Source organism: Micromonospora sp. NPDC005710, from assembly GCF_040630995.1.
Taxonomy (GTDB): domain Bacteria; phylum Actinomycetota; class Actinomycetes; order Mycobacteriales; family Micromonosporaceae; genus Micromonospora.
Window position 1 is genome coordinate 54,794 of sequence record NZ_JBEXYP010000022.1, and the last position, 50,389, is coordinate 105,182.

Here is a 50,389-nt window from a genome sequence, read left to right on the forward strand (position 1 = left end):
CCTTGCCGCGTTGGCCGGCTACTACCTCACGGGCGCCGCGGCAGCGCCGCCGACGGCCTCGCCGCACCTACCGGCCCACCAACTGTGGAGCGGCGAGCAGTCACTCAACTGGCTGGCCCGCCGCCAGGGCTGGCAGTGACAGCGCCCTCGCCGACCCCCGGCGGCCCTCGGCGGCCCTCGGCGGCGGCCCTCTGCGGCCCCGGCGGCCCGGCGGCCCGGCGGCCCGGCGGCCCGGCGGCCCGGCGGCCCGGCGGCTCTTGATCGACTCGGGTTCCTTGAAGTCGGGTTGTCCGCCAGTCTTGGTTGCCCCGGTTTCCAGGAAACCGAGTGGATCATGCGTCGAGCGCCCTGTTGAACCCCCCACGACCCGGATGAACTCCGTTCGGGCCGAGCCGTTTTGGCTCGTCCCGGCCGACCTGGTAACCTGGCTCTTCGCGCAGCGGTGACGCATGTTCGTCATCACGCGCAACAAGCTGACCAACCCGAGCTATCAAGACGAGGCTGTCGCGTGGCGAACATCAAGTCCCAGATCAAGCGCAACCGGCAGAACGAGAAGGCCCGGCTGCGCAACAAGTCGGTCAAGTCGTCGCTGAAGACCGCCGTCCGGAAGTTCCACGAGGCTGCCGAGGCCGGTGACGTCGAGAAGGCGACCGCGCTCATGCTGGACGCCTCGCGCAAGCTGGACAAGGCCGTCAGCAAGGGCGTGATCCACTCCAACCAGGCCGCGAACCGCAAGTCCGCGATCGCAAAGCGCGTGGTGTCGCTCTCCGCCTGACGTTTACACCGTCAGACTGATTCGGAAAACCCCGGGCCCGAGGCCCGGGGTTTCCGCGTGTCCAGCGACCGGCCGTGTTCCTCGAGTCGGCCGTTCGGCACGTGAATCCGAGGGTCGGCGCTCAGTCTGGCGGGTTGGCCCGCAGGGGCGACGCTCGGTCTGACGACGGGTGGGCCCGCAGGGCGGCGCTCACTCTGACGGGTGGGCCCGCCGGGGCGGTGGCACCGGGTCGGCGGTGATCACCACGCCGGGGACGCTGTGCGAGACCCACTCCACCCGGGCTCGGCCGACCACCGGTTCAATCTGGCGGCGAAACCGGTCCCGTTCCTGCTCGGGCACGAGCGCCGCCGACCGGACCACGATCGCGGCCACCATGTCGTTGAGTTTCACCATGGCGGCCACCACGAGCGGCAGCACCAGCACCGCCCACCAGCTGACCAACTCGGCGAGGGCGAGCAGCACCGCCAGGGCGATGGCCCCCTCGAAGAAGACGAAGCACAGCACGCCGCCGGGGTTGACGAAACGCAGGCCGAGGAGCCGGGCGTAGAGGGGCCGGTAACGTTCCTCGTCCACCGGCACGGTGGCCCACACGGGGCGGTTCGCCCCCGTCACCTGGTGCTGCCCTGCCGGGCCGCCGCGACCGAGAAGACCGCACGCTCCAGGGCGTACGCCCGGTCGTCGGAGCCGCCCTTGACGGCCGCGTTGCATTCGGCGGCCACCTGCATGGCCCGGACCAGGCCCTCCGGGGTCCAGCCCCGTCCCTGCCGCTGCGCCCGCTCGATCTTCCAGGCGGGCATCCCGAGAGTGCTGGCAAGTTGGTACGCGTTACCCCGGCCGGCCGACGCCACCCGGGCCACCGTGCGCACCCCGTCGGCCAGGGCGTCGGCGATGGGCACCGGGTCGACCCCGACGTGCAGGGCCCAGCGCAGCGCCTCGAGCGCCGCCGGCACGTCGCCCACCATCGTGGCGTCCGCCACCGTGAAGCCGGTCACCTCGACCCGGCCCCGGTAGTAACGGGAGACCGTCTCGGCGCTGATCCGCCCATCGGTGTCGGCGATCAACTGGGAGCAGGCGGCGGCCAGCTCGCGCAGGTCGTTGCCGACTGCGGCGATGAGCGCCTCGGCGGCGTCGTCGGTGCACTTACCGCCGGCCCGGCGGATCTCGTCGCGGACGAAGGCCACCCGGTCGCGGTGCCCCTTGAGCTTGGCGGCCGGGACCACCGTCGCGCCGGCCGCTCGCAGACCGTCGGCGAACGCCTTGCCCTTGGCACCGCCCAGGTGCAGCACCAGCAGCTGGACCTCCGGGTCGGGATTCTTCGCGTACGCCAACAGCGCGGCGACCAGGTCCTTGCGAGCGTCCTGGCCGGAACGCAGGATCAGCAGCCGTCGCCCGCCGAACAGGGACGGGCTGAGCATCTCGGCGATCTCGCCGACGGCGAGCGCGCTGGCCTGGTACTCGCGGACGTCCGCCTCGGGGTCGACACCGCGAACCTTCGCGACAGCTTCGGTGACCGCGCGCGTGGCGAGCAGTTCCTCGTCACCGAGGACGAGCAGAATGGGAGCGAGGCTGGCCGGGGTCACGTCGCCCATATTCGCACGGCCCGCGCCGGGATCGTGCCTGCTCATTCGCTGCTTGATCGGCGCAGCCCGCACACAGCGCAAATCCAGACATCCAAGTCAATACCTCATTTAATCCGCAACTCGCCCGTTCAACCGGAGACCCGTTCGCGACCCACCGGGATCAGGGAGGCCACGGTGTCGTACCGCCGACCCCGGCAGGTCAGGGCCGCCGGCCGGCGGGCACACCTCGGCTGGCCACGGCGAGACCGTCGCCCGTTCGGACCACCGCCACATCGCCGTCCGTGTCGGTACGCAGCACCCGCACGCCGCCCCGGCCCAGGTGGGCGAGCAGCCCCTGGCTCGGGTGCCCGTAGGTGTTGCCGGTGCCCACCGGCACCAGCGCCACTGTCGGCCGCACCGCGTCGAGGAAGCCCGGGTCCTGATACGCCGACCCGTGATGCGCGACCTTCAACACGTCCGCCCGTAACTGGCCGGGAGCCGCCCGCGACACCATCGCGTGCTGCTCCTCGGTCTCCGCGTCACCGGCCAGCAGGATCCGCACCCCGGCCACCGTGGCGCGCAACACCAGCGAGTTGTTGTTCGGGTCGGATCTGGTCCCGGCCAGCGGGTACGGCGGACCGAGCACCAGCAGGTCGACCCCGCCCACCGGGTGGCGAGCGCCGGCCACAGTGGTGAGCAGCGCGGCCCGCCCGCCGGTGGCGGCGGCCCGGACCAGGTCCCGGCCGCTCTCCGGGTCCGCCGACGACGGCATCAGGACGGCACCGACCCGCCGCCCCCGGAACACCCCGGCCACCCCGCCCACGTGATCCGCGTGAAAGTGACTGATCACCAGGAGGGGCACCTCCCGTACGCCGAGCCGACGCAGACAACCGTCCACCGCGCCCGGTTCCGGCCCGGCGTCCACCACCACCGCCCGGCCGCGCTCGACCGGGAGCACCAGGGCGTCGCCCTGGCCCACCGCGCAGGCCACCACCACCCAACCGGCGGGCGGCCAGCCAGCGGCCAACAGCCTGACCGGCAGGGCACCCAGCACGGCGGCGACACCCACCACCGCCACCAGCCGCCGTACGAGTGGCCGGCGCACCGCGATCAGCAGCGCGACGGTGAGCCCGGTCAGCAGCAGGGCACCTGGCACACCACCCGGCCACGGAAGGGTGCCGCCCGGCAGTCGAGCGCCCTGCCGAGCGATGACCACCAACCACCAGGCCGGCCAACTCGCCAGCCACGCGAGGAACTCGGCACCGGCGGGCCAGATCGGCGACACCATGGCCGCCAGCACACCCAGCACGGTCGCCGGCGCGATGGCCGGCACCGCCAGCAGGTTCGCCGGAACCGCCACCAGGCTCACCGTGCCGGAGATCCCGGCGACGACCGGGCCGCAGGCGAGCTGGGCGGCCGCCGGCACTGCCAACGCCTCGGCCAGCCCGGGTGGGACACCTCGCCGCCGCAACCCGTCCCGCCAGCGCGGCGCGAGCAGCAACAGGCCACCAGTGGCAAGCACGGAGAGAGCGAACCCGGGGTCCCCGGCCAGTTCGGGGTCGACGAGCACCAGCACGGTGACCGCGGCGGCTAGCGCGGGCAGCGCCGCCCGTGGTCGACCCACGGCGAGCGCGGCCAACCCGATCGCTCCCATGGTGGCGGCCCGTACGACACTCGGCGACGGGCGGACCAGGATGACGAACCCCACCAGGGCCATCCCGCACAGCGCGGCGGCGAGCCACGGGCCGGCTCGCGACCAACGGGCCAGCAAAAGCACCGCACCCACCACAATTGCCACGTTGGAGCCGGAGACCGCGTTGAGGTGGGTCATCCCGGTGGCCTGGAAGTCCTCCTCGACGGCAGGTGGTAACCGGCTGGTGTCGCCCACCACCAGACCGGGCAGCAGCCCACCGGGGTCGTCGGGCAGCGATGCGCAGGCCTGTTGCAGGCCGGTACGCAGCGTCCCGGCGGCGCGCTGCGCCCAGGACGGCACGCCGTGCCGCTCCGGCGGATCGTTCGTGCTGAGCACCGCCGCGGTGAGGTCGCCGCCGCGCGGCACGCCGAGTCGACCGTCGACGGTGAGGCGTTGCCCGGGCAGCAGGCCCCGCCACGCCGGGTCGGTCGCCAGGACGAGCAGCCGCACCGACGTGTGGATCCGTCGACCATCGGGGTCGGTGAGCCGGACCAACTCGGCCGACACCAGCACCATGCCCGGTCGCCCGGCGCTCCGGATCGGGCGCGGATCGTCCCGGACGACCAGGTCGGCGGTGATCGGCGCGTGGTGCTCGGCGAGGGCACGGATCACCGGCGCGTCGCGAACGGCGAGCCGGGCGGCCGTGGCCGCACCACCGCAGACCACTCCGAGGCCGACAGCCACGACGACCCAGCCGTAGCGCCGCACCACGGCTCGGGGACTGCCGAGGCGGCCGAGCAGGTGCACCGCACCGATTGCCGTCAGACCGGCGGCCGTGCCGGCCACCGTCAGGACGGCGCGGCCGCCGAGGTGCAGGCCGACGAGCGCGGTGAGCCAGGCCGCCACGGCGAGACCGGCCAGTCGCAGATCCGGCGGCTCGGACCGGGCCTCGGTGGCCGGTGGGTCAGCGGCTGCGGGAAGCCTGCTCACACCGTCACCAGGTCTTTGAGCTGCTCGTACCGAGCATCGCCGATCCCGTCGACCTGGCGTAGGTCGCCGACGGACCTGAACCCGCCGTGCTGATCCCGGTGGGCGAGGATCCGTTGGGCGAGCACCGGGCCGACCCCGGGCAGCGCGTCGAGCTGCGCCAGTGTCGCGGTGTTGAGATTCAGCGGCCCGGAGGCGGGCGCCGCACCGCCGGCCGCGGGCCCGGCCGCACCGTCGGGCGCCGGCGGTGGCGTCACGCCGACCACGATCAGCTCGCCGTCGGTGACCTTGCGGGCGGGGTTGAGCAGCGCCACGTCGACCCCGGGCAGCGCGCCGCCGGCCGCCTGCACCGCGTCGGCGAGACGGGAACCGGCCGGCAGGCGTACCAGACCGGGTTTTCGGACCTTGCCCGCGACCGCCACCACCACCTCGCCGGCCTCGGACGGGCCAGGGGCGGCCGCCGGCGCGGCCGACGCGGTCTCGCTGGACAGCGGGGTGACCGGTTCCGACTGCGGCCGGGCCTGCCAGGCCCAACCTGCCGCACCCGCGACCACCACCACGGCGACCACCGCCAACGCCCGCACACCACGCCGCCCGGGGTCGAACGCCCCCGGCCCCGGCAACCGCGGCTCGGGCGGGACCGCGGGGCCTTCCGACGTCGGCTCCGCGACCGGCCCGGCGGGCCGGGAGAACAGCACGTCTGCCGGCGGCGCGCCGACCAGGGACGACGGGGGTACGCCCGCGAGCGGCGCCTCCGGCCGGGGCAACGGCGCGACAACCGTCTCCGTCAGCCGGCGCAGGCGCTGGCGTACCTCTGTCTCCTCGTCGTGCGACACAACGCGACGCTAGGGCGGCGGCCGGGACGGTGGAGGGCGACGACGCCGCCCTGTGGACAACCAGCCCCCCTGTGGACAACGCCCTGATCATGCCTCGATCTGCTATGAGGGAGCCGACTTCTCACTGTCTCCACTTTGCTGCGTTGTCGCCTTGTCTCGATCACGCCCGGGCTGGAAACATGATCTCCGCTGAAGTCCGGGAGAGCCGCTCATGCCGACGAGACCACCGCATTACCGCTGCCTGGCGGATGACATCGAGCAGAAATTCCGCTCAGACGAATACTTGCCTGGGCAACAACTGCCGTCGGTGTCCGAGATTGGCGAGCTGTACAACGTGGCACGCTCCACGGCCTATCGGGCCGTCAAGGAACTGCACGAGCGGAACCTGATCTACGGTCAGCAGGGCCAGGGCGTCTTCGTCGCCGACAGCTAGGGTCCAACCCCAGGAGGCTTCAGCGACGGTCAGCGGGCCTCGGGGTCGAGGCCGAGCACGGCTCGTCCGCCGTCCACCGGCAGCGTCACCCCGTTGATGAAGCTCGCCGCGGGCGACAGCAGGTACGCGACGGCCTCGGCCACCTCGTCCACCCGCCCGATACGTCCCACCGGGTGCAGCCGGCTCAGCTCGGCGTCGATCCACTGCGCCTGGGTGGGATCCTGCGAGGCAAGGAACTCGGCGTGCCGCTCGGTGGCGATCGAGCCGAGCGCGACAGCGTTCGCCCGGATGCCGTGCCTTCCGTACTCGACGGCCAGGGCCCGGGTCAGCCCCTCCACTGCGGCCTTCGCCGTCGCGTACGGCAGGGCACCGGACACGGGTCGGCGGGCCTGGTGCGACGAGACGTTGACGATCGCGCCGCCGGAGGCGCGGGCCAGGAAGCGGCGGACCGCGACCGCGGCACCCACCACTGCTGGGCGGAGGTTCAGCCCGATCAGGTCGAGCACCGTGTCGGCCGACGCGGAGTGCAACGTGGCGTCACGGAACACCGCGGCGTTGTTCACCCAACCGGTCAGCGGCGCGGCCTGGTCGGCCAGCTCGGCGGCACGCTCGGCGACCTGCTCGTCGGCGGCGTCGCCGATCACCGCGACGAGCCGTCCGGCGGCCCGATGGCCGGCCAACCAGTCGACAGCGTCGGCGTCGTGTTCCAGGACGACGATTGTGGCTCCGGTGTCCAGCAGCCGTTCCACCACGGCCCGGCCGACACCGCGTCCACCTCCGGTCACCACGTACGACGAGGGCAACGATCAGCCCTCCGTTCGGCGGTGGACCACCACGCAGGCCAGGCCCGGTCCGGCGTGCGCGGCGACGACGGCACCCGCCTCGGAGACGTACGTGTCGTGCAGTCGGTCACCGAACCGTTCGGTGAGCGCGGCGCGCAACGCCTCGGCCCGTTGCGGTGCGGCCAGGTGGTGCACCCCGAGGTCGACGTCGTCGTCGCCGGCCGCCTCGACGGCCAGATCCACGAGACGGGCCACTCCCCGGCTGGCGGTGCGGACCTTCTCGCGAAGCACTATCGCCCCGTCCGGCATGTGCATGATCGGCTTGACGGACAGTGCGGTGCCGACCAACGCCTCGGCCGCATTGATCCGGCCGCCCCGGCGGAGGAACTCGAGCGTGTCGACGTAGAACCAGACCGTGGTGCGGGCAACGGCGGCGAGCGCCGCGTCGCGTACCCCGGCACTGTCGACGCCGGCCTCGGCGGCGGTGGCGGCGGCGATGGCCGGAAAGCCCAGCCCCATGCCCGCCGAGCGGCTGTCCACGACCTCGACCCGGCCGTCCAGGTCGGCGGCGGCGAGCCGCGCGGCCTCCACAGTGCCGGACAGCGCGGCGGAGAGGTGCACCGAGACGATCCCGTCGGCGCCGGCGTCCAGCAGTCGACGGTACGTCCGGGCGAACTGCTCGGGTGCCGGGCGGGAGGTGGTCGCCGTGACCCGCCGGGCGCTCAGTGCCACTGTCGCGTCGGCCGGCTGGGTTTCCACCCCCTCCAGCCCTTCCGCGCCGTTGAGCACGACTGTCAACGGCACGACGGTCAGCCGGTGCGCCTGCACCAGCTCGGGCGGAAGGTAGGCGGTGGAGTCGGTGACAACCGCGACGGGCATGCCCGGCACGCTAGCCGATCGAGCTGGCGAACGCCGAGGCGCGAGCGTTCAGACCGCGTCGACGGCGACCGGTGCGGTGATCAGGCCGACGTTGTGCGCCCGCAACTGCCACCCACGAACGTCGTCGTGGCGCAGCTCGGTCCAGTGGCAGTTGGCCAGCGAACCGACGGTGCGCAGCACGGCAGTGTCCCAGCCGAGCAGGTGACCGATGCCCTGCCGGGAGCCGCCGCCGTGGGTGGCGATCACCACGGTGCCGCCCGGGGCCGCATCGGCTGCCTCCCGGAGCGCGGTGCCGACCCGCTCACCGAGGTCGTGCAGGGGCTCCAGATCCGCGCCCGGGTCGGGGTCGCCTGCCCGCCACCGCGCGTACTCCTCGGGAAACCGCTCCGCGACCTCGGTGAGGTGCAGACCCTGCCAGTTGCCGAATTTGCGCTCGCGCAGCCTCGCGTCGGTGCGTACCGGCAGCCCGGTCAGCGCGGCGAGCGCGGCGGCGGTCTCCGCGGCGCGGCTCAGGTCGCTGGCCACGATGGCGTCGGGCCGCAGCGCCGCGAGCAGCGGAGCGGCGGCGCGAGCCTGGTCGCGACCACGGTCGTTCAGGGGTACGTCGAGCTGCCCCTGGACGCGGTTCGCGGCGTTCCAGTCGGTGTTGCCGTGCCGCCAGACGATCAGCCGGGTCATTCGGCGGCGGCGGACCCGCTGGCGTCGGCCTCGACCAGGTCGCGATCGACGAACGGGATGGTGGGGCAGTCCTTCCAGAGGCGGTCGAGCCCGTAGAACTCGCGCTCCTCGGTGTGCTGGACGTGCACCACGATGTCGACGTAGTCGAGGAGCACCCAGCGGCCACCCCGCTCGCCCTCGCGCCGCACCGGCTTCGCCTTGTCCGGCAGCTCGAGCAGGCTCTCCTCGATCGCGTCGACGATGGCCAGCACCTGACGCTCGTTGGGGGCGGCGGCGAGCACGAACGCGTCGGTGATGGCGAGCTGGTCGCCGACGTCGATGATCGTGATGTCCTGCGCCTTCTTGTCGGCGGCGGCCTGGGCGGCCGCGATAGCCAGCTCGTGAGCGCGTTCGGAAACTGTCACCGTTCTCCTTTGATCAAGCGTGCGATGCTCCAAGCGTCTCATACCCGGCGGGACCCCGATCGTCCAGTTCTGGTCGGTTAAGTGCACGAACCTGGGCATAAAGGGCGCCTTCAGCGCTGATAGAGGCTCCGCTTGGCGATGTACTGCACCACACCGTCGGGCACCAGATACCAGACCGGCTCACCCCTGGCGACCCGCGCCCGACAGTCCGTCGACGAAATGGACATCGCCGGCACCTGGATCAGGCTGACAGTGTCCGCCGGGAGGTGCTTGTCGGTGAGCGGGAACCCGGGCCGGGTCACGCCGACGAAGTGGGCCAACTCGAAGATCTCGTCCAGGTCCTTCCAGGACAGGATGCGTTGCAGGGCGTCCGCGCCGGTGATGAAGAACAACTGCACCTTCGGCCCGTACTCAGCCTGAAGGTCACGCAGCGTGTCGACCGTGTAGGTCGGCCCATTGCGGTCGATGTCGACCCGACTGACCTGGAAGCGAGGGTTGGAGGCGGTGGCGATCACTGTCATCAGGTAGCGGTCCTCCGCCGGGCTGACCGGCTCGTCCGCCTTCTGCCACGGCTGCCCGGTGGGGACGAACACCACCTCGTCCAGGCCGAACCGGTCCGCCACCTCGCTGGCCGCGACAAGGTGCCCGTGGTGGATCGGGTCGAAGGTGCCACCCATGATCCCGATCCGCCGGATATCTTCCTCCACCCAATGATCGTAGGCCGAGCGTCGGGGCCGACCAGCCCGGCCCGGCACCACCGTCCGTCACTCCCCCTCCGAGCGACGGCAGAGCATGCCGCAACCACCCAACGCACTGCGTTGATCAACTCGGCGAGGGCGAGGTGATCGACTCGGCTTCCTGAAAGTCGGCCTGTTGAGGAGGCCCGGACGCCGCGCGTTCATGGAAGCCGAGTCGATCAAGGGAGGTCGCCGCAGCGCACGGCGCCGTACCGCACACTGCCGCACCGCACGGCGCCACAGATGGCACTCGCGGGATTCTGCCCGGCGGCGTATATTCGTCAACGAGTAACCGTCGACGAGCGAGAGGGGTCGTCGTGCCGAAGCGGCGCAAGGTCGGCAATCTGCTGGCGCTGGCCGTGCTGTCCGCCCTGGTCCAGCGGCCGATGCACCCATACGAGATCGCCACCGCACTGCGTGCCTGGGGCAAGGACCAGGACATGGAGTTCAAGTGGGGGTCCTTCTACACGGTGATCGGCAACCTGGACAAACACCACCTGATCGAGGCGGTGGAGAGTGTGCGCGAGGGCCGACGCCCGGAACGCACCGTCTACCGGATCACCGACGCGGGGCGGGTGGAGTTGGTCGACTGGGCTCGCGAGCTGGTCTCCACGCCGATGGCGGAGCAGCCACGTTTTCGGGCCGGGTTGTCAGTGCTCGCCGCTCTGCACCCGGACGAGGCCACCGACCTGCTGCGGCAGCGGTTGGATCTGCTGGAGGCCGCGATCCGCCAGGACCGCGAGACGCTCGACGCGCACCTGCGGGAGATTCCGCGACTGTTCCTGGTGGAGTCGGAGTACGACCTCGCCATGCGGGACGCCGAGGCGGCCTGGCTGCGGGGGCTGCTCGCCGAGCTGACGTCGGGGAGCTACCCGGGGTTGGACGTCTGGCGGGCCTTCCACGAGACCGGCGAGATGCCGGCCGAGTTGACCGAGTTGGCGGCGAGGGGCAGCAACCCGAACGCCGACCCCGACACCCCGACCACCCCATCCGCGGAGGCCGGCCCCGACCGCGTCGAACGCACCGACAGCAGCAGCCGGAGAGCCGACGGCACCGGCTGAAGAACGGCCCCGGCGAGGTGCGCCAACACCTCACCGGGGCCCTGACCCCGAACCGACGCCTGGGAAGGCACCCGGCCCGAAGCGGCAACCACGAGGATAACCGGGCTCCCTCCCAGGTCCGCGCACCCGCGCACCGACCACACCAGGTCCGCGCACCCGCGCACCGACCACACCAGGTCCGCGCACCCGCGCACCGACCACACCCAGGGAGAGAGCATGACCACGGTACGAACCGCGATCGTCATCGGCGGTGGTATCGCCGGGCCGGTGACAGCGCTCGCGTTGCGCCGCGCCGGCATCACCGCAACCGTCTACGAGGCCTACCCGACCACGGCCAGCGGCATCGGCGGCACCCTCGCGCTCGCGCCGAACGGCGTGGCGGCCCTGCACGCTGTCGGCGTCGATGAGGCGGTGACGGCGATTGCCACACCGATCGGCCGCAGCGCTCTGGCCGTCGGCCGCCGCCGCATCGACATGCCCACGCTGACCGGGGCGCCGCCGCTGCGTGTGGTGCACCGTTCCGAGTTGTACCAGGTGCTGCACGACCAGGCATTCGCCGAGGGGGTGCCGTTCGCGTACGGCAAGAGGCTGGTCGGCGCCGAGCAGACCAGCGACGGCGTTGTCGCACGCTTTGCGGACGGCAGCACCGCGACGGCCGACATCTTAGTCGGCGCGGACGGAATCCGCTCCACGGTCCGGGGTCTCATCGACCCGGCCGCGCCCGGCCCCCGGTTCACCGGACTGCTCGGCGTCGAGGCCGTCGCCCGGCACGAGGTGGACGCCGAGCCGGGCACCATGACGTTCGCGTTCGGGCGGCGCGGTTACTACCTGTACTGGCCGGAGCCGGGCGGCGGCACCCGGTGGGGGGCCAACCTGCCGCAGCAGCGGCCGATGAGCCTCGTCGAGGCCCGGGCGATGCCGGCGGAGCAGTGGCTGGACACGCTGCGGGCCACCTACGGCGACGACGACCCGGGCCGGGAGCTGGTGGCGACGAGCAACGCCGACGAGCTTCAGGTGGTCGGGTCGTTGCAGATCATGCCGCCCGTGCCGCACTGGTATCGGGGCCGGATGGTGCTGGTGGGCGACGCGGCGCACGCGCCGTCGAACAGTTCGGGGCAGGGTGCGTCGTTGGCCATCGAGAGCGCTGTGCAGCTCGCTCGCTGCCTGCGTGACCTGCCGGACGTCGAGGCCGCATTCGGCGCGTACGTGCGGCTGCGTCGTACCCGGGTCGAGAAGGTCGCGGCCCGGGCGGCCCGGATCAACCACGCGAAGGCTCCCGGCGCGGTCGCGCGGACGCTGATGCCGTTGCTGATGCCGCTGATGGTGCGCACGGTGCTGGACCCGGAGAAGACCGTCGCCGACGAGCAGCGCTACGTCATCGACTGGGACGCGCCGGTCACGGCGGAGCCAGTCCTGCGGTGAACGGTGGCCGCGCGGGGTGGCCGGCCAGCCACCCCGCGCTGGTCAGCGCTCAGGCCGAGGCGGCCGCCACCGCCGTCCGGGCGACGAGCGCACGGCGCAGGTCGTCGTCGGCGTCGGTCACCACCCGGCGCAGCCCGGGGGTCAGGTCGTCGCGGGCCAGCAGCGCCGCGGCCGACTCCCGGGTGGGCTGCGCCACGGCGTAGCGGGGGAACGCCAGGGCCGCCACCCGGTCGGCCGTCCAGGGGGTACGCAGGTGCGCGGCGGCCGGCATCTCCGCGAAGTACTGATCGACGTACGCGCTGGTCAGGTCGGCCTGCTCGGGTTGCCAGAACCCCTCGCTGATCGCCTCCAGCAGTCGACCGGATCGTTCGGTGTCCCGCACGATGATCTCCCAGGTGGCCTGCTTCGCCACCGGGTCAGGCAGGGCCGCCCGGCAGTGTGCGGCCCGTTCCGCGCCGCTGAAGCTGTTGTCGGCGGCGGCCTCGATGGCGATCTCCGCCTCGCCGGCGGCACCCAGCACCACCAGGCGACGCAGCACCGCCCAGCGCAGCTCCGCGTCGACCTTCAGACCGGCTGGCACGTCCCGGCCGGCGAGCCAACCGACGAGCAGGTCGGCGTCGGTTGTCGCGGCGATCCAGCCCCGGGCGGCGGCAAGCTGCAACGACCCGCCGGCCGGCGCGCCGTCGAGCAGCCGCTGGCACGCCCCCGTGATCCTGGCCAGCGCCGTGGAGCGGGTCAGCGGGTCGAGGTACCGGTCGACCAGGGACCGGCTGAGCGTCAGCACGTCCTCCGCGATGATCACTTCGGTCTCGGTGGGCAGCGCGGCGGCCATCAGGTCGACCAGGCCGGTGACCGGCCGCTCGCCGTCGATAGTGGCGTCCAGTGCCTCGCGCCAGAGCACCGCCCTCGCCAACGGATCGGGCAGACCGGGCAGCACCTCCCGGACGGCGTTCGCCGACGCCGGGTCGAGCCGTACCTTCGCGAAGGTGAGATCACCGTCGTTGAGCAGCAACAACCGGGCCGCCGGCTGACCGGTCAGCGCACCGAGCACGGTGCGCCCACCGTCGGTGTCCGGGTCGATGTCCACCTCGTCGTGCTGCCCGGCGCCGCCCATCGAGTAGCGGCCCACGCCGATCCGGTGTGGGCGCAGCACCGGGTGAGACTCGGGTGCGGTCTGCACCACTGCCACCTCGGTGTAACGGCCGTCGGCGTCCACGGCGACCTCGGCACGCAGCGTGTTGACCTGCGGTCGGCGCAACCACAGCTCGGCCCAGTCGGACAGGTCCCGCCCGCTGCTGGCGGAGAGACCGGCCAGCAGGTCGGCGAGGGTGGCGTTGCCGAAGCGGTGGGCGGCGAAGTGCGCGTTCAGGCCGGCGAGGAATGCCTCGTCGCCGAGCCACGCGACCAACTGCCGCAGGACGCTGGCTCCCTTGGCGTACGAGATGCCGTCGAAGTTGAGCAGGCCCTCGTCGGCGTCGGCCACCTCCGGCGGAGCGACCGGATGGGTGGAGGGTCGCTGGTCGGCGGCGTACCCCCAGGCCTTACGGCGCATGGCGAACGTCGTCCAGGCCTGGTCGAAGCGTGTCGCCTCGGCGGTGACCCGGGTGCCCAGGTACTCCGCGAAGGACTCGTTCAGCCACAGGTCGTCCCACCAGCGCATGGTGACCAGGTCACCGAACCACATGTGCGCCATCTCGTGGGCGATGGTGGTGGCCCGCTGCTCGCGCTCGGTGTCGGTGACCGCCGAACGGAACACGTAGTCGTCGCGGAAGGTGACGATGCCCGGATTCTCCATCGCCCCGGCGTTGAACTCCGGCACGAACGCCTGGTCGTACTTGCCGAACGGATAGCGCTCGGTGAAGAGCTGGTGGAACCGGTCGAGGCACTGCCTGGTGACGGTGAAGATCTCGTCGGCGTCGGCGTCGAGGTGCTCGGCGAGCGAACGGCGGCAGTAGATGCCCAGCGGTATGCCGTAGTGCTCGGCCCGCCGGACGTGGTACGGCCCGGCGATCAGCGAGAAGAAATACGTGGCCAGCGGCGCGCTCGGGGCGAACTCCCACCGCCCGGGGGCCGGGTTGGCGGCCACCTCGGCGTTGCCGGAGACGATCCACTGCGGTGGCGCGGTGACCGAGAGGGTGAACGGGGCCTTGAGGTCGGGCTGGTCGAAGGCCGCGAAGATGCGCTGCGCGTTGTCGAGGAAGGACATGGCGTAGAGGTACGTTTCGCCGTCGGCCGGGTCGACGAAGCGGTGCATCCCCTCCCCCGTCTTGGAGTACGCCATCTCGGCCTCGACGACGAGCGTGTTCTCCGCGGCCAGGTCGCCGAGGGGCAGCCGGTTGTCGGTGAGCAGGGCCGGGTCGAGGTCGCTGTCGTTGAGGCGTACGCCGAGCAGTGTGGCGGGCTTGACCTCGGCGAAGGTCGCGGCGCCGGGGGTGGCCCGGAAGCGGATCTCGACGCGGGAGCGGAACAGGTCGCCGCCGCCGGTCAGGTCGAGGTCCACCTGATAGGACTCGACAGTAATCGCCGCGCCACGCGCGGTCGCCTCTACACGGGTCAGGCTCGGCATCCGCTTATCCTGCCCGATGGGGATCGGCACCCGGTCACCACCTGACCCTCGGCACTGGAGGAAAGAACAATGGCGCAGCACCCCAAGGGCGACTTCGACCTCTCTCGGGCGGTCTGGCAGCGGGCCGAGGGGGACACCTCCGACAGTGCCGTTGAGGTCGCCTTCGTCGACGACCTGATCGGGATGCGCAACTCGGCCGAGCCGGACGGGCCGGTGCTGGTATTCACCCAGGCCGAGTGGGACGCCTTCGTGGCCGGCGCACAGGACGGCGAGTTCGGCCTGGACTGACAGTGCCGGCTGACCCGTCGGCGGCGGATCGCCGTGCCGGTGCCAGTGGTCGGGGCACCGGCACGGCCACCCGGGCGGATTGGCCGACGCTCCCTTGCCGGCTTGATCGGCCGGGGTTGGCGGTCAACCATTGCCGGGGCCGTCGCCGTCACCCCAGCCGAGGCCACCGGGGCCTGGGGCGTGGTGGAAGCCCGGATGGTCCGCCACGTCGACGCAGCGCTCGCCGTCCGGGCCGAGCGCGCCGCAGAACAGCCGCTCGGCACGCTGCCAGGCGTCCGCCGGGGACAGGGCCGCCGCACCGAGTGCCACCTCCGAGCGGAGCAGGCTCAGCGCCTCGGCGTACGCCACCGCCAGCTCACGTGCCTCGGCCGGGCCGGGCGCGGTGAAGCCCAGGTGCACCGTGAAGAACCGGTGTGGGCGGGTGGGCCGCCGCGGCGGCCCGATCAGTGATCGTCCGTCGCGGCTCCCGCCGAGTGCTCCGGCCGCTCGCCGCTGCCGCCAGTGTGGCGACCTGTTGTCGCGCATCCGCCCTCCCCGTGCTCGTCCCACCAGCAGCAAACCAGGTTTCGCCGCCCCTGGGAGGGGCCAGCCGGGAGGGATTCAGCGGCGTCGGCGCGGGTAAGCGCGGTGGTCCACGGCGACCAGCCGTACCTGCGCGTGAGGAGACCTGATGGCGACCATGCCGGCCGACCGCAGCCCGGACAGCACCCTCGCGCTGCTCCGCGCCGGCTACCGTTTCATCAGCGAGCGCTGCGATCGGTACGGCAGTGACGTCTTCGCGACCAGGATCCTGCTCGCTCCGACCATCTGCCTGCGCGGCCGGCCGGCGGCGGAGCTGTTCTACGACAACCACCGCTTCCAACGCGCCACAGCGATGCCACTGCGGGTCCAGCGGACCCTCACCGGTCGGGGTGGGGTGCAGGGGCTGGACGGGTCGGAGCACGCCGGGCGCAAGGCGATGTTCATGTCGATCATGACACCGGCGGCGATCCAGCGGCTCGGTCGACTCTTCGACGACGAGTGGCGGATCCGGGTCGCCGCCTGGGAGGCCGCCGGTCCGGTGTCGCTCTACGACGAGTTGGGTCGGTTGCTCACCCGGGTGGTCTGCGCCTGGGCCGGGGTGCCGCTGCCCGCGTCGCAGGTGGAACGGCGCGCCGCCGAGCTGCACGCCATGATCGAGGCGCCGGCGGTGCTGGGCCCCCGGCACTGGCGGGGGCGGGTCGCCCGGTATCGCGCCGAACACTGGCTCGCCGGCCTCGTCGAACGAACCCGGGTCGGCATCGATCCGGCGCCGCCCGGTAGCGCCCTGGCGGTGATCGCCGAACACCGTGACGAGCACGGCGACCTTCTCCCCCGGCGGATCGCGGCGGTGGAATTGCTCAACGTGCTGCGCCCCGTGGTCGCCATCGACCAGTACCTGACCTTCGCCGCCCTCGCCCTGCACGACCACCCGGCCTGGCGCGAACGGGTCCGGGACGACGACGAGGCCACCGAGCACTTCGTCCAGGAGGTACGCCGCTACTACCCGTTCTTTTCCATGGCGGCGGCCCGGGTACGGCGGTCCTTCGACTGGCAGGGCCACCACTTCCCGAAGGGCCGGCGGGTACTGCTCGACCTCTACGGCACCAACCACCATCCGGCGATCTGGCCGCAACCGGAACTGTTCCGCCCAGAGCGGTTCGCCGGCCGCCGGGTGGACCCGTTCGAGCTGATCCCGCAGGGCGGCGGCGACCACTGGGCCGGGCACCGCTGCGCCGGCGAGTGGATCACCATCGACCTCATGAAGCGGGCGGTCACCAACCTGGCCACCGCCATGCGCTACGACGTACCAGTGCAGAACCTGGCCCTGGACCTGCACCGGATTCCGGCGCTGCCGCCTCTCGGACTCACAGTCACCAACGTCCACCGCGCCGCCTGACCTTGGCCCCGCCGACCGTGGTGATCGGCGAGGCGGACGTGTGCCTCAGCAGTCGGAACGACCCGTTGTTTGATCGACGGCGATGCGGGCAGGTGCTCTCCGCACCAACCGCGCAGTGTCCGCCACGGAGGTGTCATGTCAGCGTCCGGCCCGACCGGTGACGTCCGGCGCGCGACGCGCCGGTGGGAGGTCGAGCACGGGGGCGCGCCGCCGGCCCGCCTCCCGATGACGTACGTGTTGCCGCTGCGGTGGCACACCGACACCGGCCTGGCCGAGCTGACCGACTACCTGCGCTGGCTCGGCGAGCGGGTCGAGGTGCTCGTGGTCGACGGCTCGCCGGCGGATCTCTTCGCCCGGCACGCCGAGATGTGGGGAGGGCTGATCCGGCACCTCCCACCGGACCCGGGCGAGCAGGGGCTCAACGGCAAGGTGCTCGGCGTACACACCGGCGTCCGTGCGGCCGGCCACGAGCACGTGGTGATAGCCGACGACGACGTCCGGTACGACGAGGCCGCGCTGATCGCCGTGCACCGGCTGCTGGGCCGGGTCGACCTGGTACGACCGCAGAACTACTTCGACCCGCTGCCCTGGCACGCCTGGTGGGACACCGGCCGCACGCTGCTCAACCGGGCGCTCGGAGCGGACTACCCGGGCACCCTCGCCGTGCGGCGCGGCACGTTCCTCGCCATGGGCGGGTACGACCCGGACGTGCTCTTCGAGAACCTGGAGCTGATCCGTGCCGTGCGTGCCCACCGGGGCACCGAGGCCGTCCCGGCCTGGCTGTACGTGCGCCGGTTGCCCCCGGACGCCGCGCACTTCCGCGGTCAACGGGTCCGTCAGGCGTACGACGATCTGGCTCAGCCGGCTCGCCTGCTGACAGTGCTCGCGGTGGTGCCGGCGGTGGTGGTCGCGTCGCGTCGACCCGCCCTGCTGCTCGGCGCGGCGGCCGGGGTCGTGGCCCTGGCCGAGACGGGTCGCCGACATGCCGGCGGCAGCCGGGTGTTCCCGCCGGCCACGGCGCTGGCGGCACCGTTCTGGTTGCTGGAACGTGGTGTGTGCAGCTGGCTGGCGGTGGCCCAGCGCCTCCTGCTGGGCGGCGTCCGCTACGGCGACACCCGGATTCGCCGAGCCGCGACCCCAACCCCCCACACCCGCGCGATCTTGCACTTTCTGTGGGGGCGAACCATCCCAGACAGGACGAAGAACCAGCAGTAAGTGCAAGATCGCGGGGCAGGTCGGGTGGGGACGCCGACAGCTCGCGGGCACCTGAGGGTGGCCGCGAGCTGTCGTGGTATTTCGGGGTGGCTTAGCGCGTGGCGTGGTCCTTGACATCGTGGGCGGCGGACTTCGTGTCGTCCTTGACCGCGTGCACGGCGTCCTGAGCGGTGGACTTCACCGACTCGGCGGCCTGCTGCGCCGGCTCACGCAACTCGCTGGCCACCTCGCCCAGCTTCTCCTTCACCGCACCGCTGTGCTCACTGACCTTGGCCTTCACCTGGGCGGCGGCCTGCTGCTCGCGGCGAGACGCCGGAATCAGCGACGAGGCCAGCCAGCCGACCCCGAACGCGATCAGACCGGCAGCGAGAGGGTTGCCCTGGGACTTCTGCCGGATCACCCGCGGCGCGCTGTGCGCGGCGTCGCTGACGGTGGTCGCCGCCGAGTGCGCGGCGTCGCTGACGCTGGAGGCCGCCGACGAGGCGCGGTCACCCACCGAATGGGCGGCGTGGCCGGTGCCGTGGCCGAGGTCAGACGCGGTTCCCATGACCTTGTCCCTCACATTCTGCAGAGCGGAACGGGCCCGCTGCTTGCGGTCGTCGACGATGCGGCTGGGGCTGACCTTGTACGCCAGCGCATCCACATCGGAGCTGAGGCTGTTACGGGTTGCTTCGATCTCGCGGCGGATCTGATCGGGATCGGTGCTCATCGGGTGACTCCCTCCGGGTGCGGCTTGAGCGCGTCGGGGATCCGCTGCACGCTGTCGTTTGTCTGCTTGAGCCCGCGGACGTGCTGGGCGTTCTTCTTGGCCATCGAGTAGAGGACCGCGGCGACAGCGGCCCAGATCACTGCCACGATCAGCGCGGCCAGGCCGGAATCCATGACGTTGTCCAGGAACTGCCACACGGCGATGGACACGAAGAGTGCCACCATGTAACCGCCGAAACCGGCACCACCGAAGAGGCCAGCGGCCTTGCCGGCCTTCTTGCCCTCCTGGCGGATCTCCGCCTTGGCCAGCTCGACCTCCTGACGCATGAGCGTCGACAGGTCGGTGGTGACCTGACGCATCAGGTCGCCGAGCGAACTGCCCTTCACCTCCGCGGCGGTGTGCGGGGCACCCGCGTCGGGGTGGTAACCGGAGTCCAGGCCGGACCCCTGCGTCGGCATGCTCATGCCGTCGCCTCCCTTCGGATGACTCGGCTGCTCACGGGCGAGGGCTGCCGCTGGACGGCACGCCGGGCAGCGGGTCGGTCTGGGTCACCGGCGGCAGCGGCTGACCGGTGCCGGAGTGCTCCGGGGCGTCGCCCCGGCCGGGCTCGGCGTAGCCACCGGGCGCCGGGTCGGCGTAGCCACCCGGCGTGTGGTCGGTGTAGCCACCGGACGTCGCCGGGGCGTGCGTACCGGGGGTCGGGTCGAGGTAGCCACCCGACGGGACAGCGTCCGGCACCGCGCGGGACACCGGCGGCTGCGTCGGGATCACGGCGGTCTGCTCCGGGTCGTACGCCCCAGCGCCCCGGTAGGCCGAGGACCCGTTACCGGAGTCGTCCCCACCGGCCGAGATGCCCCGGGTCAGCCGACCCGCGAGCACACCGAGCACCGCCGCGCCGACCAGGAAGGTGCCCGGGTTACGACGCGCGTAGTCGCGTACCTCGGTGATCAGGTCACCCGGCTGGCGCTCCTCGAGCCAGCCGGCGACGCCGTGCACCCGGTCGGCCGCCTGACGGGCCAGCTCGCTCACCGGGCCGGCCTGGCCACCGTTCTCGGCCATCGAGCGCATCTCGTCGGCAAGCGACCGCAGGCCACCGGCCGCGCGTCGCTGCTGCTCACCGGTCTGGCTGGCGAGCTGGGTGCGGGCCTCGCCGTACAGGTTGCGGGCCTGCCGGGCGGCCTCCCGGCCGACCTCGGTGCCCTGCTCCTTGGCGGTCTGGGCGACCGCACCGCCAGCCTGCGCGGCCTCGGAACCGACAGCGCGCGCCTGGTCACGGACGCCGCCGCCGTTGGTCGACTGCTGCCCGTAAGTGGAGGACGTGGGTGAAAGATCGTAAGTCATGATTTCCCTTCCGCTCAACAAGTCATCGCGGTTGTGCTGGGGGATGCGGACGCGTTGCCGCCGCCGCTGACCATTCACCTACCCTGCGTTTTGGCTTCCATACCTCTTCATGCATTTCTCTGCGCGGCCCACCTGTTGGTCTTCACAATGGAGGATCGTCGGGCTGCGTCACGTCGCCGCTGCGGACAGTGAGGTTCGCGAGGCCGGCAGATCCACGGAGGGGGCAGCGATGGCACGAGACGCACGGGGCGGCCGAGCGGCCCGCCACCGACCACGGGTCCAGGTGGCCGCGTTGGCAGTGGCCGCGGTCTTCCTGCTGATCGGCGTCCTCGGCTTCATCCCCGGCATCACCACCGACTACGGCGAGCTGCGGTTCGCCGGGCACCACTCAGAGGCCCACCTGCTCGGGCTGTTCCAGGTGTCGATCCTGCACAACGTGGTGCACCTGCTCTTCGGGCTGGTCGGCCTGGTGTTGGCCCGCAGAGTCGCCGGCGCCCGCGTGTTCCTGGCCGCCGGCGGCGCGATCTACCTGGCTCTCTGGCTGTACGGCCTGGCGATCGAGGCGGTCAATCCGGAGGGCGGGGCGAACATCCTGCCGGTCAACGACGCCGACAACTGGCTGCACCTCGCGCTCGGCTTCGGGATGCTCGCGCTCGGGCTGCTGCTGTCGAACCAGGCCGGCACCGGCGGACGCCTGGACAACCCCGCCGACCGGCACTGACTCGGGCTGTCGAGGCCGGGTGGCCGTCGCGCACGCCAGCACCGGCGCGGCGGCCGTCAGGCCGCGACAGGCAACCGCTTGGCGAAACAGACGCTGTACGGGTTGCCCACGTACTCGCCGAAGACCGGGATCTGGTGGTAGCCAGACGCGGTGTACAGGGCTATGGCGGCCGGCAGGTACACGCCCGTCTCCAGGCACACCACCGAGTGCCCCTGCCGGAACGCGCACTCCTCGAGTGCGGCGAGCAACTGACGACCGATGCCCCGCCCCCGGTACGCGGGACGGACGTACATCCGCTTGACCTCGCCGGTCTCGGCGTCGAGTGACTGGAGCCCGCCGCAGGCGACCGCCCGACCGTTCACCACCACCGCCAGGTAGCTGACGTCGTCGTGCGGAACGAAGACCTGCCCGTCCAACCCACCATCGGCCTCGCGCAACTCACGCTGCTGCGAGGTGAGCATGGCGGCGATCTCCGGATCGATGGCAGGCCGGGACTCGATCAGCATCATCCCACGTTAGGACGCGTGGATTTCGCGGAGGTTTCCGGAAATCAACCCCATCACGGAGCGCAACGAACTACTCGGCGTCGTCCTCGTCGTCGATGTCGTCGTCGAGGTCGTCGGACGCGTCAGCGCCCACCTCGTCCGCCGAGCGCACCCGGCGGGCCTTACGGGCGGCGAGCCGATCCGCGGCGGAGGCCCGGTTCGACTTCTCCTCCAGCCGGACGTCGGTGCCCCGGTTACCGGGTACGAAGTCCACACCGGCGAAGAGCGTCGGCTGCCAGTCGAACTCGCGTACGCCGATCCGGACCAGGTCACCGGGCTGCGCGCCGGCCTTGGCCAGCTTGTCCTCCACCCCGAGCCGGGCCAGCCGGTCGGCCAGGTAGCCGACCGCCTCGTCGTTGTCGAAGGTGGTCTGCTTGACCCAGCGTTCCGGCCGGACACCGCGCACCGTGAACGAGCCGTCCGCCTCGGCCGTGATGGTGAACCCGTCGTCGTCCACGGCCATCGGGCGGAGCACGATCCGGGTGGGCTCGGCGGGCGGGGCGGCCTTACGCTCCGCGTCGACCAGCTCAGCCATCGCGTAGGTCAGCTCCTTGAGCCCTTCCCGGGTGGCCGCGGAGACCTCGAACACCTGGTAACCGCGCTCCTCCAGGTCGGGGCGCACGATCTCGGCGAGGTCGCGGCCGTCTGGCACGTCGACCTTGTTGACGGCGACCAGCCGAGGGCGGTCGGCCAGACCGCCGTACTGGCTCAGCTCGGCCTCGATGGCGTCGATGTCGGCGACCGGGTCACGGCCGGGCTCCAGGGTCGCCGAGTCGATGACGTGCACCAGCACGGCGCAGCGCTCGATGTGCCGCAGGAACTCCAGGCCCAGGCCCTTGCCAGTGGCCGCGCCGGGGATCAGGCCCGGCACGTCCGCGACGGTGAAGGTGTGGTTGTCCATCCGGACCACGCCGAGGTTGGGTACCAGGGTGGTGAACGGGTAGTCGGCGATCTTCGGCTTCGCGGCGGAGATCACCGAGATCAGCGACGACTTGCCGGCGGACGGGAAGCCCACCAGACCCACATCGGCGACGCTCTTCAGCTCCAACACGATGTCCAGTTGGTCGCCGGGCTCCCCCAGCTCGGCGAACCCGGGTGCCTTGCGCTTGGCGTTGGCCAGCGAGGCGTTGCCCCGCCCGCCACGCCCGCCACGGGCTACCTCGAACGTGGTGCCGGCGCCGACCATGTCGGCGAGGACTGCGCCGTCGGAGGTCTGCACCACAGTGCCGTTGGGCACCTTGAGCACCAGGTTGCGGCCGTTGGCCCCGTCCCGGTTCGAGCCGGCGCCGCCCTTGCCGTTGTCGGCCTTGACGTGCGGGTGGAAGTGGAAGTCGAGCAGCGTGGTCACCTGCGGGTCGACCACCAGGGACACGCTGCCCCCGTGCCCGCCGTTGCCGCCGTCCGGCCCACCGAAGGGCTTGAACTTCTCGCGGTGGATCGAGACACAACCGTGCCCGCCATCGCCGGCCTGCAGATGCAGAACGACCCGGTCAACGAACGTTGCCACGGCGTCAATCCTTCCAGCGAGGTCCGACCTCGCACTTCGCGAAAAAGGCTAAGCGGGCCGGGACCCGGAGGTCCGCGGCCCGCTTAGCCCGAGAACTACTGCTGCGGAACGATGCTGACGGTCTTGCGACCGCGCTTGGTGCCGAACAGAACCGCACCGGCCGACAGCGCGAACAGCGTGTCGTCGCCGCCACGGCCGACCAGGTCACCGGGGTGGAACTTGGTGCCACGCTGCCGGATGATGATCTCACCGGCGCTGACAACCTGACCACCGAAGCGCTTCACGCCGAGTCGCTGGGCCGCGGAGTCACGACCGTTACGCGAGCTGGACGCACCCTTTTTGTGAGCCATTGGAGGACGACCTACTTCCCGCTGGAGATGCCGGTCACCTTGACCTGGGTCAACGGCTGACGGTGACCCTGGCGCTTGTGGTAGCCAGTCTTGTTCTTGAACTTGTGGATCCGGATCTTCGGGCCCTTGGTGTGCGCGGCGATTTCGCCGGACACCGCGACCTCGGCAAGCTTCGCCGCGTCGGTCACCAGGTCGTCACCGTCGACGAGGAGCACCGCGGTGAGCTTCACCGCGTCACCGGGGGCACCGGTGAGCTTCTCGACCTCGATCACGTCGCCCTCGGCGACCTTGTACTGCTTGCCGCCGGTCTTGACGATCGCGTACATCGGAGGCGGACTCCCTGTCGTTGAGGCTGCTGGCGGTTGTCCCCGCGGCGGCTCGCCGGGTAGCAGTGCACGGCGGCGCGGGCACACGGGAACTCGGCACACCAAAGGTGGGCCGCAGGCAAGAGTACGCCATTGCCGGCTCGGACCCCAAACCGGCCCGCCCTGGTCAGCGAGCGCAGAGCTGATCGAGGCGCTGCTGGAGCCTGTCGAGCTCGGTCTCGTCGATCGAGTCGACGTCGGCGCCGAGCGCGGAAACCTCGGCACCGAGGTCGGTGAGCAGTGTCTTGAGCTGCGGATCGTTGGTCCGCCCCGACTGCTCCCGCAGCACGGTCCGCCAGTCGGCCAGCGCCGTCTCAGCCCGCCCCCGGGCGGCTTCGGCCGCCTGGTTGTCCCCGGCGCCCATCGCCGCGAGCATGTGACCCACCTCCGCCACGTACGTCCGGACGGCAGTGGTGCTGGCCTGCTGCGCGGCGGTGCAGACCTCGGTGGCGTTGCCACCGGCCACCCCGCCGCTGGCCGGCGTGCCGGTCGGGCCGGCGGAGGTGCCGGCGGCAGCCGAGCCGGTGCCCGGGGCGGCGGCCCCCCCGGTGGGCCCGTCGCTGGAGCAGCCGACCGCGCCGGTGAGCATGGTGAGCAGCGCGGTGACGGCGAGCAGACGGCGCATCTTCTTCTCCTGACCTGGGACGGCCGAACAGGGACCGGATGGCCGCAACGGCGAGGTCCCTCCCCCGTCACATTGCCGGGAGAGGGACCTCGTCAAACAACTGGCCGGTCAGGCGCTCAGGGGCGCGTCCGCCGACGGGCGCCACCGCGACGCGACCGACGACGGCCGCCACCACCCTCGGTGGTTTCCTCGTCGCCCTCTGCGTCAGCGAGCGCGTCCGGGTCGTCCGCCGCCGCCAACCGGGCCGACTCACCCTGCTGAGCGTCGGAGATCGCCGGCGCGGCGGCGGTGTCCGACTCGTAGCGGGACAGGTCGTAACCCATCGTGTCCTGGTAGTCGGCGTTCGGTTCGGTGACCGTGTCGGTGTCGGTGTCGACGACCTCCACGACGGCCCGCTCGGCCGGGGCGCTCTTGCGGGCCCGGCGGCGGGACGGGGTGGCAGCCTGCTCGGCGGCCGGGGCGGGAGCGACCGCCGAGGCGACCGCCTTGACCTTCTCCCCCGCACCGGCGGGGCGTGGCTTCTCCGGCACCGGCTCGGTGTGGATGACGACACCCCGGCCCTTGCAGCACTCGCAGGTCTCGCTGAACGCCTCCAGCAGACCCGCGCCGATCCGCTTACGGGTCATCTGCACCAGGCCGAGCGAGGTGATCTCGGTGACCTGGTGCTTGGTGCGGTCCCGTCCCAGGCACTCGGTGAGCCGGCGCAGCACCAGCTCACGGTTCGACTCCAGCACCATGTCGATGAAGTCGATCACCACGATGCCGCCGATGTCCCGCAGCCGGAGCTGACGGACGATCTCCTCCGCCGCCTCCAGGTTGTTGCGGGTGACGGTCTCCTCCAGGTTGCCCCCGGAGCCGGTGTACTTACCGGTGTTGACGTCGACGACAGTCATCGCCTCGGTGCGGTCGATCACCAGCGAGCCGCCGGAGGGCAGGAAGACCTTGCGGTCCAGACCCTTGATGATCTGCTCGTCGATCCGGTACTCGGCGAAGACGTCGCTCGTGCCGACGTGCCGGCGCACCCGGTCGACCAGGTCCGGCGAGACGTGCGACAGGTACGAATCGACGATGTCGTACGACTGCTCGCCCTCGATCACCAACTCGCGGAAGTCCTCGTTGAAGAGGTCCCGGACCACCCGGATGACCAGGTCGGGCTCCCCGTAGAGCAGCGCCGGAGAGCCACCCTCGGCGGCCTTGGCCTGGATGTCCTCCCACTGCGCCTGGAGCCGCTTGACGTCGCGGGCCAGCTCGTCCTCGGTGGCGCCCTCGGCGGCCGTCCGGACGATCACGCCCGCGCCGTCCGGCACCAGCTTCTTGAGCACGTCCCGCAGCCGCTTGCGCTCGTTGTCCGGCAGCTTGCGGCTGATCCCGGACGCGTTGCCGTTGGGCACGTAGACCAGGTGCCGGCCGGAGAGCGCGATGTGGCTGGTCAGCCGGGCGCCCTTGTGCCCGATCGGGTCCTTGGTGACCTGGACCAGCACCGAGTCGCCGGAGCGCAGCGCCTGCTCGATCGAGCGGGCCCGCCCCTCCAGGCCGGACATGTCCCAGTTGACCTCACCGGCGTACAGCACCGCGTTGCGGCCCCGGCCGACGTCGACGAACGCGGCCTCCATGCTCGGCAGCACGTTCTGCACCTTGCCGAGGTACACGTTGCCGGCCATCGTGCCGGAGGAGTTGCGGGTGACATAGTGCTCGACCAGCACCCCGTCCTCCAGGACGGCGATCTGGGTGCGGTCACCGCGCTGGCGGACCGCCATCACCCGGTCGACGGCCTCGCGGCGCGCCAGGAACTCCGACTCGCTGAGGATCGGCGGGCGGGTACGACGCTGCTCCCGACCGTCCCGGCGGCGCTGGCGCTTGGCCTCGAGCCGGGTCGAGCCGGACACACCCTGCACCTCGTCGACGGTCCGGCGGGGCTCGCGGATCTTCACCACCGTCGGCACGCCGTCGTCGGCCGCGCCCTCGGTGTCACCGGCGCCACGACGGCGGCGACGACGGCGACGACGGGTCAGCCCGTCCCCACCCTCGGACTCCTCGTCCTCGTCGCCCTCGGCTTCGACCTCGGCGGTCTCTTCGTCATCCGCCTGCGCCGCCTCCTCGGACTCGTCGTCCTCGCCGTCGTCGGCACCGCCCTTGCCGCGGCCCCGGCCCCGGCGACCACGCCGACGGCGGCGGCGCGCGGCGGCACTGTCCTCGTCGTCCTCGTCCGCCTCGGTGGCCTCGTCGGCCTCGTCGATCGGCTCCTCTTCGGCCTCGATCGCCTCGATCGGCTCCACCGGCTCGACCTCTCGGCGACCACGCCGACGGCGGCGAGTCGGCTCGGCGGCCTCCTCGCTGACCAGCTCCTCAGCCACCGGAGCGGGCTCCACCGGCCGGGTCACCGGCACGGCGTCCGGCTGCGGTGCCATGAACAGCACCGTGGGCGCGGAGAGCGCAGCCCGCCGACGGCGGGTACGCGGCTGCTCCGGCTCGATCTCGGCCGGCTCGTTCGGCTCATCCGTCACACCGGGCACGGCCACCCCGGGCGGCACCTCGCCGGAGCGGTCCTCCGCGCCACTGGTCCAGGGCAGTTCGGCGGCGGGCGCGGTCGGGAGGGTCTCGTCGCCCGTCAACTCGGCCTCGGCCTCGCGCAGGTCGGACTCCGCCGGCTCCTCGGTGCCGACCGGCTCCTCGACGGCGGGCACCTCGTCGGCGGCGACCGGCTGCTCAGCGGCGGCCGGCTCCTCGACGGCCGCCGGCGTGGCCTTCTTGCGCCGGGTACGGGTGACCTTGACCGGCGGCACCACCTCGGCCGATGCCGTCTCAGCGGCAGCGGCGACCAGCGGCTCGTCAGCTGTCGTCTCGACGGGGGTGGCCTTGCGGCGACGACGAGGGGTCTTGGGTGCGACGTCCAGGTCACCGGAGACCGGGGCGAAGACCTCCGCCTGCGGCGACTCGACGTTGCCGGCCCCGCCGGTGGGCGCCTCGACCGGAGCGTCGGTCTGCTCCGGCTGGTTCAGCGGGGCGGCCCGGCGGCGGGTCGCCCGGGTGCGCCGGACCGGCGCAGCCGGCTCGGCATCACCGGGAACGCTCTCCGCGCCGGTCGGTTCCACCGGGGCCGAACCGACCGCGGTGGCGGGCGGCGCGACGGCGGCGTCGGCCGTGGTGCTCTGGTCGGCGGTCTCGCCGGCCGGCTGTGAACCGGTCCGTTCGCCGCCCTCGGGCTCGTTCTCGAGCATGGACGTTCTCCAGTTCTGGCTAGCCCGGGCGCGGGTGAGCGCTGCCACGCAGGGTCGCCGCAAAAGTGTTTCCGCCGGGCGCGCGTGGTGCGCGACCGCCGAAGTCTGCCTGCCAGAACACCGACCGTCGGTCAGTGCCCAACGATGGCTGCCCCGTCGCGGTCCGCATCCAACGGATCCACGATCGCACCCTGCGCGGTCAACGTGCCCTGAGCCAGCCGGGTCACCCTCGGCGAGACCGGCGGCTCCAGGTCGGCCACCACGCGGAGGCCGGAAAGGACGTCATCGGGCCGTACGGACGGGGTGACCTGCCGCACGACCAGTTCGAGTATCGCACACGGTACGGCCGGCACCCCGGAAGGCGTCGGCGTCGGTAGCTGGACATCGATAGATATCACTGCCGCGCGGGCGTCGAAGGTGCGTCGCCCCTGCTTGGTCATCCGCTCGACGAGCACCTCCTCGGCCGCGACGAAGGCGTCCACGGCGGTGCGTAGCACCGCGGAGTCGACCTCCGGCAACTCGATGTACCAGTGCGACGCCTCGATCCGGTCCGGCAGGTTGCCGCCCTGGGCGATCACGGCCTCCAAAACGTCCAGCCCCGGTGAGAGCGCGGCGTCCAACGCGGCGCGCAGCGCCTCCGGGTCGACCTCGGCCTGAAGGGCGATCTCCAGGTACTCCGCCTCGCTCGCCACCCCGGTGGGCGCGGCGCTGGCGTAGGAGATCTTCGGATGCGGGTGGAAACCCTGCGAGAACGCGACCGGCACGGCGGCCCGGCGTAGCGCACGCTCGAACGCCCGGGCGAAGTCCCGGTGCGAGGTGAAGCGCAGCGGCCCGCGCTTGGCGTACCGGATGCGGACGCGCTGGACGACCGGTGCCTGGCCGCCCTCGGGTTGAGGTTTTCTGGCGATCGTGGGCTCCTCGGGTGTACCTGCGTGTCCGCCCATCCTGGCGCAGGGCTCGTGACGGTACGCAGCCGGGGCGACCGAATGGCCCCGGCAGACGTGGGCAAAACGGTCGGCCGGGTCGAGAGCCCCGGCCGGAAAAGCCCGATGGCCGGCCGGTGACCCGAAAGGGTCACCAGCCGGCCACCACGATCAGGACCTGTTACCGCTCCTGCGGCGGGGCAGGCGGCGGCCCGTCCGGCGGCCGGTAACCGGGGGGCGGCCCGCCCGGAGGGCCGTAGCCGGGGGCGGGGGCGTAACCGGGAGGCGGGGCGTAACCGGAAGAGGGGCCGTAGCCGGAGGGCGGTCCCTGACCGGGGGTTGAGGCGTACCCGGGGGGTGGGGCGTACCCCGGGGGCTGCGGATAGCCGGGCGGCGGGGCGTAACCAGCGCCCGGCGACGGGTAGGCGCCGGACAGGGCCTGGTCCAGCGCCTCGTCCGGGATGTCGGCGGCCCGGGCCGCCTCGCGCCGGTACCGTCGACGGTTCCAGATGAGGAACACCACCAGAGCCAGCAGCAGCACCAGCACCACTGCGATGCCGATGCCCACGACCATCACCTGCTGGTCGGTGGGGCCACCGCGATCGCCGTGCTGGGTGACGTCGAACTCCTCGTCCTCGCCCGCGCCCGCGGCGCGGGTGGGGACCGGGTCAACCGGCGCCGCGGCCGGCCCGAGGAGCGGGTTGGCGGTGACCGGTGGCACGTTCGCGGTCAGCGCCCTGACCGGGTCGATCACCCCGAAGCCGTACTGCGGATCCCGTCCGGGAGGGCCGGCGTCCCGGGTGGTCCGGATGATCCGGTTGATCACGCTCGGAGCGTTGAGGTCCGGATACTTCGACCGGATCAGCGCGGCGAGTCCGGAGACGATCGCACTGGCGTCGGAGGTGCCGTCTCCCCAGCCGTAGCCCGCCTCGTTGGTGATGTTGTAGACACTGTCGCCCGGAGCGGCGACCACCGCCTCCGGCCCTCGGACGGAGCCGGACCAGAACCTGCCACCCTTGGTCGTGCCGGTCACCGCGATCACACCGGGCGTGTTGGCCGGGCTTCCCACGGCGACCTGACCGTCGGCGGTGTTGCCGGCGGAGGCGACCACGACGACGTCGCGGTCCAACGCGTACTTGATCGCGCTCGCTTCCTCGGAACTGGCCCGGCCGCCGGCGCCCTGGGAAACGTTCACCACTGTGGCACCGCCGTCGACGGCCATCCGGATGCCACGGGCCAGCACACCCTCGGTGCTCGTCTTACCGCCCGCGCGCAACTTGATGGGCAGGATCTTCGCACCCGGGGCGATACCGTCCACGCCGTCGCGGCCACCGCTCTTCGCCGCGATGATGCCGGCCATGTGTGTGCCGTGCCCGTTCTCGTCGGCCCGGCCGTCTCCGGAGGCGCCGTAACTGCGACCACCCGGCAGCACCTGACCCCGAAGGTCCGGGTGGCTGGCCTCGACGCCGCTGTCGACCACGCCGACGACCACGCCGCGCCCGGTGGCGATCTCGTGAGCCTGGTCGATCCGGAGCTCGTCCAGATACCACTGCTCGGCACGTCGGGGCGCAGCGGCCGCCGGTTGGGCGGCCCCGACCACCAGGAACCCCGTCAGCAGGCAGGCGACCACCGGCCGGAGGCTTCCGACGTTCACCCTCATCCGTCCGTCCTCATCGAAGGATGCCCGGGGACGCACCGTCACCGGGGCCCCACGGATCGTCGTCCTCAGTCAACCACGACGAGTGCTCGGAGCCGGTTCCCCCGCCGTGTCCGGCGCCACCCGCGCCGCCCGCGCCGCCCGCGAGGCCGCCGCCCATCACGCCGGCGCCACCCGCGCCCCGCGCGCCGCCTGCCATCCCGGCACCACCGGCACCAGCGGCGGTGCGCAACGCGTTCGCGGCGCTCGTCATCGGCGGCAGCTTGCCGTTTCCGCCGCCGACCATGCCGGGGATGCCGCCCACGCCGATCCCGGCACCGCCGCCGACGCCACCGCCGGCACCGATCCCGCCGGCCGAGCCCACCCCGGCGCCACCGCCGAAGCCGCCACCGGCACCACCGAGGCCGGCGCTGCCGACCCCACCGCCGCCGATGCCACCACCCAGGCCACCGACGCCGCTCGGGCTGGCACCGGCCAGACCGCTGCTGTAGCCGGCGTCGCTGCCCGGGTAGGTGGAGCCGGTCGACGGGGACGTCAGCTGACCGGTGCCGCCGGAGAGCGAGCCATCACCGATCCCGCCGGGCTTGGTCGGGGAGAACGGGTCGACGGTGGACGTCGGACCGCCCGTGTCGCCGATGCCCGGCGGCCTGCTACCGATCGTGGGGCCGCCCCCGCCGATTTCGGGCTTGCCGCCGAACTCGCCACCAGCGATGTCGGGGCGCCCGGTCGGTGGGACGCTGGTGTCGCGGCGGAGGTTGCTCTGATCGAAAGGCTTTACCGGTCCGTCTTCGATATTCGGCGGGACGACTGTCAGCTTGGGACGCTCGGTGTAGACCGCCTGGGGCAGCGGCGCCATCGCGGTGTTCGCGGCCTCCTGGTTGTCCCGGTACCAGTTGTCCAGGTGGGCCCCGGTGTCCCACCAGCCGCCCCGCTTCTGGTCACCGGCCTGACCGTCGACCTTCATGGTCGCCTCCAGGTCGTCGGCCTTGTCACGGAACGCGCCGTCGGCGTACGAGCCGGGGTTGCTCTGGTAGTCCTTGCGTAGGGCCGCGAGGAAACCCGACGAACTCTCGCCGTCGCGGGCATCGTCCAGCTCGGTGCCGTTGGGCAGGCTCCACTCGTTCCAGCCGAAGTCGTCCATCAGCGGGATCGGGATCGTGGAGACCGACTTGCGGATGTCACCCTCGATCCGCGTCAACGCGCCACTGACGTTCGTCGCGTCGGTGATCAGATCCTCGATCTGCTTGCCGATCTTGCCCAGGTGCTCGCGGTACGCGTCACCGCCGCTGCCCTTCCACCCGGCGAGCATGCCGGGCAGGCCGCCGACGTGCGGGCGTTCCTGGCCCGTGGCGATCGGGCCGACGAACGACCGACCGACGAGCGCGTCCCGCAGTTGTTGTAGGCCGCTGGACAGATTGCTCCAGCCCGCGCCGACCGATCCGACAGTTTCCGGGTCCGCGGAGAGCGTCACCTCGCGGACACACCGCTCCCAGGTTCCTCCAGCCATGACGTCCCCCTCAGGCCGTGTACGGGTAGGTGGGTGCGCCGCCGGCAGTGGGTGGCGGCGCCGCCGTCTCCAGTAGCCGCTCGATGTCCTTGCCGTTGGCGCTGTTGCGCGCCTCGGTGTCGCGGAACGCCTTGGCGATCTGCTCGGTGCCCTCCTTCAGCGCGGTGAGCCGCTGGGAGAGCGTCGTGAGGTGCGCTTCCATGTTCGCCGTTGACGTCTCCAGGGCCCGCCACTGCATGACGGCGTCCTCGTACGCGCCGAACGGCGTGCCGTTCGGGACGGTCTGGGCGTTGTTGCTGTCGCCCTTCATCCGCGTCTTGATGCGTTCCATCTCGTACTTGATGGTGTCGTCGATGTACTGCCTGAGCCGCTCGACGTACGTGGCGGCGGCGTCCAGGTCTTCGACGCTGACGTGCAGATCGCCGATGCTCGGCGGCGGGATGCTCCCCATGCGATTTCTCCCCCGTCCCCGACCCGCCGGGTCGGTCCATGTCAGACGCAGCGTATCGAGTCTGACCCAGTCCGGGCAGCCCCAGCCACCGGCGCGTGGTACAGATGCCCGCCGATCCCGCTGACGGTTCGGTGGCAGGCCACCGGGCGGCCCAGCCCGCACAACGCCGAACGGGCCCGCGAGACGCGGACCCGTCGGGTGACGTGTCGGATGTGGAGGGTGGTGGGTCACCGCCGGCCGGCGATGCCCCACGGCGGCCCGGTCACTGGTGCGAGTGGCCGGACGGGACCTTCATGCCGTTGCCGGCCAGCGGGGTGAGCGGCAGCAGCTTCTTGCCGGTGGGGCCGATCTGGATCTCGGTGTCCATCGACGGGCACACGCCGCAGTCGAAGCAGGGCGTCCACCGGCAGTCGTCCTGCTCGAACTCGCTGAACGAGTCCTGCCAGTCCTGCCAGAGCCAGTCCTTGTCGAGGCCCGAGTCGAGGTGGTCCCACGGCAGGACCTCCAGCTCGTCGCGCTGACGGGTGGTGTACCAGTCGAGGTCCACCCCGTACGCGGGCAGCGCCTCGGCTGCGGCGTCCACCCAGCGCTGGTACGAGAAGTGCTCGCTCCAGCCGTCGAACCGGCCGCCGTTCTCCCAGACCTTGCGGATCACCGAACCGACCCGCCGGTCACCCCTGGAGAGCAGCCCTTCGATCAGCGACGGCTCGCCGTCGTGGTAGCGGTAGCCGATGGCCCGGCCCAGCGACCGGTCGGCGTTGATGGCCTGCTTGAGGATCTTGAGCCGGTGGTCGATGACCTCCGGACGGTCCATCGCGGCCCACTGGAACGGTGTGTGCGGCTTCGGCACGAACCCACCGATGGAGACCGTGCAGCGGATGTCCTTGGAGCCGGTCGCGGCCCGGCCGGCCCGGATCACCTCGTGGGCCATCTCCGCGATCTCGAGGACGTCCTCGTCGGTCTCGGTGGGCAGGCCGCACATGAAGTAGAGCTTCACCTGCCGCCAGCCGTTCGTGTACGCGGTGACGACGGTGCGGATCAGGTCTTCCTTCGACACCATCTTGTTGATGACCTTGCGGATCCGCTCCGACCCGCCCTCGGGGGCGAAGGTCAGGCCGGTCCGCCGCCCGTTGCGGGACAGCTCCTGCGCGAGGTCGATGTTGAAGGCGTCCACCCGGGTCGACGGCAGCGACAGCGACACGTTGGTGCCCTCGTACTGCTGGGCGAGGCCCGAGCACATGTCGCCGATCTCGGAGTGGTCGGCCGAGGAGAGCGACAGCAGACCGACCTCGGAGAAGCCGGAGAACTCCAGGCCCTCGCGGACCATCTGCCCGACAGTGGTGATCGAGCGCTCCCGCACCGGCCGGGTGATCATCCCTGCCTGGCAGAACCGGCAGCCCCTGGTGCAACCCCGGAAGATCTCCACCGCATACCGCTCGTGCACCGTCTCGGCCAGCGGAACGAGGGGCTTCTTCGGGTACGGCCAGGCGTCCAGGTCCATCGTCGTGCGCTTGTGCACCCGGAACGGCACGTCCGCCCGGTTCGGCACGACCCGCTGGATCCGGCCGTCCGGCAGGTAGTCGACGTCGTAGAAACGCGGGACGTAGACGCTCTCGGTGCGGGCCAGCCGCAGCAGCAGCTCGTCGCGACCGCCCGGCGACCCCTCGGCCTTCCACTCCCGGACGATCGCGGTGATCTCCAGGACCGCCTCCTCGCCGTCGCCGAGCACCGCGGCGTCGATGAAGTCGGCGATCGGCTCCGGGTTGAACGCGGCGTGCCCACCGGCCACGATCACCGGGTCGGCGTCGGTGCGGTCGGCGGCAAGCATCGGGATGCCGGCCAGGTCGATCGCGGTGAGCATGTTCGTGTAGCCCAGCTCGGTGGAGAAGGAGATGCCGAACACGTCGAACCCGCGCACCGCCCGGTGCGCGTCGACGGTGAACTGCGGCACGCCGTGCGTGCGCATCAGCGTCTCCAGGTCCGGCCAGACCGCGTACGTCCGCTCGGCGAGGGTGTCGGGCAGTTCGTTGAGCACCTCGTAGAGGATCTGGACGCCCTGGTTGGGCAGGCCCACCTCGTACGCGTCGGGATACATCAGCGCCCAGCGCACAGTGGTGGTGTCCCAGTCCTTCGTCACCGCACCCAACTCGCCCCCGACGTACTGGATGGGCTTGGAGACCTGGGGCAGCAGCGGCTCGAGCTGGGACCACACGGAATTGGTCGCGGCGGCGCGCGGCGTCGTGGACGGGGCACTCATGATGCCCAAGGGTACGCGTTCACCCGGCGGCGATTGCGCGCACGCCCGATCGGCGGAGGTGGCGGCGCGGTACTAGCCTCGGATCGGCGCGAGAGGAGATTGCCGCGATGCCGGAGCCCCAGCCGGGAGCACGGCCGGCCGACGGGAGCACCCCGGGCGCGGAGCCGGAGAAGCGGGACCAGCCGGTCGCCGACGAGCCGACCTCCCCACCCGTACTCCCGGACCAGCCGGAACCCCCGGACCAGCCGGAACCCTCGGACCAGCAGGACCACCCGCAACCCTCGGACCAGCCGGAGACCTCGGACCAGCCGGAACCCTCGGACGACCCCGGCCAGCCGGACCAGCCGGAACCCCCTGCCCAGCCCGAACCTGCCGCCACCGCGGAGGTCCCGGCGCCCAGGTGGAGCGGTTCGGCCCCGGTGCCACCGCCGCTGCCCCGCCGACCTGTCTGGGGCGAGTCGGCCGAGCCGACCCCTCCCCCGCCGGTGGCGGTCGGGCCGCCGGAGCACCAGACGCCGGTCGACCCGTGGGCCGGCGTGGACACCGGCGGCTGGGACCTGCCCTCCGCCGAACTGCCCCCGCTACCGCCGACGACGTCGTATCCGACGCCGCCGGCCACCAGGCAGTGGTCCGGGCCGCCCGCACCCCCGGCCAGGTCGGGGGACACCAGGCAGTGGTCCGGACCGCCCGCACCTCCGGCCGGGTCGCACCCGGTGCCGCCGCCGGCCGCACCGCGGGCCGTCGGACCCATGGCGCCGGCCCGCCCCATGTCGCCACCCGCGCCGACAAAGTCCCCGAAGGTGCCGAAGCAACGTCGGGGCCGGCGATCCCCCGCGCCACCACCGCCGCCGCCCGGATGGCAGGCCCCCAACGGGTACGCGCCGTCCCCGGCCCGTCGGCGACGCCGCTGGCCGTGGCTGCTGATGCTGACGCTCGCCTGCTGCTGTGGCTGCCCCGCCTACTACGGGTTCCCGATCTCGGCCCAGTACCCGGCGCGCGCCGCACTGCCCGCCCAGGTGGACGACCTCAGCCTGCGACAGGACACCCGCAGCACGGAGACCGCCGAGCAGTTGGAGAGCGAGGTACGCGCCGAGCACTGGCTGGCCGAGGACACCTTCGCCGGCGTCTACTCCACGACGAGCGGCAAGCGGGTGACGGTCTTCGGCGGCACCGGCTTCCGGCTGAGTCCGGAGTCGGACGCGGAGGCCGAGATCAGCCGGCTCACCAAGCGGTACACGCTGGATGCCCCGGAGACCGTCGACACCGGCGTGCGCGGCAGGCACGAACGATGCGCGGTGGGTAGCGCCGACGGCAGTGACGTGGTGGTCTGCACGTCCGTCGACCACGGCAGCATCGCCACCGGAGTGTTCAACAGGCTTTCCGTCGCCGACAGCGCCAGCCTGCTGGCCACCCTGCGCGCCCAGATCGTCCAGCCCGAACGGAAGTGAGCCGGCCGGGGGTCAGGCGTCGTGGGTCGGGTCCGGGTGGGCGCGCGGCGGGGCGTAGCGGGGCACGTACTCCTGGCCGGTGAGCTTCTGGATCTCGCTCATCACCTCGTCGGTCATCTGCCGCAGCGAGGTCCGGTCGTCCGGGCGGCCGGTGAAGTCCAGCGGCTTGCCGAATCGGATCGTGATCTTGGCGGTGCCCGGTCGGGGCACCCGGGCACCGATCGGCTGCGCCTTGTCCGTACCGATCATGCCGACCGGAATGATCGGCACGCCAGCCGAGATCGCCAGCCGGGCCGCGCCCGTCCGCCCGCGGTAGAGCTTGCCGTCCGGCGAGCGGGTGCCCTCCGGGTAGACCACCACCAGGTCACCGCCCTGAAGCGCCGGGACCGCCGCGTCGAACGCGGACAGCGCCGCCCGGCCACCGGCCCGTTCGACCGGGATGGCGCCCAGGCCGGTGAGGACGAACTTGGAGATCGCACCCTTCACGCCGGTGCCCTTGAAATACTCCGACTTGGCCCAGAACGCCAGGTGCCGGGGCACGACGGTGCCGAGGAACAGCTCGTCGGCCACCGAGAGGTGATTGCCGGCGAAGATCGCGCCACCGGTTTCCGGCACGTGTTCCAGCCCCTCCACGGTCGGGCGGAACGCCAACCGCAGCGTGGGCCCCACCGTGAGCTTGCCGATGGTGTAGAGCAGGGGCACTGGTCCTCCGGCAGATCAGGTGCGAGCAGGCGGTGTCACGGTAGCGGACGCCTCCACACCTCCCCGACGGAGGTGGTGAGGCGCCCGCACCCTGGCGATGATCAGTCAGACCCGGCGGACGACAACGGTTACCCGCTCACCATCGCCGACCTCGCCGGCGAAGCCCTCCGGGCCGTCGACTGCGGAACCGTCCTGACCCTCGACGACGTCCACCGAGTCGGCAAGCACCTCCGCGGAGACGAAGTCGACGTACGCGGCCACCGCCGCGCGTACCTCGTCGGACGCCGACACCGACACCACGATCCGGTCCGAGACGTCAAGGTCGGCGTCCCGGCGGGCCTGCTGCACCACCCGCACCACGTCGCGGGCCAGCCCCTCGGCGGCCAACTCCGGTGTGACGTCGGTGTCCAGCACCACCACTCCCTCACCGCCGGGCAGCGGCGCGGAGTGCTCGGCGTCGGCGGCGACCAGGCGCAGCTCGTACTCGCCCTCGGCGAGGGTGACACCGGCCGCCACCGGGGCGCCGTCGACGAGCTCCCAGTCACCCGCCTTGACCGCCTTGATCACCTGCTGCACCTGCTTGCCGACCCGAGGGCCGAGCGCACGGGGCACCACTGTCAACACCTGCTCGCAGTACGCGGACAGCTCCGCGCTGAACTCCACCGCCTTCACGTTCACCTCGTCGGCGACCAGGTCGGCGAACGGCCGCAGCTGCTCCGCGGCCGGTGAGGCCACGGTCAGCGTGGACAGCGGCAGTCGTACCCGCAGCCCCTTGGCCTTGCGCAGCGACAGCGCCGCCGAGGCGACCGCCCGCACGTTGTCCATCGCGGCGACCAGGTCGTGGTCGGCCGGGAACTCGCTCGCCTCCGGCCAGTCGGTCAGGTGCACCGAACGCTCCCCGGTCAGGCCCCGCCAGATCTCCTCAGCGGTCAGCGGCGCGAGCGGCGCCACCACCCGGCAGAGCGTCTCCAGCACCGTCGACAGGGTGTCGAAGGCGTTGCTGTCACCGGACCAGAACCGGTCCCGGGACCGACGCACGTACCAGTTGGTCAGCGCGTCCAGGTAGGACCGGACGGTGGCGCAGGCGCCGGAGATGTCGTACGCGTCCATCTGGGCGCCGACGGTGGACACCAGCTCGTTCGTCTTCGCCAGCACGTACCTGTCGAGCAGGTGGGTGGAGTCGGTGCGCCGCCGCGCCTGGTACCCGTCGGCGTTCGCGTAGAGCGTGAAGAAATACCACACGTTCCACAGCGGCAGCAGCACCTGCCGGACGGCGTCGCGGATGCCCGGCTCGGTGACCGCCATGTCCCCGCCGCGCAGCACCGGCGAGGACATCAGCATCCACCGCATGGCGTCCGAGCCGTACGCGTCGAAGACGTGGTAGACGTCCGGGTAGTTGCGCAGGCTCTTGGACATCTTGCGCCCGTCCGAGCCGAGCAGGATGCCGTGGCTCAGACAGTTGCGGAACGCCGGCCTGTCGAACAGTGCGGTGGCCAGCACGTGCATCGTGTAGAACCAGCCGCGGGTCTGCCCGATGTACTCGACGATGAAGTCACCCGGGTAGTGGTGCTCGAACCAGTCCGCGTTCTCGAACGGGTAGTGCACCTGGGCGAACGGCATCGACCCGGACTCGAACCAGCAGTCCAGCACCTCCGGCACCCGGCGCATCATCGACTGCCCGGTCGGGTCGTCCGGGTTGGGACGGACCAGGTCGTCCACCGCCGGCCGGTGCAGGTCGGTCAGGCGTACGCCGAAGTCCCGCTCGATGTCGGCGAGCGAACCGTAGACGTCCAGGCGCGGGTAGTTCGGGTCGTCGGACTTCCACGCCGGGATCGGCGAACCCCAGAACCGGTTGCGGCTGATCGACCAGTCCCGGGCGTTGGCGAGCCACTTGCCGAACGAGCCGTCCTTGATGTGGCCGGGCGTCCAGTTGATCTCCTGGTTCAGCTCGACCATCCGGTCCCGGAACTGGGTCACCGCGACGAACCACGACGACACCGCCTTGTAGACGAGCGGGGTGTCGCAACGCCAGCAGTGCGGGTACGAGTGGGTGTAGGTGTCCTGCTTGAGCACCACCCCCCGTTCCTTCAGCTCCCGGATCACCGGCTTGTTGACGTCGAAGACCTGCTCACCCTGGTACGGCGGGACCAGCGCGGTGAACCGGGTGTGGTCGTCCACCGTGACGATGGTGGGGATGCCCGCGGCGTTGCAGACGTTCTGGTCGTCCTCGCCGAACGCCGGGGCCAGGTGCACGATCCCGGTGCCGTCCTCGGTGGTGACGAACTCCGCGCCGAGCACCTGGTAGGCGTTGTCCCCGGCCTGCTCGACGAGGAAATCGAACAGCGGCGTGTAGTGGCGCCCGACCAGGTCCCGGCCGTACACCGTCCCGACCTGCTCGTAGGACTCCAGTTCCTTGGCGTACGCGGCCAGCCGCGCCGCCCCCACCACGAACCGGTCGCCCTCGCGCTCGAGCACCGCGTACTCGATGTCGGGCCCGACGGCGAGCGCCAGGTTCGACGGCAGGGTCCACGGCGTGGTGGTCCAGACGCCCAGCTTGACCGGCCCGCGCACCAGTTCCGGCGCGGACTCGTCGGCGGTCAGCCCGAACCACACCGACAGGGTGGGGTCGTGCCGGTCCCGGTAGACGTCGTCCATCCGGGTCTCGGTGTTCGACAGCGGCGTCTCGCAGCGCCAGCAGTACGCGAGCACCCGGAAACCCTCGTAGATCAGACCCTTGTCGTGCAGGGTCTTGAAGGCCCACATGACGCTTTCCATGTAGTCCAGGTCGAGAGTCTTGTAGTCGTTGGTGAAGTCGACCCAGCGGGCCTGCCGGTTGATGTACCGCTCCCAGTCCTGGGTGAACTCCAGCACCGAGCTGCGGCAGGCGTCGTTGAACCGGGCGACACCCAGGTCGATGATCTCCGCCTTGCTGGTGATGCCGAGCTGCTTCTCGGCCACCACCTCGGCGGGCAGGCCGTGGCAGTCCCAGCCGAAGCGCCGCTCGACATGCCGGCCGCGCATGGTCTGGTAGCGCGGCACCACGTCCTTGACGTAGCCGGTGAAGAGGTGACCGTAGTGCGGCAGGCCGTTGGCGAAGGGCGGGCCGTCGTAGAAGACGTACTCGTTCTTGCCGTCCGTCCCGGCGGGACGGGCCTCGATGCTGGCCTCGAAGGTCTTGTCAGCCGTCCAGTGCTCCAGCACCCGGCGCTCGACCGCGGGCAGGTCCGGGCTCGCCGGCACACCGGCGGCGGTCGGGTCGTGCAACGGATAGGCCATCGGGGGTCGCTCTCCTCATGCAGCTCACGCAACGTGGGACTGCGAGGACGAACCTTCCGGGGTACGCCTGGAACGGCGCTCCCGGGTGGTCCGCGGTACCACCCCGCTTGGCGGTCACTATCGACCGCCCGCTCATTGCCGGCTGTGACGGGCCGCACCCGTCCGGTTCTACTGGGCCGGTCACCCGGCTGTTCTTCCGGAGGCTCACCGGTGATGGCCGGGTCATCGCCTTACGGTGCTCAACGATACTCGACCCGCCCACCGCCCCGCCGCCGAGTTAACGCGCGCGCCGGCACCCTAGGCTCACCGCGTGATCCGGATCGAGTTGGACGAGCCGACGCTGTTCCGCACCCGGATCGCCACCAGCCCGCTCTGGGAGGTGCTGACCAGTCTGTTACTGCTGGGCCGCAATCCGATAGAGGCGCCCTGGCCGTACACCGCGTGGGCGCGGCACGCACGGCGGGTGCTCGACGACGTGCCGGCGACCACGCCGGCCCGGCTGCTGACCGTCGGCCTACCCGCACCGGACTTCCTCAGCCCGATCCCCACGTTGGCCGCGCCGACCCTGGCCGACCAGCTCGCCGAGCTGCGCGCGACGCCGGCTGAGGTGATCGCCGAGCAGATCCCCCACTACTACCACCCGGACGACCTGCCGGAGTGGCTCCGCCCGTTCGTCACGGACCGGCGGGCCGCCCTGCACCGGCTCGCCGACGGCATCGAGGCGTACTGGGACGCGGCGATCGCGCCGTGGTGGCCGGCGATGCAGGCGGCGCTGGACGAAGAGGTGCTGCACCGGGCCCGGGCGCTCGCCGCGTACGGCCCGGACGCGCTGCTGGCCGACCTGCACGAACGGGTGCGCTGGAACAAGCCGGTGCTGACGCTGGTGAAGCCGTCGGAGCAGCAGTTCACGGCGGTGGACCAGCGGCTCCTGCTGATTCCACTGATCTTCTCGCAGGGAGCACTCGTCTGCGCCACCGACCATCCGGAGATCATCGCCGTCTCCTACCAGGCGCGCGGGGCGGTAGTGCTCGCCGAGGGTGGGCCGGTCCCGGCGGCCCGGACCACACCGGCCACGGATCGGCTGGCGGTGCTGGTCGGTCGGGGTCGTGCCCAGGTGCTGCGGGCGCTGACCCGGCCGGCGACCACCGCCGGCCTCGCGGCCACCCTGGGGCTGGCCCCGAGCACCGTCTCGGAGCAGCTCTCCGCGCTGCTCACCGCCGGTGTGGTGCACCGCCGTCGGGTGGGCCGACGGGTGCTGTACGGCCTGGAACCGGCCGGCGTGGCACTGGTGCAGCTCATCGGCGACGAGCCGGCGAGCGCCTCGGCCTGAGCATTCGGCTCGATCCGAATTCGTTTCTCACCCGTCCCGGTCGCTCCTAGCGTACGGGTCACGAACGAGCACGCGATCGAGGCGGTCGGGGGTGCCGCAGGTACCGCAGCCGCACGGGAAGGTGGCGACCCAGCGCCGGGAGGTTCAGGCAGTCCGCGGCGTCAACCTGACGGTTGGCAACGGGGAGCTGTCCGGCCTGCTCGGGCCGAACGGCGCTGGGCACCCTCCAACCGCGGCCCCGACCCGGTTGACCATGAAATTGTCGCCTCCCTCGTCGGCGTGCCGTGGCAACAACTTCAGGACCGACCGGTGAGCGGCGGCCCGGGCGACGCGAACGCGAACGCCGGCCGTCGGTCGGTCGGTCGGCGTGCCGCCCACCCCGGCCACCTCGGCGGCATGAGCGGGATCACAGGCCCGTGTTGTCACGACCCGGCCCGGCCCACCCGTCGTATCGGCGTCGGACCGATCAGGAGGTAGTCATGCAACGGATGAACCCGACCGAGGTCGCACCTCAGGCGTACAAGGCGGTCATGGGGTTGGAGTCGTACGTCCGGACGAACGTCGACCACACAGTGCTGGAGCTGGTGAAGCTGCGCGCGTCGATCATCAACGGGTGCGCGTACTGCGTGGACCTGCACAGCCGGGACGCGCTCGCCGCCGGCGAGTCGAGCCGGCGGCTGTTCGCGGTCGCCACCTGGCGGGAGGCGCCCTTCTTCGACGAACGGGAGCGGGCCGCGCTGGCCCTCACCGACGCGGTCACCCGGCTCGGTGAGCACGGGGTGCCGGACGACGTGTGGGACGACGCCGCGAAGGTCTGGTCGGAGAAGGAACTGGCCGACCTCGTCATCGCGATTGCCACAATCAACGTGTGGAACCGGATCGGGGTGACGTTGCGGCTGGAGCCTCCGGCTCAGGCGTGACCACCGGGGCGGCAGCGGAGGCGGCCGGTGCGCTCGAGGCGCACCGGCCGATGCTGCTCGGGCTCGCGTACCGCCTGCTGGGCAGCCGGCACGACGCGGAGGACATACTCCAGGAGGCGTACCTGCGCTGGCTGGGTGTGGACCGGGCCCTGGTCGACGAGCCGCGCCGGTACCTGTCCCGGGTGGTCACCCGGTTGGCTCTGGACCGGTTGCGCGCCCGCCAGGCGGCCCGCGAGACGTACGTCGGGACCTGGTTGCCCGAGCCGGTGCCGACCGCGCCCTCGCCGTTCGGTCCGCTGGACCGGGTGGAGCTGCGCGACACGCTCTCCACCGCGTTGCTGCACGTCCTGGAGCGGCTCACTCCGCCGGAGCGGGCGGTGTACGTCCTGCACACGGCCTTCGACCTGCCGTACGCCGAGATCGCCGAGATCCTGGACCGGTCCGTCGCCGACTGCCGCCAACTGCACCACCGGGCGACCGCGCGGGTACGCCAGGAGCAGCGCCGGTTCACCGCCAGCCGACCGGAGCGGGAGCGGCTGCTCGACGCGTTTCTCGCCGCCGCCCGCGACGGTGACCTGGCGAGGCTCACCGACCTGGTGGCCGCCGACGCCACCGCGTGGAACGACGGTGGCGGTCGGGTGCGGGCCGCCCTCAACCCGGTCACCGGCGCGGACCGGATCGCCAGGTTCTACGCCGGGGTCTACGGCCCACACCACCTGGTGACAGCGGATCCGGTCGAGCTCAACGGGGAACCCGCGATGCTGATCACCCGCGCGAACGGCAGTCGGTACACGCTCACCATCGCGGCGGCCGACGGTCGGATCACCGGAATCTACGTGGTCGGCAACCCGGACAAGGTGCCGGCGCTCGGCTGAGCCCCGGCGGCATGGAGCGACCCCAAACCGGTAGGCGTCAGCCCAGCTCGGGGAACCAGAGCGCGATCTCGCGCTTGGCGCTGTCCGTCGAGTCGGAGGCGTGCACAAGGTTCTCCCGGTTGGACAGCGACAGGTCACCCCGGATGGTGCCGGCCGCGGCCTTACGGCCGTCGGTGGCGCCGACGAGCCCGCGGACCACGTCGATGACCTGATCGCCGGAGAGCACCAGGGCGACCAGCGGGCCGCCGGTCATGAAGTCCTTCAGCGGCGGGTAGAACGCCTTGTCGACGTGCTCGGCGTAGTGCTCGTCGGCAAGCGCGGCGTCCATCGTCCGGTGCGCCATCGCGTCGATCCGCAGCCCCTTGCGCTCGAAGCGGGAGAGGACCTCGCCGACCAGGCCGCGGCGGACCGCGTCGGGCTTGATCAGAACGAGGCTGCGCTCATCCGGGCTGTTGCTGGACACGCTGGGTTCCTCCTGTACGCACTGAACGCTCGGGGTCGGTACGGTCAGCCTAGCGACCCGGTCCCGGCGCCGGCGCGGCGGCCGGTCTTTCCCCCGGTGGCCGATCCGGCCTAGCCTGGCCCTGACCCCCGGGAGGTCCACTGTGGCGAATGGCGGGAACCGACCCATCGCGCCGGTACGCAAGCTGATCGGCACGGTGCTGGGCACCGTGGCCACGTTCGTCGTCCTGTTCGGGCTGGGTATGACCAGTTGGGCCATCGTGGCTCTCGGGGTCGCCCTGCTGGTGCTGGCGATCGCGCTGGCGACCGTGCGCGGCGGCGGTCGCACGTGGGTCGTCGGTGTCGGGCACGTGCACAGCGCCTCCGAACCACCCACCCAGTACGCGTTCGGCCGCTGCGAACTGCAACTGGTGATCGATGCCCCTGGTCTGCCCCCACGATCCAAGAAGATCATCGAGCCGAGGGTGCCGGTCTCCAAGTGGCCGTCGCTGGGCCAGACCCTGCCGATCCGGGTCGCGTTGGACGACCAGCGGCATGTCAAGGTCCTCTGGGACGAGGTGCCGACCCACGCCGAGACCGCCGCCGCCGTCGCCGATCTCCCGCCGGAGTTCGCCGAGGCCGAGGCGATGGACGAGATGCTGCTCCAGCAGGACGCTCCGCCGTGGGCGGACCGCGCGCCCGACGACGACTTCCGGGACGATTTCCGGGACCCGGTCGGTGACCCGTTCCGGGACCCGCTCGGTGATCCCCTACGCGCCGACGTTTCCCGCGACGACCTGCGGCGCGATGACCTGCGAAGGGACGACCTGCGGCGCGACGACCCGGGCGTGGTGCCCGAGGAGCGCGAGCCCGTGGTGATGCACCAGAGCCCCGGTGGCCCGGTCGTGTTGGAGGGCGTTGTCGTCGAGCCGCAGTCCGGTGGGCTGCCCCGACGGGCCACCACCCCGGCGCCGCGCCCGCCCGCCGAGGAGCGGTTCGACGAGCCCGCCGCGGAGCGGTTCGACACCCCGGCTGGGCACGGCACGACCGCCCCGCCCGTCGAGGACCCCGTCGACACGCCCAGCGCGCAGCGCTCCGACCCACTCCGCTCCGATCCACCTCCGGCGCAGCGGTCCGGTCCCGGCGCGGCCGACCCGCTGGACCCACTCGACCTTCCGCTGGACGACCCGGCCCCGGCCGGGGCGGCACGCGCGACAGTGACCGACGAGGAACTGGACCAGGCGATCTTCGGGTTCGAGGCCGGTTCGGCCGCGGACCCGGCCGCGCCGATCAGCGGGGTCGGGCTCACCCTGCTGGTCACCGACCTGCCCCGGTCGCTCGACTTCTACCGAGACGTGCTCGGCTTCAGCGAGGTCGATCAGGGTGCCCACAACGCCGTCCTCGCCTCCGGGACGACCCGGATCGTCCTCCGCGAGGTGACCGGGGCAGCACCCATCAGCCGTCGGCTCGTACACGTCAACCTCGAGGTGACCGACATCGAGGCGGCGTACGAGCGGTTGCGCGGCTCGGGCGTCCGCTTCACGTACGCGCCCCGGGTGGTCAACCGGGGCACCAAGCTGGAGGTGTGGGCGGCAGCCTTCCGCGACCCGGACGGCCACGGCGTCGCGCTCACCCAGTGGCGCGAACGCGCCGACGCCTGACCCCGGACCGGCCCGCCGCCGGACGCCGCCGGCCAGGAGCGGCGTCAGCCGAGGATGACCCGGCGAACGTGCAACGCGTACGCCCAGACCAGGGCGAAGATGATGCCCAGCCCGAGCAGCGACCAGTGCAGCAGACCGCCCAGCAACAGCAGACCCTGGAGCACGGTGCCGGCGTTCCAGGCCCAATGGCGGCGCATCATGCCGGCGAGCACCACGGCGGCCACCGCGAGTGCCACCACCGCACCGATCGCGGCGCCGCCGAGGTCACCGCCGACGACCCGGATCGGCTGGATCGCCAGCAGGAGCACGAGCGCCTCCAGGCCGAGCGTTCCGGCGCCGAGACCGCGTACCGCCCGCTCCGGGTTGCGCAACCCGGAGCGCCGCGGCTGCCCGGCCGTGGGATCCTCCCCCACCGGGGCCTCTCCCACCGCACGCGTCGCGTCCTCGGTGGGGTGTGGCTCCCGCTCCGGGCTGGTCATCGCTTCAGCAGCCGGCGCGCGTCGGCGACGGTCACCACTGACCCCGTTACCAGCACGCCGACCCCACTCAGCTCGCCCGGGACGTCCTCCTCGGCCATCGCCACCGCCAGCTCGATGGCGTCCGGCATCTCCTCGGCCGAAGCCACCCGCTCCTCGCCGAAGATCTCGCCGGCCAGCGCGGCGAGTTCCTCGGTCGGCATCGCCCGTGGCGAGCTGTTGCGGGTGACCACCACCTGGTCGACCACCGGCTCCAGCAGCTCCAGCAGCGCCTCCGCGTCCTTGTCGGCCAGTACGCCGATCAAGGCCACCAGCTTGCTGAACGCGAACTCCTCCTGGAGGGCGGTGACGGTGGCCTTCATGCCGTGCGGGTTGTGCGCACCGTCCAGCAGGATCGTCGGAGCGTTACGGACCCGCTCCAACCGACCCGGGGAGCTGGTCGAGGCGAAGCCCTCCCGAACCGCCTCGATGTCCAGCTGACGTCGGGCCCCCGCACCGAGGAACGCCTCCACGGCGGCGAGCGCCACCGCCGCGTTCTGCGCCTGGTGGGCACCGTGCAGCGGGACGAACACGTCGTCGTACACGCCACCCAGCCCTTGGATGGTGAGCACCTGACCGCCGACCGCGACGGCCCGCCGCTGCACGCCGAACTCGCCGCCCTCCCGGGCGATGGTGGCCCCGACCTCGGCGCAGCGTTCGAGCAGCGGTCGCGCGGCCTCCTCCTCCTGGGCCGCCGCGATCACGGTGGCCCCCGGGTGGATGATGCCGGCCTTGGCCAGCGCGATGTCCTGGATCGTGTCGCCGAGCCACTCGGTGTGGTCCAGCCCGATCGGTGTGATCACACAGACCCCGGCCTGGAGGACGTTCGTGGCGTCCTCGGCGCCGCCGAGGCCGACCTCGACCACAGCGATGTCGACGGGCGCGTCGGCGAAGGTGGCGAACGCCAGCGCGGTCGTCATGTCGAAATACGTCAACGGCTCGTCCGACCGCGCGTCGACCAGGTCGGCGAGCGGTTTGATCTCGCGGTACACCGACGTGAACCGCTCCTCGCTCACCGGCTCCCCGTCCAGGCTGATCCGCTCCCGGACGGTCTCCAGGTGCGGGCTGGTGTACCGGCCGGTGTGCAGCCCGTGCGCCCGCAGCAGCGAGTCGATCATCCGCGCGGTGGAGGTCTTGCCGTTGGTGCCGGTCAGGTGGATCGCGGGGTACGCCCGCTGTGGGCTGCCGAGCAGGTCGAGCAGCGACTCGATCCGGTCCAGCTCGAAGACCATGCGGGTGAAACCGCGGGCGTTCAGCTCGGCTTCTACGGCGGCGAAATCGGTACGGTCGGTCACGAGGGCAGTGTCTCCAGAGCAGCGTCGATCCGGACCAGGTCGGCCTCGGCGGTGGCGAGCCGGTCGCGGATCTTCGCGACCACCGGCTCGGGGGCCTTGCCGATGAAGGCAGGGTTGTCGAGCTTCGCCCGAGCCTGCGCGACCTCCTTCTCGGCAGCCGTGCGGTCCTTCGTCAACCGGGCCCGCTCGGCGGCCACGTCGATCGACCCCCGGGTGTCCAACGCGACACCGACCGCGCCGGGCATGGCCAGCGTCGCGCTGGCCTGGAAGTCGTCGCCGGCCGGGTCCAGCCGGACCAACGAACGGATCAGCGGCTCGTGGGCTGCGATACCCGCGCCGGACAGCCCGTCCAGGCGGGCAGCCACCCGCTGCGTCGGGCGCAGCCCCTGGTCGGAACGGAACCGGCGGATCTCGGTGACGACCCGCTGCACGCCCACCAGCTCGGCCTCGGCGGCGTCGTCGACGAGCGACCGGTCGGCCACCGGCCAGGCGGCGGCCTGCACCGTCTCGCCGCCGGTCAGCGCGAGCCACAACTCCTCGGTGACGAACGGGATGACCGGGTGCAGCAGCCGCATCAGCTGGTCGAGCACGTGCCCGAGCACCCGGCGGCTGGCCTCCGCGCGCTCACCGCCCTCGGCGAGCACCGGCTTGCTCAACTCGACGTACCAGTCGCAGACGTCGTCCCACGCGAAGTGGTAGAGCAGGTCGCAGACCTTGGCGAACTCGTACGCCTCGAACTGCTCGTCGACCTCGGCGGTGACGTGCGCCAACCGGGACAGGATCCACCTGTCGACGGTGGAGAGCTGCTCGACCGGTGGCAGGTCACCAGTGGTGTGCGCGCCGTTCATCAGCGCGAACCGGGTGGCGTTCCAGAGCTTGTTGCAGAAGTTGCGGGAGCCCTGGCACCACTCCTCGCTGACCGGGACGTCCTGGCCGGGGTTCGCGCCCCGCGCCAGGGTGAACCGGGTGGCGTCGGCGCCGTACCTGTCGATCCAGTCCAGCGGGTCGACCACGTTGCCGAACGACTTCGACATCTTCTTGCCGAACTGGTCGCGCACCATGCCGTGCAGAGCGACCACGTCGAAGGGCGGACGGCCGTCCATGGCGTAGAGGCCGAACATCATCATCCGGGCAACCCAGAAGAACAGGATGTCGTACCCGGTGACAAGCACGCTCGTCGGGTAGAACTTCGCCAGGTCCGGGGTCTGCTCGGGCCAGCCCAGTGTGGAGAACGGCCACAGGCCGCTGGAGAACCAGGTGTCCAGGACGTCCTCGTCCTGGTGCCAGCCCTCGCCGGTCGGCGGAGCCTCGTCGGGGCCGACGCAGACGATCTCACCCGCCGGGCCGTACCAGACCGGGATGCGGTGCCCCCACCAGAGCTGGCGGGAGATGCACCAGTCGTGCATGTTGTCGACCCAGGCGAAGTAGCGCTTGGACAGTTCGGCGGGCTCGATGCGGACCCGACCGTCGCGCACCGCGTCTCCCGCGGCCTGGGCCAGCGGAGCGGTGTTGACGAACCACTGCAGCGACAGCCGCGGCTCGACCGTCGTCTTGCAGCGTGAGCAGTGCCCGACAGCGTGCACGTACGGGCGCTTCTCGGCGACGATCAGGCCCTGCTCCCGCAATGCGGCAACGATCGCGGGCCGCGCCTCGAACCGGTCCAACCCCTCGAACGGGCCGGGCACGGTGATCACACCGCGCTCGTCCATCACGGTGAGCGCGGGCAGGTCGTGCCGCTGGCCGATTTCGAAGTCGTTCGGGTCGTGCGCCGGCGTCACCTTGACCATGCCGGTGCCGAAGGAAGGGTCGACGTGCGCGTCGGCGACGATCGGGATCCGGCGGCCGGTCAGCGGCAGCTCGACCTCGGTGCCGATCAGGTGCTGGTAGCGCTCGTCGTCGGGGTGCACCGCCACGGCCGTGTCGCCGAGCATCGTCTCGGCCCGGGTGGTGGCCACCACCACCTCGTCGCTGTACCGGATCGAGATCAGCTCGCCGTCGTCGTCGGTGTGCTCGACCTCGATGTCGGACAGCGCGGTGAGGCAGCGCGGACACCAGTTGATGATCCGGTTGGCCCGGTAGATGAGGCCGTCGTCGAAGAGCTTCTTGAAGATCGTCTGGACGGCGCGGGTCAGCCCCGCGTCCATGGTGAAGCGCTCGCGGTCCCAGTCGACGGAGTCGCCGAGGCGGCGCATCTGGCCGAGGATGGCGCCACCGGACTCGGCCTTCCACTGCCAGACCCGCTCGACGAACTTCTCCCGGCCGAGATCGTGCCGGGACAGACCCTCGGCGGCAAGCTGGCGCTCGACCAGGTTCTGGGTGGCAATGCCGGCGTGGTCCATGCCAGGCAGCCACAGCGCTTCGAAGCCCTGCATCCGCTTCCGCCTGGTCAACGCGTCCATGAGCGTGTGCTCGAACGCGTGGCCCATGTGCAGCGAGCCGGTGACGTTCGGCGGCGGGATGACGATGGTGAAGGGGGGCTTGTCGCTGTCGGCGGAGGCCCGGAAGTGCCCGCCGGCTACCCACTGCTCGTACCGTCGCTGCTCTACCTCGCCGGGCTGGTACTGGCCGGCAAGGGTCGGGGCGTCGGGGCGTCGGGCATCCAGTCTCTCGGTCACCGGACAAGTCTACGGAGGGCTTCCGCAGACCTGACGTGCGCCACCTGCCGTTCGCGTACGGTGTCGGCTATGTCCGACGCACATCTCACCGAGCGGTCGCGCGACGGCGGCCGCGAGCCGGTCGAGCTCACCGAAGAGCCGATCCAGCTGAGCACCCGGGACTCCGGAGGCGACCCCGACGAGCGGCCGGCCGGCTGGTCCCGCCGCCGCAAGATCGGCTGGACGGTCGCACTGGTGGTCGGCCTCGCCGGCGCCGCAGTGCTCGGCGTCGGTGGGTGGCGGGTGTCGCAACAGAAGGACACCGAACTGACCTCACCCGACCGGTTGGCAGGTCTGACCCGCGACGACAGCGAACGGGCGAAGAGCACTGCCGACTACCTCCGCAGCGGCCTGGCGGCGAACATCGAACTGGACCGCAGTTTCGGCACCGTCTACCGCGACCCGGCCGACGAGAAGCGCTCGGTGCTCATCTTCGGGGGCACCACCCTGCTGTGGCAGCCGGAACGGGACCTGGACAGCCTCTTCCGGCTGATGTCCGACGAGACAGGCGCCGTGAACGGTCTGCGCGAGCAGCCCGCGGGTGACCTCGGCGGGGTGCTGAAGTGTGGCAGCACCAGCGGTGAGGGCGGGGACTTCGCTGTCTGCGGCTGGGCCGACCACGGCAGCGTGGTCATGGCGATGTTCCCGGGCCGGTCGGTGAGCGACGCCGGCGGCCTGTTGCGCAACCTCCGCGCCGGCATGCAGACCCGGGACTGACCGGAACCGCGAACCCGCCGACCGCAAGATCGCACCACATCCTGGTTGTAGTGGTGTCACCGCAGCCGTGCGGCCACTACAACAAGGATTGAGCACGACCTAGAAGGCTTCGGGAAACGCAGATAAGGCCACCCCGTTAGGGGTGGCCTTATCTGGAAGATTGTCCGGCGGCGTCCTACTCTCCCACACCCTCACGAGTGCAGTAC

At 71.7% G+C, this 50,389-nt stretch carries 46 protein-coding genes (1 of these 46 only partly in view); 15 read left to right on the forward strand and 31 right to left on the reverse strand.

Annotation, left to right across the window (positions count from 1 at the left end; genetic code table 11):
* Positions 1–139 carry the 3' portion of an aminoglycoside phosphotransferase family protein gene (locus ABZ406_RS25260; protein WP_357766294.1) on the forward strand. The gene continues 848 nt to the left of window position 1, outside the view, so only the last 139 of its 987 coding nucleotides appear in the window; its start codon lies beyond the left edge, outside the window; it ends in the stop codon at positions 137–139.
* Between the two features lie 369 nt (positions 140–508).
* The gene (rpsT, locus tag ABZ406_RS25265; RefSeq protein ID WP_030491765.1) at positions 509–775 is read left to right on the forward strand and encodes a 30S ribosomal protein S20; all 267 of its coding nucleotides are present in this window, start codon (positions 509–511) and stop codon (positions 773–775) included.
* A gap of 189 nt (positions 776–964) precedes the next feature.
* Here rpsT and ABZ406_RS25270 read toward each other — a convergent pair whose 3' ends face one another.
* The 4 genes from ABZ406_RS25270 to ABZ406_RS25285 form a co-directional block, all read right to left on the reverse strand.
* Entirely contained in the window at positions 965–1,387 is a 423-nt protein-coding gene (locus tag ABZ406_RS25270; RefSeq protein ID WP_357766297.1) for a hypothetical protein, read from the reverse strand.
* Positions 1,384–2,364 carry a DNA polymerase III subunit delta gene (gene holA, locus ABZ406_RS25275; RefSeq protein ID WP_357766300.1) on the reverse strand — a complete coding sequence of 327 codons (981 nt, stop codon included), beginning with the start codon at positions 2,362–2,364 and terminating at the stop codon, positions 1,384–1,386. The genes ABZ406_RS25270 and holA overlap by 4 nt, the downstream gene beginning before the upstream one ends.
* Positions 2,365–2,554: 190 nt before the next feature.
* Complete coding sequence (locus ABZ406_RS25280) at positions 2,555–4,957, reverse strand: ComEC/Rec2 family competence protein (protein WP_357766303.1); 2,403 nt, start codon at positions 4,955–4,957, stop codon at positions 2,555–2,557.
* Complete coding sequence (locus tag ABZ406_RS25285) at positions 4,954–5,790, reverse strand: ComEA family DNA-binding protein (protein WP_357766305.1); 837 nt, start codon at positions 5,788–5,790, stop codon at positions 4,954–4,956. The genes ABZ406_RS25280 and ABZ406_RS25285 overlap by 4 nt, the downstream gene beginning before the upstream one ends.
* Positions 5,791–6,001: 211 nt before the next feature.
* On the opposite strand from ABZ406_RS25285, the gene ABZ406_RS25290 reads away from it, so the two are divergent.
* Entirely contained in the window at positions 6,002–6,223 is a 222-nt protein-coding gene (locus ABZ406_RS25290) for a GntR family transcriptional regulator (protein WP_357766308.1), read from the forward strand.
* A 29-nt stretch (positions 6,224–6,252) separates the two neighbouring features.
* Here ABZ406_RS25290 and ABZ406_RS25295 read toward each other — a convergent pair whose 3' ends face one another.
* The 5 genes from ABZ406_RS25295 to nadD all read right to left on the reverse strand — a co-directional run bounded on the left by ABZ406_RS25295 (position 6,253) and on the right by nadD (position 9,673).
* On the reverse strand, positions 6,253–7,026 hold the full coding sequence (locus tag ABZ406_RS25295; RefSeq protein ID WP_357766311.1) for an SDR family oxidoreductase: 774 nt from the start codon (positions 7,024–7,026) through the stop codon (positions 6,253–6,255).
* A gap of 3 nt (positions 7,027–7,029) precedes the next feature.
* Positions 7,030–7,884, reverse strand: a complete 855-nt coding sequence (locus ABZ406_RS25300; RefSeq protein ID WP_357766314.1) for a DegV family protein — start codon at positions 7,882–7,884, stop codon at positions 7,030–7,032.
* Between the two features lie 48 nt (positions 7,885–7,932).
* Positions 7,933–8,562, reverse strand: a complete 630-nt coding sequence (locus ABZ406_RS25305; RefSeq protein WP_357766317.1) for a histidine phosphatase family protein — start codon at positions 8,560–8,562, stop codon at positions 7,933–7,935.
* Positions 8,559–8,966 (reverse strand): ribosome silencing factor, encoded by a 408-nt coding sequence (rsfS, locus tag ABZ406_RS25310; protein ID WP_124817468.1) that lies wholly within the window; start codon positions 8,964–8,966, stop codon positions 8,559–8,561. Before rsfS ends, ABZ406_RS25305 begins: the two co-directional genes overlap by 4 nt.
* A 110-nt stretch (positions 8,967–9,076) precedes the next feature.
* Positions 9,077–9,673, reverse strand: a complete 597-nt coding sequence (gene nadD, locus ABZ406_RS25315) for a nicotinate-nucleotide adenylyltransferase (protein ID WP_357766321.1) — start codon at positions 9,671–9,673, stop codon at positions 9,077–9,079.
* 347 nt (positions 9,674–10,020) lie between these two features.
* Here nadD and ABZ406_RS25320 point away from each other — a divergent pair, with 347 nt between their 5' ends.
* Positions 10,021–10,764 (forward strand): PadR family transcriptional regulator, encoded by a 744-nt coding sequence (locus ABZ406_RS25320; RefSeq protein ID WP_357766324.1) that lies wholly within the window; start codon positions 10,021–10,023, stop codon positions 10,762–10,764.
* A 216-nt stretch (positions 10,765–10,980) separates the two neighbouring features.
* Positions 10,981–12,186: an NAD(P)/FAD-dependent oxidoreductase gene (locus tag ABZ406_RS25325; RefSeq protein ID WP_357766327.1), complete on the forward strand. Its 1,206-nt coding sequence runs from the start codon at positions 10,981–10,983 to the stop codon at positions 12,184–12,186.
* A gap of 49 nt (positions 12,187–12,235) precedes the next feature.
* Here the strand turns inward: ABZ406_RS25325 and pepN are convergent, their stop codons facing one another.
* On the reverse strand, positions 12,236–14,752 hold the full coding sequence (gene pepN, locus ABZ406_RS25330; protein ID WP_357766330.1) for an aminopeptidase N: 2,517 nt from the start codon (positions 14,750–14,752) through the stop codon (positions 12,236–12,238).
* 69 nt (positions 14,753–14,821) lie between these two features.
* Here pepN and ABZ406_RS25335 point away from each other — a divergent pair, with 69 nt between their 5' ends.
* Positions 14,822–15,040, forward strand: coding sequence for a DUF397 domain-containing protein (locus tag ABZ406_RS25335; protein WP_357766333.1), 219 nt, complete (start codon positions 14,822–14,824; stop codon positions 15,038–15,040).
* A 123-nt stretch (positions 15,041–15,163) separates the two neighbouring features.
* On the opposite strand, the gene ABZ406_RS25340 is transcribed toward ABZ406_RS25335, so the two are convergent.
* Positions 15,164–15,565 carry a hypothetical protein gene (locus ABZ406_RS25340; protein ID WP_357766336.1) on the reverse strand — a complete coding sequence of 134 codons (402 nt, stop codon included), beginning with the start codon at positions 15,563–15,565 and terminating at the stop codon, positions 15,164–15,166.
* A gap of 145 nt (positions 15,566–15,710) precedes the next feature.
* Between ABZ406_RS25340 and ABZ406_RS25345 the strand changes: the two genes are divergently transcribed.
* Together ABZ406_RS25345 and ABZ406_RS25350 are read left to right on the forward strand one after the other, a co-directional pair.
* The gene (locus ABZ406_RS25345) at positions 15,711–16,958 is read left to right on the forward strand and encodes a cytochrome P450 (RefSeq protein ID WP_357766339.1); all 1,248 of its coding nucleotides are present in this window, start codon (positions 15,711–15,713) and stop codon (positions 16,956–16,958) included.
* Between the two features lie 135 nt (positions 16,959–17,093).
* Positions 17,094–18,173, forward strand: a complete 1,080-nt coding sequence (locus ABZ406_RS25350; RefSeq protein WP_357766342.1) for a glycosyltransferase family 2 protein — start codon at positions 17,094–17,096, stop codon at positions 18,171–18,173.
* Between the two features lie 91 nt (positions 18,174–18,264).
* Here the strand turns inward: ABZ406_RS25350 and ABZ406_RS25355 are convergent, their stop codons facing one another.
* Genes ABZ406_RS25355 through ABZ406_RS25365 form a run of 3 tightly spaced genes read right to left on the reverse strand, consistent with a single transcriptional unit; the run spans position 18,265 to position 20,223 of the window.
* On the reverse strand, positions 18,265–18,882 hold the full coding sequence (locus ABZ406_RS25355) for a DUF3618 domain-containing protein (protein WP_357766344.1): 618 nt from the start codon (positions 18,880–18,882) through the stop codon (positions 18,265–18,267).
* The gene (locus ABZ406_RS25360; protein ID WP_357766347.1) at positions 18,879–19,346 is read right to left on the reverse strand and encodes a phage holin family protein; all 468 of its coding nucleotides are present in this window, start codon (positions 19,344–19,346) and stop codon (positions 18,879–18,881) included. The genes ABZ406_RS25355 and ABZ406_RS25360 overlap by 4 nt, the downstream gene beginning before the upstream one ends.
* Before the next feature lie 31 nt (positions 19,347–19,377).
* Complete coding sequence (locus ABZ406_RS25365) at positions 19,378–20,223, reverse strand: hypothetical protein (RefSeq protein ID WP_357766350.1); 846 nt, start codon at positions 20,221–20,223, stop codon at positions 19,378–19,380.
* 229 nt (positions 20,224–20,452) lie between these two features.
* Here ABZ406_RS25365 and ABZ406_RS25370 point away from each other — a divergent pair, with 229 nt between their 5' ends.
* The gene (locus tag ABZ406_RS25370; RefSeq protein ID WP_357766353.1) at positions 20,453–20,944 is read left to right on the forward strand and encodes a DUF4383 domain-containing protein; all 492 of its coding nucleotides are present in this window, start codon (positions 20,453–20,455) and stop codon (positions 20,942–20,944) included.
* A 56-nt stretch (positions 20,945–21,000) separates the two neighbouring features.
* Here the strand turns inward: ABZ406_RS25370 and ABZ406_RS25375 are convergent, their stop codons facing one another.
* The 11 genes from ABZ406_RS25375 to ABZ406_RS25425 form a co-directional block, all read right to left on the reverse strand.
* Entirely contained in the window at positions 21,001–21,450 is a 450-nt protein-coding gene (locus tag ABZ406_RS25375) for a GNAT family N-acetyltransferase (protein WP_357766356.1), read from the reverse strand.
* 70 nt (positions 21,451–21,520) lie between these two features.
* Positions 21,521–22,996, reverse strand: a complete 1,476-nt coding sequence (gene obgE, locus ABZ406_RS25380) for a GTPase ObgE (RefSeq protein WP_357766359.1) — start codon at positions 22,994–22,996, stop codon at positions 21,521–21,523.
* 95 nt (positions 22,997–23,091) lie between these two features.
* Positions 23,092–23,346 (reverse strand): 50S ribosomal protein L27, encoded by a 255-nt coding sequence (rpmA, locus tag ABZ406_RS25385; protein ID WP_007464062.1) that lies wholly within the window; start codon positions 23,344–23,346, stop codon positions 23,092–23,094.
* A gap of 11 nt (positions 23,347–23,357) precedes the next feature.
* Positions 23,358–23,672: a 50S ribosomal protein L21 gene (gene rplU / locus ABZ406_RS25390; RefSeq protein WP_007464063.1), complete on the reverse strand. Its 315-nt coding sequence runs from the start codon at positions 23,670–23,672 to the stop codon at positions 23,358–23,360.
* A gap of 166 nt (positions 23,673–23,838) precedes the next feature.
* Positions 23,839–24,336 carry a hypothetical protein gene (locus tag ABZ406_RS25395; protein ID WP_357766362.1) on the reverse strand — a complete coding sequence of 166 codons (498 nt, stop codon included), beginning with the start codon at positions 24,334–24,336 and terminating at the stop codon, positions 23,839–23,841.
* Between the two features lie 116 nt (positions 24,337–24,452).
* The gene (locus tag ABZ406_RS25400) at positions 24,453–27,554 is read right to left on the reverse strand and encodes an Rne/Rng family ribonuclease (protein ID WP_357766365.1); all 3,102 of its coding nucleotides are present in this window, start codon (positions 27,552–27,554) and stop codon (positions 24,453–24,455) included.
* 131 nt (positions 27,555–27,685) lie between these two features.
* Complete coding sequence (locus ABZ406_RS25405; protein ID WP_357766368.1) at positions 27,686–28,498, reverse strand: TIGR03936 family radical SAM-associated protein; 813 nt, start codon at positions 28,496–28,498, stop codon at positions 27,686–27,688.
* A 160-nt stretch (positions 28,499–28,658) separates the two neighbouring features.
* Complete coding sequence (gene mycP / locus ABZ406_RS25410; RefSeq protein ID WP_357766371.1) at positions 28,659–30,137, reverse strand: type VII secretion-associated serine protease mycosin; 1,479 nt, start codon at positions 30,135–30,137, stop codon at positions 28,659–28,661.
* 10 nt (positions 30,138–30,147) lie between these two features.
* Positions 30,148–31,641: a hypothetical protein gene (locus ABZ406_RS25415; protein ID WP_357766374.1), complete on the reverse strand. Its 1,494-nt coding sequence runs from the start codon at positions 31,639–31,641 to the stop codon at positions 30,148–30,150.
* A gap of 10 nt (positions 31,642–31,651) precedes the next feature.
* Entirely contained in the window at positions 31,652–32,092 is a 441-nt protein-coding gene (locus tag ABZ406_RS25420) for a hypothetical protein (RefSeq protein ID WP_357766377.1), read from the reverse strand.
* Positions 32,093–32,354: 262 nt separating this feature from the next.
* Positions 32,355–34,349, reverse strand: coding sequence for a TIGR03960 family B12-binding radical SAM protein (locus ABZ406_RS25425; RefSeq protein ID WP_357766380.1), 1,995 nt, complete (start codon positions 34,347–34,349; stop codon positions 32,355–32,357).
* Positions 34,350–34,456: 107 nt separating this feature from the next.
* Between ABZ406_RS25425 and ABZ406_RS25430 the strand changes: the two genes are divergently transcribed.
* Positions 34,457–35,797 carry a hypothetical protein gene (locus tag ABZ406_RS25430; RefSeq protein WP_357766383.1) on the forward strand — a complete coding sequence of 447 codons (1,341 nt, stop codon included), beginning with the start codon at positions 34,457–34,459 and terminating at the stop codon, positions 35,795–35,797.
* Between the two features lie 12 nt (positions 35,798–35,809).
* On the opposite strand, the gene ABZ406_RS25435 is transcribed toward ABZ406_RS25430, so the two are convergent.
* Positions 35,810–36,499, reverse strand: coding sequence for a lysophospholipid acyltransferase family protein (locus tag ABZ406_RS25435; protein WP_357766386.1), 690 nt, complete (start codon positions 36,497–36,499; stop codon positions 35,810–35,812).
* A 105-nt stretch (positions 36,500–36,604) separates the two neighbouring features.
* On the reverse strand, positions 36,605–39,775 hold the full coding sequence (ileS, locus tag ABZ406_RS25440) for an isoleucine--tRNA ligase (protein WP_357766389.1): 3,171 nt from the start codon (positions 39,773–39,775) through the stop codon (positions 36,605–36,607).
* A 310-nt stretch (positions 39,776–40,085) separates the two neighbouring features.
* On the opposite strand from ileS, the gene ABZ406_RS25445 reads away from it, so the two are divergent.
* From ABZ406_RS25445 to sigJ, 3 genes are all read left to right on the forward strand, one after another.
* Positions 40,086–41,105 carry an ArsR family transcriptional regulator gene (locus tag ABZ406_RS25445; RefSeq protein WP_357766392.1) on the forward strand — a complete coding sequence of 340 codons (1,020 nt, stop codon included), beginning with the start codon at positions 40,086–40,088 and terminating at the stop codon, positions 41,103–41,105.
* Between the two features lie 479 nt (positions 41,106–41,584).
* Positions 41,585–42,025 carry a carboxymuconolactone decarboxylase family protein gene (locus ABZ406_RS25450; protein WP_357766395.1) on the forward strand — a complete coding sequence of 147 codons (441 nt, stop codon included), beginning with the start codon at positions 41,585–41,587 and terminating at the stop codon, positions 42,023–42,025.
* Positions 42,022–42,900, forward strand: a complete 879-nt coding sequence (gene sigJ / locus ABZ406_RS25455; RefSeq protein ID WP_357766398.1) for an RNA polymerase sigma factor SigJ — start codon at positions 42,022–42,024, stop codon at positions 42,898–42,900. Before ABZ406_RS25450 ends, sigJ begins: the two co-directional genes overlap by 4 nt.
* 37 nt (positions 42,901–42,937) lie before the next feature.
* Here sigJ and ndk read toward each other — a convergent pair whose 3' ends face one another.
* Positions 42,938–43,363: a nucleoside-diphosphate kinase gene (gene ndk / locus ABZ406_RS25460; RefSeq protein ID WP_088949743.1), complete on the reverse strand. Its 426-nt coding sequence runs from the start codon at positions 43,361–43,363 to the stop codon at positions 42,938–42,940.
* 142 nt (positions 43,364–43,505) lie between these two features.
* On the opposite strand from ndk, the gene ABZ406_RS25465 reads away from it, so the two are divergent.
* Complete coding sequence (locus ABZ406_RS25465; RefSeq protein ID WP_357766401.1) at positions 43,506–45,002, forward strand: VOC family protein; 1,497 nt, start codon at positions 43,506–43,508, stop codon at positions 45,000–45,002.
* Between the two features lie 44 nt (positions 45,003–45,046).
* Here the strand turns inward: ABZ406_RS25465 and ABZ406_RS25470 are convergent, their stop codons facing one another.
* Genes ABZ406_RS25470 through ABZ406_RS25480 form a run of 3 tightly spaced genes read right to left on the reverse strand, consistent with a single transcriptional unit; the run spans position 45,047 to position 49,427 of the window.
* On the reverse strand, positions 45,047–45,481 hold the full coding sequence (locus ABZ406_RS25470) for a DUF4233 domain-containing protein (protein WP_357766405.1): 435 nt from the start codon (positions 45,479–45,481) through the stop codon (positions 45,047–45,049).
* Complete coding sequence (locus tag ABZ406_RS25475; protein WP_357766408.1) at positions 45,478–46,812, reverse strand: folylpolyglutamate synthase/dihydrofolate synthase family protein; 1,335 nt, start codon at positions 46,810–46,812, stop codon at positions 45,478–45,480. The genes ABZ406_RS25470 and ABZ406_RS25475 overlap by 4 nt, the downstream gene beginning before the upstream one ends.
* A complete protein-coding gene (locus ABZ406_RS25480) occupies positions 46,809–49,427 on the reverse strand; it encodes a valine--tRNA ligase (RefSeq protein WP_357766411.1) in 2,619 nt (872 codons plus the stop codon). The genes ABZ406_RS25475 and ABZ406_RS25480 overlap by 4 nt, the downstream gene beginning before the upstream one ends.
* Positions 49,428–49,496: 69 nt before the next feature.
* Here ABZ406_RS25480 and ABZ406_RS25485 point away from each other — a divergent pair, with 69 nt between their 5' ends.
* A complete protein-coding gene (locus tag ABZ406_RS25485) occupies positions 49,497–50,183 on the forward strand; it encodes a hypothetical protein (RefSeq protein ID WP_357766414.1) in 687 nt (228 codons plus the stop codon).
* Positions 50,184–50,389 lie beyond the last annotated feature (206 nt).

Coding starts and splice junctions, on each gene's coding strand:
- holA (WP_357766300.1), bottom strand. CDS start 2,364: ATGGGCGACGTGACCCCGGCCAGCCTCGCTCCCATTCTGCTCGTCCTC.
- ABZ406_RS25290 (WP_357766308.1), top strand. CDS start 6,002: ATGCCGACGAGACCACCGCATTACCGCTGCCTGGCGGATGACATCGAG.
- ABZ406_RS25300 (WP_357766314.1), bottom strand. CDS start 7,884: ATGCCCGTCGCGGTTGTCACCGACTCCACCGCCTACCTTCCGCCCGAG.
- ABZ406_RS25305 (WP_357766317.1), bottom strand. CDS start 8,562: ATGACCCGGCTGATCGTCTGGCGGCACGGCAACACCGACTGGAACGCC.
- ABZ406_RS25325 (WP_357766327.1), top strand. CDS start 10,981: ATGACCACGGTACGAACCGCGATCGTCATCGGCGGTGGTATCGCCGGG.
- pepN (WP_357766330.1), bottom strand. CDS start 14,752: ATGCCGAGCCTGACCCGTGTAGAGGCGACCGCGCGTGGCGCGGCGATT.
- ABZ406_RS25335 (WP_357766333.1), top strand. CDS start 14,822: ATGGCGCAGCACCCCAAGGGCGACTTCGACCTCTCTCGGGCGGTCTGG.
- ABZ406_RS25340 (WP_357766336.1), bottom strand. CDS start 15,565: ATGCGCGACAACAGGTCGCCACACTGGCGGCAGCGGCGAGCGGCCGGA.
- ABZ406_RS25345 (WP_357766339.1), top strand. CDS start 15,711: ATGGCGACCATGCCGGCCGACCGCAGCCCGGACAGCACCCTCGCGCTG.
- ABZ406_RS25350 (WP_357766342.1), top strand. CDS start 17,094: ATGTCAGCGTCCGGCCCGACCGGTGACGTCCGGCGCGCGACGCGCCGG.
- ABZ406_RS25355 (WP_357766344.1), bottom strand. CDS start 18,882: ATGAGCACCGATCCCGATCAGATCCGCCGCGAGATCGAAGCAACCCGT.
- ABZ406_RS25360 (WP_357766347.1), bottom strand. CDS start 19,346: ATGAGCATGCCGACGCAGGGGTCCGGCCTGGACTCCGGTTACCACCCC.
- ABZ406_RS25365 (WP_357766350.1), bottom strand. CDS start 20,223: ATGACTTACGATCTTTCACCCACGTCCTCCACTTACGGGCAGCAGTCG.
- ABZ406_RS25370 (WP_357766353.1), top strand. CDS start 20,453: ATGGCACGAGACGCACGGGGCGGCCGAGCGGCCCGCCACCGACCACGG.
- ABZ406_RS25375 (WP_357766356.1), bottom strand. CDS start 21,450: ATGCTGATCGAGTCCCGGCCTGCCATCGATCCGGAGATCGCCGCCATG.
- rpmA (WP_007464062.1), bottom strand. CDS start 23,346: ATGGCTCACAAAAAGGGTGCGTCCAGCTCGCGTAACGGTCGTGACTCC.
- rplU (WP_007464063.1), bottom strand. CDS start 23,672: ATGTACGCGATCGTCAAGACCGGCGGCAAGCAGTACAAGGTCGCCGAG.
- ABZ406_RS25395 (WP_357766362.1), bottom strand. CDS start 24,336: ATGCGCCGTCTGCTCGCCGTCACCGCGCTGCTCACCATGCTCACCGGC.
- ABZ406_RS25400 (WP_357766365.1), bottom strand. CDS start 27,554: ATGCTCGAGAACGAGCCCGAGGGCGGCGAACGGACCGGTTCACAGCCG.
- ABZ406_RS25405 (WP_357766368.1), bottom strand. CDS start 28,498: ATGGGCGGACACGCAGGTACACCCGAGGAGCCCACGATCGCCAGAAAA.
- mycP (WP_357766371.1), bottom strand. CDS start 30,137: ATGAGGGTGAACGTCGGAAGCCTCCGGCCGGTGGTCGCCTGCCTGCTG.
- ABZ406_RS25415 (WP_357766374.1), bottom strand. CDS start 31,641: ATGGCTGGAGGAACCTGGGAGCGGTGTGTCCGCGAGGTGACGCTCTCC.
- ABZ406_RS25420 (WP_357766377.1), bottom strand. CDS start 32,092: ATGGGGAGCATCCCGCCGCCGAGCATCGGCGATCTGCACGTCAGCGTC.
- ABZ406_RS25425 (WP_357766380.1), bottom strand. CDS start 34,349: ATGAGTGCCCCGTCCACGACGCCGCGCGCCGCCGCGACCAATTCCGTG.
- ABZ406_RS25430 (WP_357766383.1), top strand. CDS start 34,457: ATGCCGGAGCCCCAGCCGGGAGCACGGCCGGCCGACGGGAGCACCCCG.
- ileS (WP_357766389.1), bottom strand. CDS start 39,775: ATGGCCTATCCGTTGCACGACCCGACCGCCGCCGGTGTGCCGGCGAGC.
- ABZ406_RS25450 (WP_357766395.1), top strand. CDS start 41,585: ATGCAACGGATGAACCCGACCGAGGTCGCACCTCAGGCGTACAAGGCG.
- ABZ406_RS25470 (WP_357766405.1), bottom strand. CDS start 45,481: ATGACCAGCCCGGAGCGGGAGCCACACCCCACCGAGGACGCGACGCGT.
- ABZ406_RS25485 (WP_357766414.1), top strand. CDS start 49,497: ATGTCCGACGCACATCTCACCGAGCGGTCGCGCGACGGCGGCCGCGAG.